We start from the raw sequence: 57671 nt of genomic DNA, 5'->3' as shown, positions 1-57671 counted from the left end.
TGACGGCGCTCGGTGCTCCGGTGCCGGCGCCCCGAAGCGGGTGACTCGGTTCGGGGTGAGCGACGCCTGCTTGCCGCCCGTCTAGCATGATGGTCCCGGAATCAGGAGATTCCGGGACCATCACAGTTGCTGGCAGTCCTTAGAGCCTCTGGTCCGGCTGGCCGAACTGACCCGGTTGGCCGTTGTAAGGCTGCTGGTAGGGGTGGGGTGCCGGCCCTGCGTCACCCGGCTGGTAGGGCTGACCCGGCTGGCTGAACTGGCCCGGTTGGCCGTTGTAAGGCTGCTGGTAGGGGTGGGGTGCCGGCCCTGCGTCACCTGGCTGGTAGGGCTGACCCGGTTGGCCGTTGTAAGGCTGCTGGTAGGGCTGACCCGGCTGGTAGGGCTGACCCGGCTGGCTGAAGAGGGCCTGGTTGGGGTCATAGCCCTGAGCGGGAGTCGCGTAGGAAGCGAACTGGGTCTGATGCTTCTTCTTCCGCTGGCTCATGGCAACCGCGACGCCTCCACCGATAGCGGCCGCTGGGATTGCTCCCATCAGCAACCACGCCCAGGTGGGAGTGGAGCTGCTCCTTCCTGTGCTCTCCTGAGAGCTGCTAGGCGTCGCGCCGGCAGCGGCTTTGTCCTTCCCCTTGACCTGGTGAGAGTCCCCATCGTTGAAGGAGACCTTGGTGCCGTCAACCTTGCCGCCGTCGGCTTCGGTGACCTCGCCGGGGAAGGTCACCGCCTGAGTGATGTTGAAGGTGGTGCTGGAGGACTGATCGTTGAAGTCGGGGGTTGTGACGGTGAACTCGTCCCCGCTGTGCGAGACGCTGCTCGATGAGTCTGAGACCGAACCGGATCCCTGCAGGATACAGCTGCGAGTGTCGCCCTCGTCCTTGAACTCGACCGTGACGTCCTTGGCGTTCGACTCGTCGGCGTCGAACGTTTCCTTGTTGCAGATGCTCTTGCTCAGCGTCGGGGTGGACCCGCGCTCCGACATCGTGAACTTCGCGGTATAGGTCTCGTCTTCCTTGACCACGATCTCACTGGACACCGTCATGCTGACGTCGTCCTCAGCCAAGGGAAGGGCGTGCCCAGGTGCGCCGGCCAGAGCCAGGGCGGCGACTACGGTCAGGACGAAGAGGAACGCCAGCGCAGAGCGCGGTGCGGAGATGGGGCGGACGGTGACATGAGGCATGCACCCCACCGTATCGTCTCCTCGGTCGGTTGGGACTGGATCGTCATCGGGATCTTTGTCCTCGGGCTCCGGTAGGCTTGAGGGCGGTGTGTCCACCGGCACGCCGTCACTGAAGCCAGGGAGCAGCCATGCCAGCCGTTGTCGTCGTCGGGACCCAGTGGGGAGACGAGGGAAAGGGCAAGGCGACTGACCAACTCGGTCAGGACGTCGACTACGTCGTCAAGTTCAACGGCGGTAACAACGCCGGCCACACGGTGGTCATCGACGACGAGAAATTTGCCTTCCACCTTCTACCAGCTGGTGTGCTCACCCCCGGGGTCACTCCTATCATCGGCAACGGCGTCGTCGTCGACCTGGAGGTCCTCTTCAACGAGATCGCCGAGATCGAGGCTCGTGGCAAGGATGCCTCCAGCCTCCTCATCAGCGCCAACGCCCACATCATCCCCTCCTACAACCGGGTCCTGGACCGCACCACCGAGCGCTTCCTGGGCGCGCGCCAGCTGGGCACCACCGGCCGCGGGATCGGCCCGACTTACGCGGACAAGATGAACCGTGTGGGCATCCGTGTCCAGGACCTCTTCGACGAGTCGATCCTGCGTCAGAAGGTGCGCTCCGCCCTGGACCAGAAGAACAGCCTTTTCCTCAAGGTCTTCAACCGGGCGGCCATCGACGCCGATGCCGTCGCCGACGAGCTGCTCTCCTACGCCGAGCGGGTCCGCCCCATGGTCGTGGACTGCTCCCTGGTGCTCAACAGCGCCCTCGACAAGGGCAAGACGGTCCTGTTCGAGGCCGGCCAGGCCACGATGCTCGACATCGACCACGGGACCTACCCCTTCGTCACCTCCTCCAACCCCACCTCCGGCGGCGCCTGCACCGGCACCGGCGTGGGGCCCACCCGGATCGACTCGGTCGTCGGCGTCGTCAAGGCCTACACCACTCGAGTGGGGGAAGGACCCTTCCCCACCGAGCTTCATGACGAGATGGGCGAGCGCCTGCGCAACGAGGGCGGCGAGTTCGGCGTCACCACGGGCCGTCCGCGCCGCTGCGGTTGGCACGACGCCGTCGTCACCCGGTATGCGGCCCGCGTCAATGGGCTCACCGATCTGGTGATGACCAAGCTCGACGTCCTGACCGGGTACGAGACCATTCCCGTGTGCGTCGCCTACGACATCGAGGGCACCGTCACCCAGGAGATGCCGCTGACCCAGTCCGACTTCCACCACGCCGTCCCCGTCTACGAGGAGCTGCCCGGCTGGAGCGAGGATATCAGTGGGGTGCGCCGCTTCGCCGACCTGCCGCAGGCCGCCCAGGACTACGTGCTGCGCATTGAGGAGCTGGCCCACTGCCGGGTCTCCGCGATCGGCGTTGGGCCGGGACGCGAGGCCACGATCTCGCGTCATTCACTCATCGGGTGACGCCTGTCGGCGGGGTGCGCCGAAGGGTGGGACGGTGCCTCTCCCGCCTCAAATCTGTGTGAACGGAGGGCAGGCGCCACTGACTTCGTTGCATGAAAACGGCGGCCCTGAGCGCAGTGCATGGCTGGCATGTTGCTCAGGGCCGCCGTGGTCGACTTCAGTGGGTGGTCGGTGAGCCTGGCTGGTTGTCAGAAGGAGGGACAACGGGGCCGGGGCCCGCCGCACTGTCGTGTCCCTGCTGCACGTAGTCCGGACCGGTTGGGGCCGAGGCCGGTGGGGGTACCGAACCGGGTGCCGGTGCCTGCCCGGGAGCAGGGGACGGCGGCTGCCCGAGTGCGTATCCCGCATCTGCGGTCGGGGGCACCTGATACGTCTGCTGCTGAGTCGCCTTCTTGCGGTTGTTCAGGTACCAGAAGGCACCGCCTCCGGCAGCTGCGACCACCAGCACTCCGAGGATCACCCAGACCCATGGGAAGGCGGGAGTGTCCTTGCCGGTCACCCGGTACTCACCGGGCTCTTTGAAGGTGACGGTGGTTCCGTCGATCTTCCCGCCGTCGGAGTTGGTGACTTTTCCGGGGAAGGTGACTGACAGGGAGAAATCCAGGTCGTCATCGGCGCGGGAGAGGTCTCCGCTCTCGGTGTCGAAGACGTACTCGTCACCCACGTGCTCAATGAGGTCATTGCTCTCGGAGATCTTCTCCTTCCCGGTGAAGGTGCAGGTGGGACGCCCACCGGATTCGGAGTAGGTCGCCTTGGCGTTCGCCAAGGATCCTGAACCGGTCGACTCTTCGCAGCTCTCCTTCAGATCGTCCGATGATGAAGAGTTCTTCTCGTTTCGAGCGACGGCCACCTTGTAGTCATAGGTGTCGTCCTTGTTAATCGTGATATCAACGGTGTAGGAGCCTCGGCTGTCTTGACTTGTTGAGGCGGGCGTCAATGCGTTGCCCGCAGGGGAAACAAGTGCGAGGGACGCAAGAAGTGGGATGAATGTCAGTGCGCGCAGGCTGGGACGCAGGGGAGTAGTTGCTGCCATGGGCATCACCCTAGACGATTGTCGGAGGTGATACAGGCGAACGTACGGAAAGGGGCAGCCGATATAACCTGGGATAACAGCGGAGAAAAGAAAAAGGCTGAAAGAAGGTGCGGGGCTCCGGAGTCGTAAGACTCCGGAGCCCCGGTGGCATGGTGTGAATCAGTGTGAATCAGGTGTCAGTAGGTGCCCTGTCCGGGCTGGGGTCCGCCGTAAGGCGACTGTCCGGGCTGGGCCTGAGGGGTGCCGTAGCCCGCCTGCTGGCCGGGCTGGGCCTGAGGGGCACCGTAACCCGCCTGCTGGCCGGGCTGGGCCTGAGGAGCACCGTAACCCGCCTGCTGACCGGGCTGGCCGGGGAAGGCCTGGTTCGGGTCGTAGCCCTGAACGGGAGCACCATAGGAGGGCTGGCTCTTGTTCTTCTTGCTGCGGATGATGAAGAAGGCGGCAGCACCGCCGACCACGGCCAGGGCTCCCACGCCGACAAGGATCCACACCCAGATGGGGATGGAGCCGTCCTTGCCCTTCACCTTGTGGTTCATCGAGTCGGTGAAGGTGACCTTGTTGCCCTCGACCTTGCCGCCGTCGGCCTCAGTGACCTTGCCGGGGAAGGTCACCGAGTAGTTCAGCTCAAGACCCGGTACCGAATCGGCAGTGCTAGAGCTGCCGCCCGACGTGGCATCGACGATGTACTCGCCCTTCTCGTGGGTGATTCCCTTGGCGTCGGCAATCTTCCCGGATCCCTCAATGGTGCAGGTGCGGGTGTCGCCTTCCTCCTTGAAGGTGAACTTGGCGTTCTTGTAGTAGTCATCGGAGCTGATCTCGTTGAAGCTCTCTGCGGAGCAGGAGTCTTCGGTCAGTGCCTCGACGCCGGTTGAGGAGTCGATCATGTCCATGTGGACGTTGTAGGTGTCGTTGGACTTGATGGTGACGTCGACGTTCATGGTGAGCTTGACGTCGAAGTCTGCCTGAGGGGCGGCGTGACTGGGAGTCGTGACCAACGCAAGGGTCGCGGACAGGGCGAGGGCCGCGAGAGCCGTCAATGCGGATAAGGGCGCAGGGATGCGGCGGGTGGCTGCAGGTGTCATGGGCCCACAGTAGCGGTTTCGATGCCGGGTTGTAACCGGGGCTTCATGGGGATCGCTCCCCGGCGTGGGCTGTCACTGAGGCTGCTGCGGTGGGGGCCACCCGCTGTGCTGCGGAGGCGCCTGCGTCGGAACGGGAGGATAGGTGCTGTCGCCCGTCCCATCGGGGGCGCTGGGCTGCGACGGTTGTCCGAGGTATTGCTGGTACTGCTGCTGGTACGGATGATGAGGCGTGGACTGCGCGGGGAACTGCTGAGGTTCCGGCTGATTGGGATGGAACACCTGCGATGCGGGGCCCGGAACGGGGAAGGCTTGCGGGTGTGGTCCTGGCTGGGGCGGGCTGCTCCGCTGACGGCGTCGTACAACGACTGCCATCGTGATGAGTCCGATGACCACGAGCGATCCGACGCCGCCGATGATCCAGGGCAGGAGCTTGCTGGTCGTCAGCGCGGAGGCGGGACGGTCCTTGCCCTTGACCACGCGGCCCGTGAAATCGGTGAAGCTGACGGTGTTTCTCTCGTTGCCCTCGACTTCTCCGCCATCGCTCTGGGTCACCTCCCCGGGGAATGTGGCGGCATAGGACAGTCGCAACTTCGGTGATGGCTCCTTTCCGTTCAGGGAGCTGGTGTCGATGGAGTACTCGCCGTCCTTGTGGCTGATCGCGCCGTTGGTCTCAGAGATCTTCCCCTTCCTCGTTATGGTGCAGACTCGTTTGTCCTTCCCGTCGTCGAATTTCGTCTCAGCATTGGCGAAGATATTCGGCTCCAGGAGGAAGTAGTTCAGGGTGCAACTGCCCTCTGTGATGGGGGGAACCACGCTGTAGTCCGTCTGGTCGGTGATGACGAAGGATGCCTCAAAATTGTCATCGCTCTTGACGGTGACTTTCATTTCGATAGTGATATTCAGCTCGTCTGCCGCTTGCCCTGGAGGAGAGACTAGAGCCATCACAGCGATGAAGGTGAGGACAGCCAGTGCACTCAGTGCGGCATGGAGTCTCCTGGTGGTGACGGCACAGCTCATGACGTCACCCTAACCGTTACCTGGGCCCTCGGCGGCCGTTTGCGTAGCAATGTGGTGGTAGCCGGCTTTGTCCGTCCGCCTTGGTCTCAGGGTCGGTCCTGGGGCGGCCGGAAGTCCGAGTGGCCGGTTCCTTCCTGGTAAGGCATCTGCGCGTAGCCGGGGCCTGCTGAGTGTCCCGCGTATCCCGTGTCCTGGGGTGGAAAGGCGACGGCACCCGGACCCGGGGCGACGTACGGGGAGTAACCGGCTTGAAGATCGGCAACGGGATAGACCTGGGTCGGCCCCGGCGTCGGCTGCTGGGCGCAGGGAAGAGGTGACTGGTACGGCCCGCTGATGTAGACGTCTGACGGGATCGCGCCGGCAGCCCCGGCATCCTGCGGGACCCCGCCGTATGGGGAAGCCTGACTCATCTGCTGGGCGCGCCGGACTCGCAGAAGGTAGATCACAACCCCCACGATGATGAGGAGGACGATGCCACTGGCTATGGCAACCATCCACCACCGCAGGTGGAACCTCCCGTCCTCGCCTTCGGCGTGCAGGCTGTCTGAGCTCTCCAGCGCATTGTCCCAGGTGACCTTGTTGCCCTCGCTCCTCCCGTTGGACTTCGTCACCTCGCCGGGGAAGGTCACGGACACGGCGACCTTGGTGCTGCCCCCGATGTTCTGGGAGGGGAGCTGCGGGTTCTTCGAGCCGAGCTTGCTCAGTGAGCCTGGTGACAGGTCGAAGATGTACTGCCCGTCCTTGTGCTTGATCGTCCAGGTGTCAGTCTGAAGCTTGCTGAGTGGAACCGCCTTGGCGGTGACCTGACAGGCCGGATTGCTGTTGTGGGACGTGTAGGTGTAGGTCGCCTCGACGCCTTCGGGGAGCGGGGAGGACTTCCCCAGGTCCTTCTCTGTGCAGGTCTCCTTGGTGATGAGGTGCAGGTCGGATGAGTCCCACATGATGTAGGTCAAGTCGGCGGTCTCGTTGTCATGGATGACGAAGTCGTAGTGGACTCCGCAGCCGGCCAGGATCAGGGTGAGGGCGGCCAGTGCCGCCCAGGCCACTGGCCGCGGGACGTTGCGAGAGGCATCATTCATGCTTTGAGTCTAAAGCGGCGCAGCTCCTTGCAGGGGAGTACCCGCCTTCAGTGGCTAGTCCTTGCGCGTGCACCGCCGGCGTGACATGTGCCTTGTGGGGCGCCGCCGCAGAACGACCGCCGCCAGGGCTCCACCGACTGTCACGAGGCCGGCGGACAGCCAGATCCCCGACCTGCTCCACCAGGACACGCCCCTGGAGTTCTGCGCGTAACCCGAGGCGCTGACGCCCTTGGCCACGGTGTCGGGGTCGTCCCACGTGACCGTGGTGCCTGAGACCTTGCCTCCGCCGGACTGCGTCACCGCGCCGGGAAAAGTGACTGAGACCTTGGTGTCGACGACGCCCCTGAAGGAGGTGCTGCTCGGCTGGGGCTCGCCCTGGCCTCCCGACGGCGCAGCTGCGGCCTCCGGCGTGGCCCCGGCTGCGCCGTCGGCCCCGCCGGTCTCCTGTGAGGGGTCGGATGAGAAGGGCTGGATCGTCACCTTGTAGAGGTCGCCGTCGCGCACGACGATCGTGTTCGGCTCGGCGGACGAGGCCTGGGGAACCTTGACGCCCCTGATGCTCACCTGGCAGCCGAGCCCGTCGTCGCCGGTGATCGGCTCGGCCTTGATCGTGGTTCCCTCAGGTACGCCCAGGGCGGCCGGGTCGGAGTAGGCGGAGCAGTCGGGGGTCTTGCCCTGGGGGAAGACGGCGCCGGTCGTGTCCCGCATCTCCAGGGCGACGTCGTAGGAGCCCTGGGAGCTGATGGTCATGTCCATGTGAGCGGTGCAGGCGCTCAGTGCCAGACAGCAGGCGGCCACGATGGTTGACCGAGCGGCGGCACCAAACAGCAGACGGGCCCGGGGGCGCACGAAGGAACGCGTGGGGCTGGACGCGGGAGACGGCGCGACGGACATGCGGGCACGCTACACGCTCGCACTGGACCTTCACTGAGGGCGGAACGATGTCGTTTCAAAGGCGGCAAAAGCCGTCATCCTCCCGAATGTGGCCGATCACATGCCGGTGTGGCCGGGCCGAGTGGCCGAGTTAGGACCTTCGGCGATGTGACCTCGGGCGCCACGTGGGGGAGGATTGCCCTCGACCGAGCGGGTCTCCAACGGCGCGCTCACCGGATCAACATACCCAAGGAAGGGACTCGCATGACTGTGTCTGAGAAGGACGTTCGCGCCGCCGCGCCGGCTAACGCTCCTGAGGATGTCATCGAATTCGTCACGCGCATCGCCGAGCTGGCCAAGCCCGAGAAGGTCTACTTCACGGACGGTTCACAGGAGGAGTGGGACCGTCTGACCACCGAGATGGTCGAGTCCGGCGTGTTCACCCGCCTCAACCCCGACAAGCGCCCCAACTCCTTCCTCGCGCGCTCCCTGCCCAGCGACGTCGCCCGTGTGGAGTCCAGGACCTTCATCTGTTCCGAGAAGGAGGAGGACGCCGGCCCGACCAACAACTGGTACGACCCGGTCGAGATGAAGAAGATCCTCAACGAGAAGTTCGACGGCGCCATGCGCGGCCGGACCCTCTACGTCATCCCCTTCTCCATGGGTCCCCTGGGCGGCCCCATCTCCCAGCTCGGCATCGAGCTGACCGACTCCCCCTACGTGGTGGTCAACATGCGGATCATGACCCGCATGGGCTCGGCCGCCATGGACCTCATCGCCGAGGGCCGCCCCTGGGTCCCGGCCGTGCACTCCGTCGGCGCGCCGCTGGCCGAGCACGAGAAGGACACCACCTGGCCCTGCAACGACGAGAAGTACATCACCCACTTCCCGGAGACCAATGAGATCTGGTCCTTCGGCTCCGGCTATGGCGGCAACGCCCTGCTGGGCAAGAAGTGCTACGCGCTGCGCATCGCCTCGACCATGGCCCGCCGCGACGGCTGGATGGCCGAGCACATGCTCATCCTGCGCCTGACCAATGAGAAGACCGGCAAGCAGTACCACGTCACCGCCGCCTTCCCGAGCGCCTGCGGCAAGACCAACCTTGCCATGCTCCAGCCCACCATCCCGGGCTACAAGGTCGAGACCGTCGGCGACGACATCGCCTGGATGCGCCCCGGCCCCGACGGCCGCCTGCGCGCCATCAACCCCGAGGCCGGCTTCTTCGGCGTCGCCCCCGGCACCTCCTACGACACCAACCCCATGGCCATGGACACCATGAAGGCCAACACCATCTTCACCAACGTCGCTCTGACCGACGACGGCGACGTGTGGTGGGAGGGCATCGACGCCCCGATGCCGGAGCACCTCATCGACTGGCAGGGCAACGACTTCACCCCGGCCGATGCCGCCGAGGGCAAGAAGGCCGCCCACCCCAACAGCCGCTTCACCACTCCGGCCTCGCAGTGCCCGATCATCTGCCCCGACTGGGAGGCTCCCGAGGGCGTGGCCATCGACGCCATCCTCTTCGGCGGTCGCCGCGCCACCAACGTGCCGCTGGTCGCCGAGCAGTACGAGAACGCCCACGGCGTGTTCATCGGCTCGGCCGTGGCCTCCGAGGTCACCGCCGCCGCCCTGGACGCCAAGGTCGGCTCTCTGCGCCACGACCCGATGGCCATGCTGCCCTTCTGCGGCTACCACATGGCCGACTACTGGACGCACTGGCTGGAGATGCAGGAGCAGCTGGGCGACAAGTTCCCCAAGGTCTACCAGGTCAACTGGTTCCGCAAGGACGAGAACGGCAAGTTCATCTGGCCCGGCTACGGCGAGAACTCCCGCGTGCTCGACTGGATCGTGCGCCGCGCCTCTGGCGAGGCCGGGGCGATCGACGGCGTCACCGGCCGCTACCCCAAGTTCGAGGAGTTCAACCTCGAGGGCCTCGACCTGGGCGAGGAGGAGTGGGCCAAGATGTACGACATCGACCCCGAGGCCTGGTCCGCCGAAATGGACGACACCGAGGAGTACTACAAGCAGTTCGGCGACAAGCTCCCCGAGGCCATCAAGGAGCAGCTCGCCAAGTTCCGTGAGCGCATCGCCAAGGCCAAGAATGCCTGATCACGGCTGAGAGCCTTCCCTGCGAAGGACTCTGACGGGGGCTCCCACCGGTTCGCCGGTGGGAGCCCCCGTCTCTCTGTCGCACCGAGGTGGTGAGTGGTGCCCATCGTGACGGGCAGATTCCTGTGATGTAAAGGAATATAGTGGAAATAATACGGCGGGCGGGTGGGGCATCTATGGTGCTGCATCGAACCGCGGTGCGCCATGCGGAGGTGGTGAGAGTGGAACGTCGAGAAAACTTCTACGTAAGTAATGTCCGCGGCATTCTAGGCGAAGATGGTATTGGTCGCTATACCCCAGACGGTTCCTTTGTGCGCCTCAAGAACCCCTTTAGAGGTTGGGCTACTCTCAAGTGTATTCATGAGGGCGACTGCAAGCTGATCCTGCGCAGGTCGACGATAGTGAGATTGGCTGCGGTGGCAGTGATAGTCATCTCTATTGCGTGGCTGTTCCTTCTTAATATGCGCCTGAGTGATTCTCTTTCGCCGGAAGATACTCACCTTCTTCTCTGCCTTACTGTAGGGGCGCTCGCGTGGGCGGTGAACACATTGCGGCGCCGAACTGTTCTTAGCGAATCGGGCATTGAGATGCGGGGACTGCTCTTCGCAGAGTTGCGCCCCTGGCCCGCAACTCGATCGAAAATAACCTTCTCCACTATCGAAATCGGTAGGCACTGTCCGTATGGAGTGCTTATCTACCGAAATCGATTGATGTTGATCAATGGGGCGCTAGACGACCTTATTAGACTACCGGGAAGCGTATCCTGGGTGGAAGGCGAATACATGATTGAGCGGATTTGGTCATTCGCCGAGGAGAGGGGCTGGGTGGTCTCCGATCTCGGTAATCTTCAGGCGGATCCTGAGATGGTACGGGCTCGCGGAGAGATAGATAGGACGGCGATCGCGAATCGAAAGGAGTTGACCTACTGTGCTCCCGCTGTGCGGAAGCTGAAGGAAATGATGTGTAGTTGGGGCGTGATCATGTTCTTCATGGCTGCACTCCCCCTCGCGGGAGCGCAGGACGTGCTCAGGGATGACGCTCGCGATGTTTGGCTTGTAATGCTCGGAGTGACTCTACTCATCCTTGGTGCTATTCCCGCGGTGATTCTATTGGTGGGAATAGTGTCCTGCTTTCGGAGGACGTTGGTCCGCCGGGCGGGGATTCAAGTCAAGGGACGGGTTATTCCGTGGCCGGAGTCCCGCTCTGACTTGTATGTCGCAGGTGATCGAGTCTTCTTAGCGGGGCGCGATGGTTCGCCCGTTCCCCTGCCTGCGACGGGGCTGGGGATCGGTGGTTTTAAAAAACGGCAAGAGAGGGCGATAGCTCAGTGTGAATCCATATGGCTCTGGGGAGTGACTCATGGTGTCGCAGAAGAGCATGGCCGATATATCCGTCTTCAGGACGAAGACATGCAACGAGACAGAGAAGTGTTTGAGATACGTGCAGGATTGAGATCATCGGCCACATTCAATGGTTGATTGCATTTCCTGGGAGAGGGTGACGTGTGATGATATCTTTTACGAGCCGTTCTGGTGGCGCCGGGAACACCTCTGGAGGTTCCGGAAGCAGGCGCCCAGTCAGGAACAAGTCGCTGCGGGGGTGGACGACTGAGACCTCAGATGGACGCCTGATACTGAGGCGCTCAGTGCTCGTTCGGTACGTCGCGATGGCGGCGGCCGTCGTGGGAGTCGCCTGGATGGCGTCAACGGGGGCGCAATTGCTGGGCTCGCTGATGAGCGGCTTCTATCGCTCCGATGACATGTATGTTCTTATGATGCTCAGCATTCCGACGATCTGGGGGATAAATGTTACGCGACGTAGATCTGTTCTGAGCGAGTCCGGTGTTGAGATGCGGCGTCTTCTGTTCACTGAGCGACGTCCTTGGACGTCAGTGCTCTCAAGGTTCACGCTTTCGACGCTTGATATGACTGCGCCTGGATCCGAAGGAGGAATCGATCGAACTCGGATCGTACTCGTGAATGGTGATCGTGACGATCTCATCAGGCTTCCAGGTTGTGTTCTCGGCATGACGCTGGATGATTCCAGCAACAGGGGCTCTGCTGCTCTCCGGGCCATGTTGAATTATGTCCGACGACACGGCTGGATCGTCTCTGACGCTGAGTCGGTTCACGAGGATCCTCGGCTGGTGGAGGCTCGTCAGAATCATGGGGCCGACAAGATGATGAGAAAGAGTCGTGTTGTGTTCTGCACCCCAGTCTGGCGCAGAATCAAAGAACATCTCTGCAACGGTGGACTCTTCCTTATCGGATTGGGGGTACTGTTCATCCTCATTAGCGTTCAGCAGCTATTCTATGAAACAACCTCGGTGAGTGACTCGGATCGACTCTACGCGATACTGTTTCTTGTTCTTGCTCCCGTATTAATGGCCTACCCCATATACAAGATCTATGGATGCTTCCAGCGAGTAGTCGTGGATGACCGAGGAATTCGTGCCGGGAGGAGGACCTGCGCCTGGCCGGAGTCCCGCTCCGACCTGTTCGTCGTCGGGGACAGGATCTTTGTCGTGCATGCCAACGGGAGGCAGATCGCACTGGACGGTGCCGGTGTCACATGGGGGAACTTTCGTCGGAGGCAGGAGCAGTTGGTCGCCCGCTGTGAAGCCATCTGGCTCTGGGGTGTCGCCCATGGAGTCACCCGAGAGAGCGGCCGGTATATCGCCGTGCAGGATGAGGGCATGCAACAAGAACGCGAGATACTCGAAAAGAGCATCGGTTTGATGATCCCGCGGCGAGATCAGTCCGCTTGAACCGGAACGCCGGGCGTTCGTCGACGCCGAGTGGGCATGATGTCCTGGACCAACTCGGTGCGTGCGGAACGCGAGCGAGGGGTACCCGTACGAGGACGCCGTCTGGTACTGAGGCTGACACGGGGACTGATTCTGGGGAATCGGCATCGACCCATTCCTGGGGAGTGCGTCGGTTGCGATGACAGCGTAGGAAGTCAGGCTTCCCGCGGAAGTGGCCTGTGTCGGCGTATCAGCCAGCGGAATCTTCGATGCCAGAGCCCCAGCTCCTCCGCCCGAGTGGGTGGGGTCCTATCTCGTCGTCGTTTCGGAGGTCACCGCTGTGTAACGTGGCGTCATGCGCGAGTACTCACCTGATGGGTTCATGTCGCCAGGCTCCTCCCACGTGGCTCCAGCGGCCGACGGCGCACAGATGGGTCAGACGATCGACGAGGCCGTCGCCGACCTGGCGCTGCGAGCCACTCGGTACCTGCGCACCCATTTTCGCGATCGTGTCACCATCGGAGACCTCTCGGCGCACCTCGCCTACAGCCCCTCCCACCTCACCCGGGTCTTCACGGCCGCCGTCGGAACCTCGCCCATGGACTACCTGGCTGCCTGGCGACTGCACAAGGCCAAGCACCTCCTCGTCGCCCACCGGATGGGCGTGGCCGAGACCTGTCACGAGGTCGGCTACACCTCGGTGGGTACCTTCAGCCGGCGCTTCCTGCGCGACGTCGGAACCCCGCCTGGCGCCCTGCGTCGCATCGCCGACCGGATCGCCGAGCAAACCCTGCCGGCCGTAAGCCTCCTGGTACCGGCGGCGGGGAGGATCCGCGTACGCCCGGAAGTTCCGGAGAAGATGCGCCGTGCGCTCGGACCTGCCCCCTACCAGTGGGTCGGCACCTTTCCCCGCCCCGTCCCCAGCGGGCTGCCGGCCACCGGGACACTGCGTCGTGGTATTGACGAGGTGGAGCTGCCCGTGGTCCCGGACGCTCCCTGGATCCTCGCCACCGTTCTTCCCGACGGTGCCAGCGTCTACGAGCACCTGGCCCCCGCGAGCCCGCTCGTCGCGCGACTGCCCGTCCCCGAGGTTCCCGTCGCCGGCCCCGTCACCCTGCCGGTGCGCGCCGCCCTCCCCTGGGATCCCGCGGTCCTTGTGGCCCTGGCAGCGATGGTGGTCTGATGGTCGTCTGAGTCGGCCTGAAAGGGGCACCGCTCAAGAGAGCAGGATCGGAGTCGTTAGCGGTGCGCCGACCGGTCTACCGTCGTGGAGCGTTATGACGTCCCTCGACATGCAGCTGGAGTAAGGAGCCACTGATGACCGACATCACCGCCAATGCCCTGCCTGTGCCCGCCGAGCGCCTTGCCGGCTTTCCCTGCTGGATCGAGCTGTACACACCGGACATCGACGCCTCGGCCGCGTTCTACCGGGACCTCCTCGGCTGGGAGATCACCCGCAGTGAGCCGGACGAACCGCTGACCACCGAGGTGCATCACGGCGGCCGGCTCATCGGCTCCTTCGAATCTGCCGCCCAGGCCCCCGGTGGTTCAGGCTGGCGGGTGAGCTTCATGGTCGACGACGTCCGCACCGCCGCCGGAGCCGCGGAGAGAACCGGAGGGAGTGTCGTTGTGGAACCCACTCGCGTCACTGAGACCATGGCCTACGCCCTCGCCTCCGATCCCGACGGTAACGTCATCGGGCTCCTGGAAGATGAGGATTTCGAGGGACCCTACCCCTACCAGGCCGGGATGCCGGTGTGGTTCGACGTCCTGGCCAGCGACCTGGAACTGGCTGAGCGCTTCTACCGGGAGGCCGCCGGGTGGCCCACCCGCCGGCTGACCATTGACGACCAGGAGCAGTCCTTCTACACGAGCGTCGTCGGGGGCAGATCTGTGAGCGGTGTGGGCCGGGCAGGCTATTTCGGGGGTGAGGAGGCCCCCTCGCGCTGGCGCATCTACTTCGGGGTCAAGGACGCAGACGCCGCCGCTCAGCGGGTGCGCGAGCTCGGGGGAACCATCGTCGTCGAGCCCATCGACTTCACGTTCGGGCGCATGGTGGAGGTTGCTGATCCGTACGGGGCGCGCTTCCTGCTCACCACCTTCTGACCCGCACACAGCGGCCGGGCGGGGTCACTGATGACCCCGCCCGGCCGTGTCCGGAGAGCGAGAGCGCTGGATGCTGTGAAAATGCGGAAGGAAGCACCCTCATGGCTGGACACTGCCCAGTGTTACCCCGCCTGCCGGTCCTCGGCGCCCCCGTCCGCTTCGGAGACCGCGTCCGCCGTGACTCTCTCGGGGTCCAGCAGCGCTAGGAGCCGCTCGGTCTGCCACGGCAGGATCCTGCCTTCGCCGAAGACCAGCTGGGCCTTATCGGGGTCCTCGACGACGTCGTCGGCCAAGAGCCCCAGCAGGTGCGCCAGCGGCATGCGCCGACCCTCCAGCAGGTCGAGCAGATGCGCCAGGGCCCGGTTGCTGCTGTGATCCAGGTTCGCCACCTGGTGCTCGCCCACGCCCACGGCCAGGTCGCGCCAGTGCAGGAAGAAGCGGATCGTCTCGCCCTCGGGCAGAGGCAGCCGGGTTCCACGCCCCGCCGTGCGCAGGCCCGGTGAGGCCGAACGTAGTCCCAACGGAGCCGTGTAGCCCTCATAGAGCCGCTGATCAACGGTGATCCGCCCCAGGTGTGCCCGCCGGTGCAGGGCCTCCTCGACGGTGCGAACCACCGCGGCGTCGGCGGGGCCGGGACGACGGGTGGAGGGGATGAGCGTCGTCTTGGTGGCTCTGTCAACTTCGATTGGCCCCATGGTGACGGTCTGTTCTGGCCCCATGTCTACCCGGAGACCGGCTTGACCGAATCTTCACATTCCCTTGCCCCGACCTTGGTGTGGGGCTTCGAGGCTTGTGGCCATGACCTCGAACGAGAACTCTTCCCGTACCGTGCCGCTGGTTGCCCTGGGTGTCGGCACCATCGCAGCTGCCGCCCTGGCCCTGGCCGCCCCTGACCTGACCTCCGGGTCGGGGATGGAGGGCATGCCGATGACCCACTACATGGGGCTGTTGGCCGTGCGTCAGCCGTGGAACCTGCTGTTGTTCATGGCGCTTCCGGTCGTGCTGGCCGAGACGCTCGCGATCACCGAGTTGGTGATGCTGTTGGCTCGTCGGGGTGAGCGTCCGGCGCCGGGATGGGTGACGAAGGTGGGCCACTGGGCCGGGTTGCTGGCCGGGCCGGTGTGGGTGTTCATCGGCCTGCACCTGCTTATCACTGCCGTGGTTCCGCTGACGGTCAATGGTGGCTGGCGTGGCCCCGCGGACGTGATCGCTGTCCTGTCGTACCTGGCCGGTGGCGTGCCGATGCTGGTGATCAGCCTGCTGGAGGCCGAGCTCTTGGGCCGCGACGAGACCGGGCGCCTGCGCCTGCACGTGGCGATGGTGGCGGTGTTCCTGGTGGTGGCCCACGTCGCGATGATCTTCGGCATGCTCGACCCTGCCGTCATGGGCTATTCGCCGAAGGCGCCGGCCTCGGTGCAGCACGACATGGGCAGCATGTCCGGCATGAACCACGACATGGGTGGCATGACGGACATGGACCACTCGACGATGATGCCCAGCTCCGCCCCGTCGAATTGATCCCCGGCCGGGTCCGTGGTGAGGTGGTGTCATGAACAGCGCTTCTGTTGCGGTTGTACCGAGTGTCCTGGTCGTCGACGACGAGCCGGTGCTGTCGGGCACGGTGAAGAACTACCTCGAGCGGGCCGGCATGTCGGCCCAGACCTGCGGGGACGGGCTGGCCGCGCTTGACCTTGTCCGGGCCACGGCCCCCGACGTGGTGGTGCTGGACCTGGGCCTGCCGGGCATGGACGGGGTGGAGGTGTGCCGCCAGCTGCGCACCTTCAGCGACTGCTACGTGTTGATGCTCACGGCCCGCGCCGACGAGGTCGACAAGCTGATCGGGTTGTCGGTCGGCGCGGACGACTACATGACCAAACCGTTCAGCCCGCGTGAGCTGGTGGCTCGCATCCAGGTGCTGCTGAGACGCCCCCGCGCCGGAAGTACGGGCGCCACGGCCGCGGTGGTGCACCGCATCGGCGCCCTCACCCTGGACCCGTCGTCGCGTCGGGTGGAGCTCGACGCGTCACCGGTGGAGCTGACCCGTACCGAGTTCGACCTGTTGCAGGCCCTGGCGGAACACCCCGGCTGGGTGCTGAACCGCCGCCAGCTCACCGACGCCGTGTGGGGCGAGGACTGGGTCGGCGACGACCACCTGGTCGACGTGCACATCGCGCACCTGCGCAAGAAGCTCGGTGACGACCCCTCCCAGCCCCGGTTCGTGCAGACGGTGCGCGGCGTCGGCTACCGGATGGGCCAAGGGCAGTGATGCCGCGCAACCCGCGCGGCAGTTGGGGACGCCGACTGCTGTGGACCCAGATGGCCGTGGTGGCGGCGATGGCCGCCACCACGGTGCTGACGGCACTGCTGGTCGGCCCGGCATGGTTCCGGATGCACATGCTCGAAGCCGGCCACGCCCAGCCCGATGTCGTCGAGCACGCTCAGCAGGCCTTCCACGACGCGGGCCTGGTGTCACTGGCCGTGGGTCTGGGCACCGCGATGCTCGCCGCCCTCGGGGTCGCCACCGTCCTCAACCGGAACCTGTCGCGCGGGGTCGAAGCCCTCGTGGACGGCGCCCAACATGTCGCCGCCGGACACTACGACCAACCCGTCATGATGACCTCGGCCAGCCCCGAGCTGGCCCAGGTCGCCGACGCCTTTAACCACATGGCCAGCCAGATCGCCTCCACGGAGCAGACCCGACGACGCATGCTCACCGACCTGGGCCATGAGCTGCGCACCCCGCTGGCCGCCACCCAGGTCACCCTCGAAGGACTGCAGGACGGTGTGGTCGACTTCACCCCCGCAAACGTCGAGATCCTGCTACGGCAGAACCAGCGGCTGGCCGCCCTGGCCGCCGACATCTCTGAGGTCTCCCGCGCCGAGGAAGGCAGCATCCCACTGTCGCTGAGCCACCAGGACCTCGACCAGATCGTGACGGCCAGCGTCGCCGCAGCCCGGCACGCCTACGACGCCGCCGGGGTGACGCTGCACGCCCAGACCGTTCCCGGCCTGCGCGTCGACGTGGATGCCGCTCGCATCGGGCAAGTCCTGGACAACCTGCTGCGCAACGCCCTGCAACACACGGTGGGCGGCAACCGGGTCGAGGTCGCGATGAGACACGAGCACGACCGGGCCGTGGTCCGCGTCACCGACAACGGCGTCGGCATCCCCACCGAGGCCCTCACCCACGTCTTCGAACGCTTCTACCGCGTCGAGGGCACCCGCACTCGCGACGTCGACGGTGGAACCGGTGTCGGCCTGGCGATCTCCAGGGCCATTGCCCGCGCCCACGGCGGTGACCTGACGGCCCACAGCGACGGCCCCGGCCACGGCGCAACCTTCGCGCTGACCCTGCCCACCGTGACTTCTTGACCAGATCTTGACCAACCCCTGCCGGGGCTTCATCCGGGCCCGACAGGCTCAAGGACATGAACACACTTTCCCGCCGCCACGTCCTGTTCACCGGTCTCGGCCTGGCCTCGGCAGGGGCCTTGAGCGCCTGCGGCGCCAAGAACACCCCGGCCGCAGCACCCGCCGCGCCGAACTCCCCATTGACGATCCCCAGCCAGACCCCGCTGGTCGCAGCCCCCGGCACGAAGACCGTCAACCACGTCCTCACGCCCCGGCCGGTCACCCTCGATCTGGGCGGCGTCACAGCCAGGACTTGGGCCTACGACGAGACCCTCGACGCCCCCGTCCTGCGGGCCCGCGCCGGAGACCTGCTGCAGGTCCGCGTCGAGAACAAGCTTCCCACCAGCACCTCCGTCCACTGGCACGGCATCGCGCTGCGCCAGCCAAGCGACGGCGTGCCCGGCGTCACCCAGCAACCCATCGAGGCCGGCAGCAGCTTCACCTACCAGTTCGTCGCCCCCGACCCCGGCACCTACTTCTTCCACCCCCACACCGGGGTGCAGATCGACCGCGGCCTGTACCGGCCGCTGGTCATCGACGACCCCGCTGAACCCGGCCGCTACGACCACGAGTGGATCATCACCCTCGACGACTGGGCCGATGGCGTGGGCACCTCACCCGATGACATCCTCGCCGCGTTCAAGGCCCAGAACGGCACCGTGTCCAGCGGCATGAACCACGACATGGGCGGCATGGACCACGGCATGTCACCCTTGGGTGACGCCGGGGACGTCACCTACCCCCACTACCTCGTCAACGGCCGCGTCCCCGCCGCGCCCCGCACCCTGACCGCCAAGCCCGGGCAGAAGGTACGACTGCGCGTCGTCAACGCCTCCTCCGACACCATCTTCAAGCTCGCCCTGCAGGGCCATCGACTCACCGTCACCCACACCGACGGGTTCCCTGTGACCCCCACCCAGGCCAGCGCCGTCTACCTCGCGATGGGAGAACGACTGGATGCGACCATCACCCTCGGCGACGGCGTGTTCGTGCTGCAGGCCGCGCCCGAGGGCAAGAAGGGCACCCTGGCCCGCGCCATCGTGCGCACCGGCTCCGGCAACGTCCCGGCCCCGGACACCCGCATCGCAGAACTCGACGGCAAGGCCCTGCTGACCACCCAGCTCAAGCCCGCCGACAGCGCCCGACTGCCCGACCGCAAGCCCGACACCACCCTCGACGTGGCACTCAACGGCCAGATGAAGCCCTACGCGTGGGGCCTCAACGGCAAACGCTTCGGCGAGGACACCCCACTGGCGCTCAGCCGCGGCCAGCGCGTGCGGCTGCGGATGACGAACATGACGATGATGGCCCACCCCATGCACATCCACGGCCACACTTGGGCCCTGCCCGGCAGCGACGGGCTGCGCAAGGACACCGTCCTGATCCGCCCCATGGAGACCGTCGAGGCCGACCTGCAGGCCGACAACCCCGGCACCTGGATGCTGCACTGCCACAACATCTACCACGCCGAACTCGGCATGATGACGACCCTGCGCTACTGACATCTCCCGGCCGATGTCGGCCACCCACGCCTGCCCTGATGGCGCGGCTGCCCCCTTGCGGCAGCCTCACCATCGCCGTCTGCAGAGCTTGACCAGACCTTCACCAAACCTCGCGAGCTCATTGACCTCGCCCCGTCACCGTGGAAGTGGAAGGAAAACCCCTTCCCCGAGCAGACAAGGACACGCCATGTACACGAGCCCCGACCAGGCCCCCCGCTCCTTCGGCGAGGCCCCCCGCCAGCCCCTTACCGGCCCAATGACCGACCAGGACCCCACCAGCACCACCCACCAGCACGGCAACTCCCACCAGCACGGCAAGTCCCACCACTGGATGCACCTGCTGATGTGCGCACCGATGCTGCTCGTGGTCGCCGGCTACCTGTGGGCCGGACGTGCCAGCCTCGCCGCCGGCGGTGTCCTGGCCGCCCTCGTGCCCGCCATCAGCTGCATGCTCATGATGTGGCTGATGATGCGCATGATGGACCACGGATCCCAGCACTGACCACCGCCCGCCATCCACCGGCAGCACCGTCTCGAGGAGCAACCCATGAACCACCCGGCAGCCACCGCCACCCACGACCACACCACCCGCTACACGTGCCCGATGCACCCCGAGGTGACCAGCGACCAGCCCGGCCGCTGCCCCGAGTGCGGCATGTTCCTCGTCGATGCCGACGCTGCACCCGCCACCCACCAGCACGGACACGGCCGCCAGAACGGACATGCCCAGCAGCACGACACCCACGACAAGGGCACGTGGCTCTGCCCGATGCACCCCGAGGTGACCAGCGACCACCCGGGACGCTGCCCCAAGTGCGGGATGTTCCTGCAACCCGCCGACGGTGGGGACGCGCCGGCCGCACAGCACCACGACCACCAGCACCCCACCGGCGAGCCGGCGGTGGTGGCCGGTGCGGTCGCTGCAGGGGACTGGACCTGCCCGATGCACCCCGAGGTCCGCAGCGACGGCCCCGGTGACTGCCCGATCTGTGGCATGGCGCTGGAGCGGGTCTCGGCCGGGCTCGACGACGGCCCGAACCAGGAGCTCGTCGACATGCGTCGCCGGTTCCGGGTGGCGGCGGTGCTGAGCGTGCCGCTGGTGGCGATGGTGATGGTTCCCATGGTGCTGGGGCGTGCGCTGCCCGGCAGCGTCGCGCCGTGGCTCGAGCTGGCCCTGTCGACGCCGGTGGTGTGGTGGGCTGGGTGGCCGTTCTTCGTGCGCGGCGCGAAGTCGGTGGTCAGCCGTCACCTGAACATGTTCACCCTGGTGTCGTTGGGTGTCGGTGCCGCGTGGCTGTACAGCGTGGTCGCGGTGCTGGCGCCGGGGTTGTTCCCGTCCGGGATGCGGGCGATGGACGGCCGGGTCGGCACCTACTTCGAGGCCGCGGCAGTCATCATCACCCTGGTGCTGCTCGGCCAGGTCCTCGAGCTGCGGGCCCGCGACCAGACCTCCGGTGCGATCCGCACCCTGCTCGACCTGTCACCGGCCACCGCGCACCGCATCGGGGCCGACGGCACCGAGACCGACGTGCCGGCCGCCGAGCTGCAGCTGGGCGATCGGTGCCGGGTGCGGCCGGGCGAGAAGGTGCCGGCCGACGGCACCGTGGTCGATGGTCACGCGTATGTGGACGAGTCGATGATCACCGGCGAGCCGGTTCCGGTCGACAAGAGCCCCGGTGACCGGGTCATCGGCGGCACGATCATCCAGGGCGGCAGCCTGGTGGTGGAGGCCACTGGCCTGGGCGCCGACTCGACCCTGGCCCGGATCGTCGACCTGGTCTCCCAGGCGCAGCGGTCCCGTGCTCCGATCCAGGGACTGGTCGACAAGATCTCGGCGGTGTTCGTGCCGGTCGTGATCGCCGTCGCCCTGGCCACCTTCGGGTTGTGGCTGGCGATCGGGCCGCAGCCGCGGCTGCCGTTCGCGATCGTGGCCGCCGTCAGCGTGCTGATCATCGCCTGCCCGTGTGCGCTGGGTCTGGCCACGCCAATGTCGATCATGGTCGGGGTCGGGCGCGGCGCCAGCGAGGGCGTGCTGGTCAAGAACGCCGAGGCCCTCGAACGACTGCAGAAGGTCGACACCCTCGTCGTCGACAAGACCGGTACCCTCACCCAGGGCCGCCCCAGCCTGGTCGACCAGCAGGGCGTCGACGGCCACGAGGATGCCCGGACACTGCTGCTCGCCGCGGCTGTGGAGGCCGGCTCCGAACACCCCCTCGCCAGGGCGGTGGTCGATGCTGCCCGCCAGACGGGACGCACGGTGCCGGCGGCCAGCGATTTCGCCGCCCACCCGGGTGGCGGTGTCAGCGCCACCGTCGACGGTCAGCACGTGCTCGTCGGCAGCCCCGCCTTCCTGGGCAGCCAGCACGTCGACACCCATGCCCTGGACGCCGTGGTGGAGGCCTACCGTCGCCGTGGCGCGACCGCGATCGTCGTGGCCGTCGACGGCAGGCCCGCCAGTGTGCTGGCCATCGCCGACCCGCTCAAGGCGACCACCGCCGGCGCGATCGAGGACCTGCGTCGGCGCGGGATGAAGGTCGTCATGCTCACCGGCGACAATGCCACCACCGCCCGGGCCATCGCCGACGAGCTGCGCATCGACCAGGTCGTCGCCGACGTCCTGCCCGACCAGAAGCACGGCCACGTGCAGGCCCTGCAGGCCCAGGGCCACACGGTCGTTATGGCCGGCGACGGCGTCAACGACGCCCCCGCCCTCGCCGTGGCCGACGTGGGTGTGGCCATGGGCACCGGCACCGACGTGGCCATCGAGAGCGCCGACGTGACCCTGCTCGGCGGTGACCTGGCCGCCCTGGTCAAGGCCCGCGACCTGTCGGTCGACACGATGCGCAACATCCGCCAGAACCTGGTCTTCGCGTTCGTGTACAACGTGGTCGGTATCCCGCTGGCCGCCGGCGCCCTCTACCCGGCCTTTGGCTGGCTGCTGTCGCCCGTCATCGCGGCCGCCGCCATGGCCCTCAGTTCGGTCAGCGTGATCACCAACTCGCTGCGGTTGCGCCGTCACCGCTGACCCCAAGAGCCCAGCCGGTCGTTGTTCACCCCATCACAGATGCCCGGGCTCGGGTGTGGGCGAGGCGGTAGGAGTTTGTGCCGGTTTCGATGATGGTGGCGTTGTAGGTGAGGCGGTCGACGATTGCTGCGCACATGCGGGGGTCGGTGAAGGTGTCGGTCCAGGCGGAGAAGGACTGGTTGGAGGCGATCGCGATGGCGTTCTTCTCCTCTCGTTCGGTGAGGACCTGGAACAGCAGTTCGGCGCCTCGCCGGTCGAGTTCCAGGTAGCCGAGCTCGTCAATTACGAGGAGGTCGACGCGGCCGTAGCGGTTGATGGTCTTGGTGAGTTGTTTCTCGTCGGCGGCTTCGACGAGCTCGTTCACGAGCCGGGTGGCGAGGGTGTATCGGACGCGGTAGCCCTGCTCGGCGGCGGCGGTGCCGAGCGCGATGAGCAGGTGGGACTTGCCGGTGCCGGAGCCCCCGATCAGGCACAGCGGGTCGCCGCGGCGGATCCAGTCGCCGGTGGCGAGCTCGTTGATGGTGGCCGGGTTGATGTTGGGGTTCGCGGTGAAGTCGAAGTCGGCGAGCCATTTCTCGCGGGGGAAGCCGGCGCTCTTGATGCGACGCAGGGTGGAGCGGCGGTCGCGGTCGTCGACCTCGGCCAGGAGGAGTTCGGCGAGGAAGCCCTGGTAGGTGAGTTGTTCCTTGGTGGCGGCCGTCACGGCGTCGTCGACGACGGCGCGGATCGTGGGCAGCCGAAGCCGGCGGCAGGCTTGGTCGATCGCGGCCTGCGCGGCTTGCTCGGTGAGGCCCTGACGACGGCGAAGGCTCTCGGGACGGCTGGTGCTGGTGGTGGTCATGGGGTTCCTGTCGGGGTGTGGTGGTGAGTCTCGGCGGGGGCCGGGGCGGGATCGGGTTGGCGTCGGCACAGGAGTTCGTCGTAGGCGGTGACGGTGGGCAGGGGCCGGGTGTCTTCGGGCAGGTGCGCGATGACCTGGTGCGGGTTGGTGGGGCGTCGGGGTGGCAGGTTCACGACCGTCCCGCCCCTGGTCTGGCTGGCTGGGGCGGGTGTGTGGGTGGTGGCATGGCGGCGGGCTTCGACGGCGACGACGTCGGGGCTGATCGCGCCCACCGACAGGGCCGAGGTGATGCCGGCGATCACCGCGTCGGACGGGAGGGATCGGTGGAGCAGGAGCACGTCGATCAACGCTTGGGTTCCGGCCACGTCGCCGCTGGTCTTGCGGGCCGCGGCCCAGAACGCGTCGTGGGCCGCGGTGAATGCTCCGGCGGCGCGGGCCTGCGCGAGGGCGGTGGAGCCGCGGAACGCGCCGGGCTTGTGCCGCAGCACTTCGAGGTAGTGGTCCAGCTCGACCCGGGTCACGCCACGGGTGCCGAGGCGAGGGTGGGTGGCGAGGACGGTGCGGCCCTCGAACACGACCACGCACGAGGCCCGCAGGGACACGCGGACGCGTTGGCCGATGAGGTGCGCGGGGACGGAGTACTTGACCATGCGGACGGTGATCAGGGCGGAGCGGTCGACGCGGGGGTGGAGGATCAGGCCGGGGTCGAAGTCGTCGGCCGGCAACGGTGCCAGGTGGGGCAGCTCGGCGTGGTGGTCCTGCCCGATCGTGTTGGCGTGGCCGGTGATGCGGCGGGTGTTGTCGTCGTGCTCTCAGGCGCGGATCTTGTCGTTGAGTTCGTCCAGGGTGGCGACTTCGGGCATGGGGGTGAGGTGGTTGCGGCGGAACCATCCGACCTCGCCCTCGACGCCGCCTTTCTCGTGGGCGCCGTCGATGCCGGGCTGGCAGTAGAACGCGTCGAAGCCGTAGTGGGAGCGGAACAGCACCCAGCGTTCGTTCTCGTCGCGTAGCCGGTCGCCGCCGTGGATGACCTGGACGACGGCGGAGGTGAGGTTGTCGTAGCGGATGTGGCGGGTGGGGATGCCGCCCAGGGCGTGGAAGGCCTCGATGTGTCCTTCGAGGAAGGCCTCCTGTCCGCCGGTCGGGTAGACGCGGTGGATGGCCTTGCCGGAGTGGGACAGGCGGTAGACGAACATGTGGCACTTGGTCTTGACGCCGTCCAGGATGACGTAGACCTCGCCGAAGTCGACCTCGGCCTCCGCGCCGGGGGCGTGGTCCTGCGGCACCATCGCCTCCACCCGGCGCCCGGCCTCCAGATCGATCTGCGCGCGCCTGACCCGGACGTAGTCCCGCACCGTGGAGTAGGACAGGTCGGTGGCGCCGTGCTCGTCGCGCAGCCGGGCCAGGATCCTGGTCGCGGTATGGCGCTGCTTGCGCGGCGCGGTCAGGTCATAGGTGAGCATCTCGTCGATCGCCGGCTTGTACGGGTCCAGGCGCGGTGCTGTGCGGACCGGTTTCTTGCGGGGTGGGGGTTCGGCTGCGGCGAGTGCCTGGCGGACGGTGCGGCGGTGGACTCCGTGTTTGCGGGCGAGCTCGCGGATGGACAGGCCATCGACTCGCGCGTCGTGGCGGATGTCGGCGTACAGCTGCACTCGTGATCCCATCTTGGCTCCCTTGCCCTCGCGACTGGTTCCCAGTGATGGGGACCAGCGTGAAGGGGTGGGGCCAGTTCAGACCGTCAACACCCCGGCAAGTCGCACGCGGGGCCAGATCAGGCCGTCACAACGGGGCCGAACCAAGTTGTCACAACCACCCTTGCCGGTACAACAAGCCGACCACCGTGGAATGGCTGGTCCGGAAGCGACCTGTTTTGCCAACGAGAGCCCGCCAGTCTGTGACGACGTCGTCTCACACCCCAAGTATCCCGGAGCGCTGGTCATGGGCAATAGTGGAGGACGCTGCGAAGTGATCTGGCTCTGGGGTGTCGCGCTCTATGCCGCCCGTGAGACCGGCCGCTATATTCCCATTCCAGATGCGGGCATACAGAAAGCGAGAGGAGACATTGGCTTGGCGGTACCTCGTCAGAGATAGCGGTACTCAGAGCAGGGATCCGAGCGTCAGCTGATGCTAGTCGAATAAGGACTGCCAGAGGCGGGCTGGAGCATCAGCTGCTGTAGGACACTATCGTCGCTGACACGTTCGTGTACTCGACAGCCGAAAAACTATGGTGTTCGTCTGTGCAACCTGATGTTGTGCAGGGGTGCTGCTGGTTCCAAACGACTGTCACCGTAATTATTTCAGAGTAACATGAGTATCATGTCTTGGAGATCTTCAGAGAAGAAGTCCGAATCACATGGTTGCTGTCATTACTGTCAGTATTTCCTCGGGGGTTCTGCTGTCAACGCAGGCGACGGGCGCCATTCTCGATTTTCTGGGTCTCTAGTGAGAGGCGGCCAGTTTGATGGTGGCGCTAAGGACCGCGCTGGGTATGTGGATTATCGAGAAGTAAAATCAAGAATTAAGTCAGGATCTGGAGTCCTGTTTCTTTCTGTAAGTGCGTCACTCATTACGGCATTATTTTGTGTGTTATTGGTAAAATTAGTGACGGGAAACTTTGGTGACTCCTTTCTGGGAGAATTCTTAGATCTGGCACTCCGTTTGTCAGGCTCTAGTTTTAGATCGGATGTCGTGGATGTCGGTGCTGTCGTCGCTGGTGCGGAGGTCGCTCTTGCTGCACTTTCGTGGAGGCAGCATAAACGCCCTGCAGGCGAGGGTGTGCGGCGTGTTGGGATGATGTGGTTGATTGATGTTTTCGATGATGCTCGAAGGGAGGATATTGCTGCTGATCTTATGCGTGTGCTGACTGCATGTTTTGGTGCCCTGGTTGTGGCGTTTTGGGTAAGTGTTTTTGCGGCTCAATACTGCGGGATTCAGGTCGATGGCGATGTTTTTGTTGGTATAGTTCTAATATTCACGTCCGGCGTGATCGCTCTATTGCCTCTGCTTTCGCGACCGAGTGGAAATGGTGTGGTTCGAGACTATGCTGTGGCGCTGCAGAATGTGGTCTCGTGGGTGCGATGGGGGTGCGTCTCTAAATGGATGACTTGTCGTGGGCGTGTGTCGGTGCCGAGGGCGGTGGGTGGTTATGCTGTCACATTTGCGATTAGTGCAGTGATGTTCGGGCTCGCGTGGTGGGCCTGTGCGGGGGTGGGCGCTGTCGGATTCGCAATACTGTACGGGATGGTTTGCTGTTTATTTGTGTGGTTGATGGTGGAAGACGTTCCTAATGTTATTCTCAGTAAACCTTTTGCAAGATTTGCGGCCATCTTTAATTTTATTTCAGTTTCTATTGCTGCTTTTGTATTGCCGAGCTTTGTGGCGGTCCTTAAGTTTGGGGTGGGTGGTGCGTGGCCTACAATGTGTGCGTGCATTGTGTGGTTAATTGTTATGTATCTATTCATGTTTCGCGGCATAAAAGTCCCGGTGTTGGCGGGTTTGATGTGTTTTCGTTTGTGTCGATATCAAAATGCCTTAAAGCGAATCTATCTAGATCTTGTGGAGGGGGAGATGTTGCATGATCGGGATGAATTAGGTGACGTCGCAAATATACTGATCCCGATGGGGAGTGTAATTCTGATGGAGGGTGAGAAACCTCCGGGCGTCTCTTGTGCGAAAGTGTGGTCGCGCCGGGCGGGCGCGATGGTCCCGGAGGAGGGGAAACCTCGCAGGCCTGGTCCTCACGCCGTCGATCTTCGGGCATATGTCGCAGAGACGTTGGGCATCGTTCTTCCTGGAACGGGGACGCCTGCGCTGCCCTCACGGGTGCGGTCGTCCAATAGCGCTATCGACGAGTGGCATATCGACTCATCGTACTAAGTGACTGCTCGCGATCTTCTGTGAGGGCTATGCCTCTCGGGTCAAAGTGTCCTTGCGGTTCCGCGTCGGAGTCAGCCCGCTTGAGTCTGCGCGGCGAGGGCCCGGTGGCGTCGGATGAGGAGGACGGCTGCAATGATCCAGCAGACCGCGCCGGCGCAGATCCCTGCCATGAGCGACCACATGAATGGGCGGAAGGTGAGCCCGGCGCCCACGAGGACCGTATCGGTGTCGCTCAGGTCGTCGCATGAGACGCGGTAGTTTCCCGCTTTCGCGGTTTTGAATGTCAGGGCGGATTCGTAGTCGCCGTTGTTGTTGGAGATATGCGATCCGGTGCTGCGGGAGACGGGGACCTCCTTGCCGTCAGGGGCGGTGACGGTGCAGGTGCTGACGATGGCGTCCTCCGGTACGTAGAGGGTCCGTTCCTCGTTGCTGCTCAGGCTGACCTGCTGTCCGTTGGTGATGACGTCTCCACTGGTGGCGATGCTGGCGGCGACGATGACGGAACCGATTCCCGCGATGAACGCTCCCAGTAATGGGCCGGTGATGAACAGGATGATCGCTGCAACCAGCTTCCCCGCATGGGTGGGACGAGGGCGCTGCTGTCCGTAGGGAGGCACAGCCTGATAGGGAGGCTGGTACGGCTGCTGGTACGGGGGCTGATTCTGGGGAGTCGACATCGATCCGTTTTCTGGGTGTGCTTCAGTTGTCGTCGTAGCGTAGCAAGTCAGGTTTCCTTCAGAGCGGCCTGTTTCGGCATATCAGCTTGTGGATCCCTCGATGCGGGGGCCCCGGCCTCTTCGCCGTGAGCGGGCTGTGCAGATGTTCCGTACCCAGGGACGCGAGTCGTCGTTTCGGAGATCACCACTGTGTAACGTGTTGTCATGCGCCAGTACCCACCTGACGGGCTCATGTCGCCGGGCCCCTCCCGCTCGGTCACAGCCGTCGACGGCGCTCAGACGGGTCAGCCGCTCGACGAGGCCGCCGCCGATCTGGCGCTGCGAGCCTCCCACTACCTGCGCACCCGTTTCCGCGATCGTGTCACCATCGAGGACCTCTCGGCGTACCTGGCCTACAGCCCTTCCCACCTCACTCGGGTCTTCACAGCCGCCGTCGGTACCTCGCCCATGGACTACCTGGCTGCCTGGCGACTGCACGAGGCCAAGCACCTCCTCGTCACCCACCGCCTGGGCGTGGCCGAGACCTGTCACGAGGTCGGCTACACCTCGGTGGGTACCTTCAGCCGCCGCTTTCTGCGCGACGTCGGAACCCCACCCGGCGCCCTGCGCCGTATCGCCGACCGGATCGCCGAACGAACCCTGCCGACCGTGAGCCTCCTGGTGCCGGCGGCGGGGAGGATCCGCGTCCGTCCGCAGGTCCCCGAGGAGATGCGCCGCGCGCTCGGACCTGCCCCCTACCAGTGGGTCGGGACCTTTCCCCGGCCGGTTCCCAGCGGGCTGCCGGCCACCGGGACACTGCGTCGACACATCGATGAGGTCGAGCTGCCCGTGGTGCCGGGAGCCCCCTGGATCCTTGCCACCATCCTCCCCGACGGCGCCAGCGTCCACGAGCACCTGGCCCCCGCGAGCCCTCTCGTGGCGCGGCTGCGTGTCCCCGAGACTCCAGTCGCCGGCCCCGTCACTCTTCCGGTGCGCGCCGCCCTCCCCTGGGATCCCGCGGTCCTCGTGGCCCTGGCGGCGATGGTGGTCTGATGGCCGTCTGAGGCGGCTCAAGGGGAACCGCTCAAGAGAGCAGGATCGGAGTCGTTCGCGGCGTACCGGCCGGTCTACCGTCGTGGAGCGTATGACGTCCCTCGACATGCGGCTGGATACGTAAGGAGCCACTGATGACCGACACCACCGCCCTGCCCGCCGAGCGCCTTGCCGGCTTTCCCTGCTGGATCGAGCTGTACACACCGGACATTGACGCCTCGGCCGCGTTCTACCGGGACCTTCTCGGCTGGGAGATCACCCCTGCCGAACCGGGCGAGCCGCTGACCATCGAGGTGCATCACGACGGTCGGCTCATCGGTTCCTTCGAGCCCGCCGAGGAGGCGCACGGGGACCCCGGCTGGCGGGTGAGCTTCATGGTCGATGACGTCCGCACCGCCGCCGGAGCCGCTGAGAGGGTCGGAGGGAGTGTCGTTGTGGAGCCCACTCGCGTCACTGAGACCATGGCCTATGCCCTCGCCTCCGATCCCGACGGTAACGTCGTCGGGCTCCTGGAGGGTGAGGACTTCGAGGGGCCCTACCCCTACCAGGCCGGGATGCCGGTGTGGTTCGACGTCCTGGCCGGCGACCTGGAGGTGTCCGAGCGCTTTTATCGGGAGGTCGCTGGGTGGTCCACCCGCCGGCTGACCATCGCCGACCAGGAGCAGGACTTCTACACCAGCGTCGTCGGGGGTAGATCTGTCAGCGGCGTCGGTCGGGCCGGCTACTTCGGTGAGGAGGCCCCCTCGTGCTGGCGAATCTACTTCGGGGTTGAGGACGCGGACGCCGCAGCCCGGCGGGTGCGCGAGCTCGGGGGAGCCGTCATCGTCGAGCCCATCGACTTCACGTTCGGACGCATGGTGGAGGTTGCCGACCCGCATGGTGCGCGCTTCCTGCTCACCACCTTCTGATCCTCGCACAGCAGCCGGGTGGAGCCGTTGACGGCCCACCCGGCTGCGTCCGGAGAGCGAGGGCGCTGGGATGCTGTGAAAGAGCAGAAGGAAGCACCCTCATGGCCGGACACGGACCAGGCTACCCAGACCGCTCCGTGTCTGTCGTCGTAGCTGCATCCCCGATCCGTTTCTCCGTCATCTTGTCTGCTGTCGCCTCCGCAGGCGCAAGCAGGGCCAGGATCCGCTCGGTCTGCCACGGCATGATCCCGCCTTCGCCGAAGACCAGCCGGGCCGCATCAGGGTCCTCGACGACGGCGTCGGCCAGCAGGGTGAGCAGGTGCGCCAGCGGCATGCGCCGGCCCTCCAACAGATCAAGCAGGTGAGCCAGGACTCGGTTGGTGCTGTGGTCCAGGTTCGCCACCTGGTGCTCGCCCACCTCTACGGCCAGGTCCCACCAGATGAGCCGGCGCTCGGCGAGATCGATGACGAACGGGGTCGCGTTGAACCCGGGTGAGGTCAGGTCGAGGCGCTGCATGACGGTGGATGCTTCAAAGACCTCGCCGCGCTGCGGGTCCGCGCCGCGGGCCATTGCCCCTGCCCAGCACTCGGGCACCTCGCTCAGGGGGTGGTGGGAGAAGGAGTGGACCGTCATGACGACGTAGCGCCAGCCCTGCCTCAGCGCCTCGGGGAGGGTGACGTCGATGAACTCGGCCGCCCCGTCGGGTGCGGAAGTGAGGTCGCCGGAGTGCACGGCCGCGGTCGAGCGCAGGTTGTAGTAGGCGATCTGCTCGGTGCGAGTGAGGTCCTCGGACACGAAGAAGGCCGACAGGTCCAGGTCCACACGGATCCCCCGGCTGTTTGCGGAGGCAGAGCCCCTCGGGGCCTCGGGCAGATCGCGCCAGTGCAGGAAGAAGCGAATCGTCTCGCCCTCGGGCAGGGGCAGCCGGGTGCCTCGCCCCGCCGTGCGTAGGCCCGGTGAGGCCGAGCGCTGCCCCAACGGCACCGTGTGGCCCTCGTAAAGCTGCTGGTCGACGGTGATCCGCCCGAGGCTCGCCCGCATGCGCAAGGCCTCCTCAACGGTGCGAACCACCGCAGCGTCGGCGTGGCCGGGGTGCCGGGTGGACGGGATGAGCGTCGTCTTGATACCCGTGCCCGATTTGATGGTGACGACCCGCCAGGGCAGCGCATCGGGTCCGGGGGAGGAGAAGTACTCCCACAGGCGGACCAGCACGGGAAGGGAGACCTTGGGCGCGATTCGCGCGAACTCGGCGACCACGCGCTTGCGGGTGGCGTTGTCCCCGCACAGCCGCAGCAGGTGGTTGAGGCGGCGGGCGAAGACCCCGGGGCGAGCGACCAGCAGGTGGAGGGCGCCCTCGACGTCGCGGCGTGCGAGCGCCTCCTCCAGGCGGGAGCCGAACCCCGGCTCGGCGCTCCCGGAGGCGACCTGGCGCAGGAGCTCGGTGGCGCGCGGGAAGCGACGCGCGTAGTCGCCGGCCCGCAGGTGGCGGGCCAGTCGCTTCCACCGCTCTGAGCGCCGAGCCATCTCCTCGGCGCTGTCCCGGCTGTCCTGGACCTGCCCGACGGCGTCGAGCAGTCCCAGCAGCCGGCGCCGTTGCGCGCGGGAGAAGGAGGGGAACCGGCACGGCTCGGCCAGGGAGACGTCGCCGCCCGCCATGGCGACCGCCAGGCGCAGCACGTCGGTGACGGTGCGGTAGGAGGCGGAGAAGTCCAGGCCGGGGAAGGCGACGGTGAGGACGGCGAGGTTCTCCTTGACGGCGACGTGCGGTGCTCGACTGGGACCGTGATCGCGCAGAGCCGTCAGGTCCGCGCGGTCCTGGGCGCTGAAGGGGGTCGCCTGGGCGAAGAGGTCGACCACGATCCGCTCCAGGTCCTGCTCTGTGGCCAGGTCCAGCTCAGTGAGGACGCTGTCGTCCTCCGGCAGGGGCACGCGGGGGCTGGGCCAGTAGGCGGGCAGGATCCTGGCCCCGACGACGTCGCCCAGGTAGTGCAGGGCGGCATTGACCAGCAGCGTGGCCTCGGAGGCGTCGCGGACCTGGACGGGGAAGTCGGGGTAGAAGGGGTGGTACTCGGCGGCCGGTGAGCCGGAGGAAAGGCGGGCTGTGGCATTGACCAGAGCCCAGGCGGCCTCGGGAGAGGCGAGAGCCTTCCGGGCCGGTGCGGAGAGCACGTATCCCAGTGCCCGCATGGTGGTCAGGGCCGTCTCGATACCCGCATCGGTGCCCCGTTCCGGCGTGGGAGTCTCCGCCCGCGAAGGGGCGGAGTGCGACGGCGTTGGCCGGCCGGTGGCCGGCGGGAGGTGAACCGCTCCGAGCCGGCGGATCGTCACTGCGTTGATCGCTGTGGCGGCCTCAGTAGCCGGGGCAACCTTGGCCGCAGCCCCGGCTTGTGTGCCGACCGCCGTCGTCGCAGGGGACTGATCGACTTCCACCTGAGCCTCCTGACACCTCGCCGTCCAGGGACTCCGCGCCCCGAAACCGGCTTGAGCGTACCCGGCTGCGATCTGGTTTTCCCGAGAAACCGCTTGGGCCGGTTCAGTGCGTGGACGCGCGGTGCCCGCGATTCCAGGCGTGATGCGGTTTCCATCATCTAGGCTGAGACCGTGAAGATCCTGCTTCTCGGCTCCGGCGCGCGCGAGCACGCCCTGGCCCGTGCCCTCGCCCGTGACCCGCAGACCACCGAGCTCGTCGTCGCCCCCGGTAATCCTGGGACCGCGGCCATCGCCACGAACCTCAACATCGACCCCTGTGCTCCCGAGGAGGTCGTTGCCCTGGCCACCCAGATGGAGGCAGACCTCGTCGTCGTGGGTCCCGAGGCGCCATTGGTGGCGGGCGTCGCCGACGCCGTGCGCGACGCCGGGATCCCCTGCTTCGGTCCTAGCGCCGAGGCGGCTCGTCTGGAGGGCTCGAAGGCCTTCGCCAAGGAGGTCATGGCCGCTGCCGGCGTGCCCACCGCCGAGGCCGCCGTATGCGCCACCGAGGCCGAGCTGACCGCCGCCCTGGACCGCTTCGGGGCCCCTTACGTCGTCAAGGAGGACGGCCTGGCCGCCGGCAAGGGCGTCGTCGTCACCGATGAGCGCCCTGTGGCCCTGGCCCATGGCCGTGCCTGCCTGACCCGCGGCGGCGGCCGCGTCGTCGTCGAGGACTATCTCGACGGCCCTGAAGCCTCCCTGTTCTGCGTGTGCGACGGTGCCACCGTCCGCCCCCTGGCCCCCGCCCAGGACTTCAAGCGGCTCCTCGACGACGATGCCGGCCCCAACACCGGCGGTATGGGCGCCTACTCGCCCCTGCCATGGGCTCCGGCGGACCTGACCGAGCAGGTGGTGCGCGAGGTCGCCCAGCCCGTCGTCGACGAGATGGCTCGCCGCGGTGCCGGCTTCATCGGCCTGCTCTACTGCGGTCTGGCCCTGACCAGCCGCGGACTGCGCGTCGTCGAGTTCAACGTCCGCTTCGGCGACCCTGAGACCCAGGCCGTCCTGGCCCGCCTGACCTCCTCCCTGCCCGAGCTGCTTCACGCCGCCGCCACCGGCCGCCTCGCCGAGGCCCCCGAACCCACATGGTCCGAGCAGTGCGCCGTCGACGTCGTTATCGCCGCCCCCGGCTACCCCGGTACCGTGACGACCGGCGGCACCGTCACCGGGATCGAGGCTGCCGAGGAGCTCGACGACGTCCACGTCCTGCACGCCGGCACCGGCACCACCGAGCACGGCGAGCTGGTGGCCACCGGTGGGCGCGTCCTGTCCATCGTCGCTCTGGGACCCACCGTGGAGGAGGCTCGGGCGCGCGCCTACGAGGCCGTTGAGCGCATCAGCCTTGAGGGCGCTCAGTACCGTACCGATATCGCCCGCACTTCTTCCGAGACCAAGGACACATCTGTGATCCTTTCGTAAGGTTGGTGAGCGTTGCCGCGACGGGCGAGTGCGGCACGCAGCGGCGGCGGTGTTGGCCCACGTCAACGTCCTGTCGACCTGTTCGGGGGGTCGGTCGGCCCTCCGATTCGTCCTCTTCCCACCGGTCGGATTTGCTCCGGCCCATCGCGCTGCCCTCCTGCGGGCGACCCGGATGAATTGGCGTGATACTGCGACAAGTGAGTTGTGCTGTGCGGTGAATCGCGTCGGCGACCTGGCGGCCCGGAATTGGGCACAGGGCACCCTGCCGATGGCAGGATGGGAGCATGACTCAGTCCGCGAGCTCCGTCTCCGTCAGCCTCGGAGCCTCAGCACCCGCCTCCCAGGCCCCCGCCATTCCAGGCTGGGAGCACCGTTCCAGCGGCAAGGTGAGAGACATATACTCCCCCACCGCTGAGGGCCCCTGGGCCGGGCAGGATGTGCTCCTCGTGGTCGCCTCGGACCGCATCAGTGCCTACGACCACATCCTGTCCACCCCGATCCCGGACAAGGGCAGGGTCCTGACCGCCCTGAGCGCCTGGTGGTTCGAGCAGCTCGCCGACGTCGTTCCGGGCCACCTCGTCTCCCTCGACGTCCCCGCCCAGGTCTCCGGGCGCGCCATGATCTGCCGGCGGCTGGAGATGTACCCGGTGGAGTGCGTGGCCCGCGGTTACCTCACCGGTTCCGGCCTGGCCGAGTACCGGGAGAGCCGGTCCGTGTGCGGCGTGCCCCTGCCCGAGGGCCTGACCGAGGCCTCCCGTCTGCCCGAGCCGATCTTCACCCCCGCCGCCAAGGCCGAGCTCGGCGAGCACGACGAGAACGTCACCTTCGCGCGCGTCACCCAGATGGTGGGCGAGGCTGCCGCCACCGCCCTGCGCGAGACGACCCTGGCCCTCTACACGCGGGCCGCCCGGATCGCCGGTGAGCGCGGCATCATCCTGGCCGACACCAAGTTCGAGCTCGGCACGGACGCCGATGGCACCCTGGTCCTGGGCGATGAGGTCCTCACCCCCGACTCCTCCCGCTTCTGGCCGGCCGATGCCTGGGCACCCGGCCAGGCGACGCCCTCCTTCGACAAGCAGTACGTGCGCGACTGGCTCACCTCGCCGGCCTCCGGCTGGGACCGCGGCGGAGACCAGGAGCCCCCGGCGCTGCCCGACGTCGTCGTCGAGAGGACCCGGTCCCGTTACCTCGAGGCCTATGAACGACTTACCGGCCGTCCCCTGGAGCTGTCATGAGCACCACCTCGCCCTCGTTGGACGTCCCTGATACGGGCCTGGCCGCCCGCGGCTTCAAACCGGGACCGGGGTTCTACGTCCTCGTCTGCCTCATCGTCCTGACGATCGTTCTGGCGCTGTCGGCTGCCATCACCTCCGCCCTCGGAGTCACCGGCACCTCCCGCGTCCTGGGCGGCACCGCCCTCATCCTGGTGGGGCTGGGCATGCTCGCCTCTCTGCGGGTCTCCGCCCGCTCCCTGGTGGTCAACGCCCCCCGCCTGCGCCTGGAGCGCAACCGGGTCCGCGCAGCCCAGGCCCGGCAGCGGGCCGAATCCGCCAAGAGTGCCAAGAGCGCCAAGGGCAAGGCGGACAAGGGCCCCCAGTCTTCGCAACGGGGCTCGGGGCCTGAGGGTGCCGGCGCTGCTCAGCCCGGAACCGACCTGACCACGCTCACCGTGCCGGGGACCAAGGTGCTGGTCCCCGAGCCGACTGGCCGGCGCGAGCTAACCACCCTTGACGTGGTCTCCGGGCCGGTGACCACCGCGCTTGCCGCGACTGCCTTCGGGCGCGCTGCCGACGAGCGCCTGGCCGGAACCTCCACCGGCGAGACCCTCATCCGTGTCGGCCAGCTCCTCCTCGGCGCCACCGGCTTCGTCCTCGTGGCCCTGGGACTCGCCTCCATCCTGGGACAGGTGATCTCATGACCCCCCGTGACCGACGTCCCGACAACGAGCAGGGGCCCGTCAACTGGGGCATCATGCCCAAGCGGACCCCGCGTCCGAAGAACTCCTCCACCCGGCCCGGCGGCAGCGGGCGCCTTGAGACCGTGCGCTCCGCCAACAACCCGGCTTCTTCCGCCTCGACCGCGTCGGCCGCGACGGGGGCCTCGGCCGCGTCCGCCTCGGGCTCGGCCGATGGTGTCTCCGGTGCCCGAGGCGCGGGCGGCGCTGCGGTCATGACTGAGGAGGACATGCGCTCGGCCGCCGCCCAGGCCATTGCCTCGGGAACCGCCGACGCCGTTGACGCCGCCATCGCCATCGACCTGGCCGACGTCGCAGGTGACGACTCCGGATGGGCCGACTCCGCCGTGTCCGCGGGCTCTCCCGCGTCCCCGGTCACCCTGCGCCCCGTCGGCAGCCCCGTCGAGGACTCCGAGGCTCATGGGGAGCCCGGCCCGACGAGTGCTTCCGTCCCACCCACCGGCAACAGTGCCGCCAGTGCCCCCGGCTCCGCAGCCGCTGCCGCCCAGCAGGACCGGGCCGTTGCCGGTGTCGTCAACGACAGCCGTTCCTCGCGGCCCGTCGTGCGCCCCACCGCTGTCGATGGGACGGGCAGCGACGCGCCCCGATCAGGGGGCGCCACCACCCGCGTCTTCACCATCTCCCAGGGCAGACCCACTGCCGTACCCAGTGGCGACTCCGGGGCCGGCGCGCCGTCACAGCCCACTCCCGCCTCCGCCCCGGCTCCCGACGCTGGAAGTCCGTCCACAGGCGGCTCCGGGTACCAGACACGACCCAGTGCCTCGTCCGGTGGCGCCCCCACGACGGCTTCCCAGACCGGTGCCACGGCCACCGGCATATCAGCGAGCCCGCCCACGGGCGCGCCAGGCGAGCTCGGGTCCGAGGAGGACGTCAGCATCCTGGCCGAGTCCAGTGCCTGGGAGGCAGCCACCAATGCCCTCGACTCCGAGGAGATCAAGGCTCAGGGCGGCGGTACCGACTGGGGCGTGGGTCGAGGCCCGGCCAAGGGGCGCGGCCAGCGGCGTCCCTCCTCCGGCACCGACTGGGGGGTGGGGCGCGGACCCGCTAAGAGCTCCGGCGCCCGTACGCGTTCCCCGTGGCCCGCGGCTGTGCGCAGGCAGCGCCTGGTCGGAGTGGTCTTCGCCCTGCTGGGCCTGGTCCTGGCCACTGTCTCGGCCATGAACCTGGCCCGCAACGCCGAGGTCGGCCAGCTGTGGATCCCGCCGTGGCTCGTTGCGGTCCTCGGCGGGGCCGGACTGGTGGCGGCCGCCGGCTATCTGGCCTGGGCCGGAGGCACCCCTGTGCGCCGAGAGGCCGAGCGCTGGAAGCCCGGTGTGCTCGACGCCGCTGCGGGCCTGACCACCGGGACCGTCAAGGTCAACGACCCCGACCGGTTGGTGGCCCGCGCTCGCGGACCGCTCCTGCTGGGCACCTCTGTGCGCGGCGACGAGACCGCTCCCACCGTGGACTCCGGCCCCAAGCCGATCATGGGAACCTCCACCGTCGACCAGTCGACCCACGCCCCGGCCGGAGTGGCCGGTGCGGTGGGCGGCTTCATGCTCGCCAGTGCGGTGGTCTGCGCCGTCGTCGCCCTCATCCTGGGGCCGAGCTGGCTCATCGCCACCGCTGCCCTGACGCTGGGCGGGATCGTCGCGATCCGCCTGGCCGGAGAGTGGCTCGGGCAGGTCTGATCCGGCGTGAGCCGGCTGAATGAATGCTCCCGGCCAAGTCCGGGTAGTCTTGGAGGCACACTCTTCCCGCCTTATCTGAGGAGCACCCATGGGACGCATTGTCGTCGAGGTCATGCCCAAGCCCGAGATTCTTGACCCCCAGGGCAAGGCAGTCGTCGGGAGCCTTCCTCGCCTCGGATTCGACCAGTTCACCGGTGTGCGTCAGGGGCGCCGCTTCGAGCTGACCGTGGACGGCCCCGTCACCGAGGAGCACCTGGCCGCCGCTCGCGAGGCCGCCGACACCCTCCTGTCCAACCCGATCATCGAGGATGTCGTCTCCGTGACCGCTGACGAGGAGGCCTGAGCCGTGAGTGAGTCTCCTTCCGCCCGCATCGGTGTCATCACCTTCCCCGGCACCCTCGACGACGTCGACGCCGCCCGCGCCGTGCGCCTGGCTGGGGCCGAGCCGGTGAGTCTGTGGCACAAGGACGCCGACTTGCACGGGGTCGACGCCGTCGTCGTGCCCGGAGGCTTCTCCTACGGCGACTACCTGCGCTGCGGCGCCATCGCCCGCTTCGCCCCCGTCATGGAGGAGGTTGTGGCCGCCGCCGAGCGCGGCATGCCGGTGCTCGGCATCTGCAACGGCTTCCAGATCCTCGCCGAGGCCCACCTCCTGCCCGGGGCGCTCCTGCGCAACGCGGATCAGCGCTTCATCTGTGTTGAGCAGCGGCTGCGCGTGGAGAACACGCAGACCGCCTGGACCAGTCGATTCACCGATGGGGAGGAGATCGTCGTCCCCATGAAGAACGGCGAGGGCAACTTCATCGCCGCACCCGAGGAGCTCGATCGCCTCGAGGGCGAGGGGCTCGTCGTCTTCCGCTACGTGGGCAACCCCAACGGCTCGGCCCGCGACATCGCCGGTGTGCGCAACGAGCGCGGCAACGTCGTCGGCCTCATGCCTCATCCCGAGCACGCGGTTGAGCCCGGATTCGGTCCCAGCTCGCAGGCCGGTCCGCGCACCGGTACTGATGGACTGGGGGTCTTCCGCTCCGCCATCGACTCCCTGCTGGCCGTCTGACCGCGCCTGCGCCTGACAGCCGTCAGGGCTGAGAACAACAACACCCCGCCCCTCCGAGTTATCCACAGGTCGCCGTCGAGCCTGTGTAGAACTGTGGAGAGGGCGGGGTGCCTCACTGTCCGGCCCCCCTCGGAGTGGTCACGCTCGAGTTGCACGACGCTGAAGAATGTGCAGTCGCTGCCGCCGAGGTCGTGGCCGTTGGAATCTCGCGGACAGGGCCTGACTGATCGGCTGGTTTCCCTGTATTTTCAGCCAAAACTCTGTCTATAGCGATGATGTCCCAAGGTCCGCCGCCGGGTTTGTGGGAAGTCCCCAGTGGGATCGCTCACCCGAGTTGGAGGTCTCGAATGGGTCTTGTGCACAGGGGGAGTGGCGACATCCCAAGAACCCACACAACCCTGCACAAGCCTGTGGACACGACCTGTGGATAACTCCGCTCACGGTGTGATGAAGTCCCCTGAGATCTTGAGCCGTGTAGGTCGCGGCCAAGGGGATGCTGGATCGTGGAGCGCCCAGGGTCGGCGCATGACGAGGCGAGCGGTCTCCGGTCGGGCGGACACGGGTAGTCACTGCCTCTGTGAATTATCCTCGCGCGCGTGCTCCTGAGAGTCGCATTCCAGATCCGCTGCTGTGAAACGAGATATTCACTGAGGCTCGGAGGGCGGAGCGTAAGACAGTCTATCGAAGACTAAATGGCTCTCCTTGATCACCCCTGACTCAACGAGAAAACACTCGCTGACTGGAGCGGATCGGGTCGAGGGAGTGTGGGGAAAGTAGTAGAGCACAGCAGTGCTGTCGTCACCGAAGGCGGCGTGAGGTGTGTGTCCCTCCATGACCTTCATGAATCCGCCGAGGTATGCGCGGTACTCCTCCTTGCCGTTGAGCTCTTTTCCTGGCGCGTGAACGACCACGTCGTCGGCCATGAAGCTCACCGCTTTGTCAAGGTCGCCGCCGGTCCACGCCTCGTGATAGGCGGTAGCGATACCTAAAGCGCTGTCGGAAGTGGTCTTGTTGTCAGTGGTCATGTGCTGCTCCTCAGTGAAGTGGTTCATGGCTTCGCTGTGCCACGTGCTTGTCGAGCCACGCCTTGAGAGGTTCGGCGCGGTTCTTGGAAGGCCCTCATGCTCTCTTGGACCTCGTGCCTCCCGATTCCCCGCCGGTAAGGGTGCGGTTGTGGTCCCTGGCGACGTCGACCCAGAAGGCAAGCTTCTCGTCGTCGGCGATGGCCTCGGGTGCAACGGTGATCCACCCGGGCCCCATGTCTCGCCCGGCACCCATCTGAGCCTGCGTCGCACCCGGTTCGTCCAGGAGCGCCTCATGGCGCTCGGCATCGGCACGCACCAAGAGGTCCCCGCTCTTCCCCGCGCTGACGATCATCTTGTCGTTGACCATGATCGCTCGGCCTCCGAACATGGAGACCTCCCGCACATCCGGTTCGTCATCGACCAGTGCGCGGACGCGCTGAACGAGGCGGTGCTGCTCGGGCGTCATCACTGACACGGCTTCTCCTCCCCTCGGCGATCAGTCGGTCAGCGGCTGCCAGTGGTCCGGTCCGGCGTCCCCGCCCGCACCGGCGACCTTGAGGCGGGGCATGAAGTGGGCCCATCCGTGCGCGTGCCCGCGGACCTCGGGCTCCGGCAGGTCGGTGTGGTGCAGGTCCACGCGCGTGCCGCCAGTGATCGGGATCAGGAGGAACTCGACCGTGGATGCGCCCGCGGGCAGGTCGTCATTGCCGGCGAACCCCCAGGAGACCACCACGCGCTTGCACGGCTCGACAACGAGGTACTCGCCCCGCACGGGATAGCCGGCGATGTCGACCGCGAACCGGCCGCCCGGCGACGGATCGAGATCGGCGTACTGCCCCATCCACGCCGTCATGCCCTCGTTGGTGGTGAGGTACTCGAACACCGCCTGCGGGGGTGCCTCGATCTCAATGGAGTCCCGGAACTCAGCCATGCCGCCTCTCCTCTCGCTGCTCGACGGCGGACTTGAGGGCCGCCAGCCTTCCGGGCCAGAAGTCGTCGAGGTAGGAGCGCACCGCCGCCAGTCCATCCGTGTTGAGCGCGTACAGGCGGCGCGTGTGATCGGCGCTGACGGTTGCCAGGCCCGCCTTCTGAAGGGTTCGAAGGTGATGTGAGGCGGTTTGCTGCGACAGTCCAACCGCCTGCGCGACGACGCCGACAGGCTGCGGGCCTGAGCGGATCACCCTCAGGATCGCCCGACGGTTCCCGTCGGCCAGGGCTCGTAACGCCACATCGACATCAATCGCCTCCGCTGCTCCCACGCGCTCCTCCTCAGGTCGATGACTTCACCCTAGCACAAATATCCACATGTACTCATGAATGTTTGTAGATAGTGATGTCATCTCTTTCGGGGCGGCGAACCGCATTGTTGCCGGTCCTCCGGACCGAGTGGGAACGAGGCCTGTCCCGAGCCGGATCTGCTCGGGCCTGCCGGTGCCGTCAGTCGGTCAGCCGCTAGCCCACCAGGTCGGCCACGATCTGCAGGAGGTCCTGCAGGTGGCGGTTGGACAGGAACTCCCGGCGCACGGACTCGTGCGCGGCCAGCCCCATCTCCTGGGCCCGCTCGGGGAAGAGCAACAGGTCGCGCACGGCCTCGGCCCAGGCGACGCCGTCGGTCGGGTCAACCAGGACGCCGTCGACGCCGTCGTCGATCTGGTCACGGATGCCGCCGACAGCGGAGGCTACCACCGGGGCCTTCTTCCACATCGCCTCGGCCACCGTCAGGCCGAAGGCCTCGATGAGGGAGCGCTGGGTGACCACCGAGCTGACCCGCTGGACGGCATTGACAACAGTGGCGTTGACCTCCCGGTCCTCCATGCTCGCCGCTGCCACGTGGATCCGTGAGGCGACCGACTCGGGCAGCACTGAGCAGCGCTCCACGATCTGCGTCAGGGTCGCCTGCGACTCGGACCCGTCCGGGGTCGGGCCGACCAGCAGCAGGTGGGCGTCCTCGGGCAGCAGGGCGATGTTGTCGGCGAAGGCCTCCACCAGCTCCAGGCCGCCCTTAAGGCGGTCCCAGCGGTTGACCTGGGTAATGACTCGGGCGCCCAGCGGTACCGGTCCGCCGGCCAGGACTGGGTCATCGGTCAGACCGCGGAAGGCGTCGGCGCGCCCGTCGTGACGCAGGAAGGGCACGGCCTCGAAGGGCGGTTCACCGGCGAAGATGCCGGACAGTCGCGCCACCGACCAGGCCTCGTCCAGATCCAGGACCCGGTTCTTGGGGGAGTCGGCGTCGATGGAGGGCGCCAGGACCGCGCAGCGCTCGGCCTCGATGTAGGGCGGCCGGTACTCGGGGCGGGAGACGACGACGAGGTCCACGTCCTCCAGGTAGCGGTCCAGGAAGGCCCAGGCGTAGTCGGCGGCCTCTCCCGCCCCTTCGGCCCCGGCGTGGCAGCGCCAGATCACGGTGGCACCCACGGCCTTGAGGGCCTTGGCCAGGCCGGCCGTGGGCGGGTCGTGGAGGATGACGACGTCGTCGGGGCGGACCTCATCGACGATGTTCTCCGCGTTGGAGGACAGGACGTGCTCGTAGATGTCGCGCTGCTTGTCCCCGAGCTTGCCGCCATCGCCGCGGTCTCCATGAATGCCGGCGTGCAGGCGGTTGGCGATCTGGGTGAACTCCTCGGGGGCGTCCAGGCTCAGCCAACGCACGTCGAGGCCGGCGCCCAGGGCGTAGCCCACGAGGGGGGCGACCGTCTCCGCCGGCCCTGAACCGGCGGCGGCCGACGGCGTCACCGTCCACACGGTGCGTCCTTCCAGGAGGGCCTCGGCGCCGGCCAGACTCGTGTGCAGCCGTCTGACGGCCACCTCGTCCAGGTGGCTCTCCAGGTGCGACAGGGGCAGTGGGGCGACGTCGATGTCTCTCATGCCATGATCTTCCCCCGAAATCGTGTGAGTCGCAGCACTTTGAGAGTGGGCGTGGCGCCTCGTTTCCATTTCTCAATGTTTTTCGGCCGAATTCCGCGACGCTAGGACCGGGCGCGGACAGCGGCGGGCCAAGGCGAGTGGTGAGATGAGGCACCGTGGGGGCGCGGGTAGGCTTGGCCCGGCCGCACTCCCTCTTCGACCAGGAGCACCCATGGCGCCCGAGTCCGCGATCCCAGCCCACCACCCCGACACCGTTGCCGATGCCGCCGCGACTCCCGAACGGGAGATGCCCTGGAAGGAGCTGGGGCTCAAGGCTGACGAGTACGAGTCCATCCGCGAGCTGCTGGGCCGGCGCCCCACGAACGCCGAGCTGGCCATGTACTCGGTCATGTGGTCCGAGCACTGCTCCTACAAGTCCTCCAAGATCCACCTGCGCCAGTTCGGGGCTAAGACCACTCCAGAGATGCGCGAGCACCTCCTGGTCGGCATGGGGGAGAACGCCGGCGTCGTCGACATCGGTGACGGCTGGGCCGTGACCTACAAGGTCGAGTCGCACAACCACCCCAGCTACGTCGAGCCCTACCAGGGGGCCGCCACCGGCGTGGGCGGGATCGTGCGCGACATCATCTCCATGGGGGCGCGGCCCGTGGCCGTCATGGACCAGCTGCGCTTCGGCGCCGTCGACCACTCCGACACCGCGCGCGTCGTCCACGGCGTGGTGGCCGGCGTGGGTACCTACGGCAACTCCCTGGGGCTGCCCAATATCGGCGGAGAGACCGAGTTCGACTCCTCCTACCAGGAGAACCCGCTGGTCAATGCTCTGTGTGTGGGCGTGCTGCGCCATGAGGACATCCACCTGGCCAACGCCACCGGCGCCGGCAACAAGGTGGTGCTCTTCGGGGCGCGCACCGGCGGCGACGGGATCGGTGGGGCCTCCATCCTGGCGTCCGAGTCCTTCGAGGACGGCATGCCCGCCAAGCGCCCCAGCGTCCAGGTGGGCGACCCCTTCATGGAGAAGGTCCTCATCGAGTGCTGCCTCGACCTGTTCGGCGCCGGGCTCGTGCTCGGCATCCAGGATCTGGGCGCCGCCGGCATCTCCTGCGCCACCTCCGAGCTGGCCTCCAACGGCGACGGTGGCATGCACGTCGACCTGGAGAAGGTGCTCCTGCGCGACCCCACCCTGACTGCCGGCGAGATCCTCATGAGCGAGTCCCAGGAGCGCATGATGGCCGTTGTCGCGCCCGACAAGCTCGAGGAGTTCATGGCCGTCATCGACAAGTGGGACGTCGAGGCCGCCGTCATCGGGGAGGTCAACGGCTCGGGCCGCCTGACCATCGACCACTTCGGGGAGCGGATCGTCGACGTCGACCCGCGCACCGTGGCCCATGAGGGGCCCACCTACGAGCGCCCCTACACCCGCCCCGCCTGGCAGGACGAGCTCAACGCGGACACCGCCGAGCGCCTGGACCGCCCCGGATCCGCCGCCGAGCTCGCCGAGCAGGTGCGCGCCGTCGTGACCAGCCCCAACCAGGCCTCCACCGCCTGGGTCACCGACCAGTACGACCGGTTCGTGCGTGGAGACACCGCCCTGTGCCAGCCCGACGACGCCGGTGTCATTCGCGTCGACGAGGCCACCGGTCGCGGCGTGGCCATCTCCACCGACGCCAACGGCCGCTTCACCAAGCTCGACCCCGCCACCGGCGCCGCCCAGGCCCTGGCCGAGTCCTACCGCAACGTGTGCACCGTGGGCGCCCGGCCCCTGGCCGTCACCGACTGCCTCAACTTCGGCTCGCCGGAGGACCCCGACGCCATGTGGCAGCTCGTCGAGGCCATTACCGGCCTGGCCGACGCCTGCGCCGTCATGGGCGTGCCGGTCACTGGCGGCAACGTGTCCCTCTACAACTCCCACGGCAAGGTCAAGGGGCAGCTCGACTCCTCGATCAACCCCACGCCCGTCGTCGGCGTCCTGGGTGTCATGGACGACGTGCGCCGGGCCAACCCCTCGGGCTGGCACGAGGAGGGTCTGGCCATCATGGCTCTGGGGACCACCGCCGACGAGCTCGACGGCTCGGCCTGGTCCCGTGTGGTCCACGACCACCTCGGTGGGCTGCCTCCGCGCGTTGACCTCGAGGCGGAGATGGCGCTCGGGCGGGTCCTGCTGGCCCTGAGCGACGCGGAGGGCCGCGGCGGCGAGTCACTGGTTCACGCCGCCCACGACTGCTCCGCCGGCGGCCTCATCCAGGCGCTCGTGGACTCCTGCCTGCGCTGCGGCGTCGGAGCAAGCGTGGACCTGACCGCCATCCAAGAGGAGGGCGTGGACGACTTCACCGCCCTGTTCTCCGAGTCCGGGGCCCGTGCGATCGTTGCCGTGCGTGAGGAGCTCGTGCCCGCCGTGACTGCGGCCGCCGAGGCCGAGGACGTCGCCGTGGCGCGCCTGGGCACCACCGGCGGCGACCTGCTCGTCGTGGCCGGCAGCGACCTGCTCGCCGACGGCGGTGCCGGGCGTCCCCTCGTCCTGGACCTGGCCGAGCTCGGGGCCGACGTCGAGGGCGTCCTGCCGGCCCTGTTCTGAGCGCCCCTCCACTGCGCACCGAACCGGGCATTCTTCGCCGAGCCCTAAGGCATTTCCGCAGGGCTCCGCGAAGAATGCCGGCTCGACGTCCGGGGGATTTGGAAAGAGACGGCCGGGTCTTACGCGTCCAGGTGCGCACCGCTAGCCTGGGTGCATGATCGATCATGCCTCTGTGAGTGTCAGTGATCCGGCGGTCTCCAAGGCCTTCTACGAGGCGGCGCTCGCGGCGGGAGGAACCGACAACGGCGCGCCCGGGGAGCGTTCGCACTACCACCCCGGCTACTACGGGGCCTTCGTGCTCGACCCTGACGGCAACAACCTTGAGGCCGTCTTCCACGGCGCTGGCGACTGAGCGTCGCCTGCGCGCCTCAACTCCGCTCTTGCCGGAGGCCTTCTACACGTACCGGGACATCTGACGCCTACGAGGACAGGAAACCTGCACCCGCACGCGTGGGATGTCCCCGCGCAGTGTCAGCGGCGAGAAGGAAGAAGGACTCGGAGCAGCAGGGCGGCGCGCTTCAGTTCCTACCGGTGATCAGCGTGGACGCTGTGCGCGGGACGCCGATGAGCACCAGATAGAGAATGCCGGCGAGGGCGGCGGTCAGGATGTTCTTGAGCCAACGACGTCCGAGGGGTTCGCCGTCGGAGGCGAGCCCGCGGATCATGGGGCGGGAGGTCGTGATCGCAGTCATGGCTCCAGCCTGCGTGATCATGGCTGAAGGCACATCAGGCCGCCGAATGATTCTCTGCCGATCCATATCCACCCTAAGGAGGGCGGATCGCGGCGCGCTTCCAACTCAGGTTGGAGGAGGCTTCCCGACGGCGGTCGTCAATTAATGTCCGGGTGTCTCAGGAAGATATCGAAGCGGTTGGCGAGTCATTCGTTGCCGACCGCGCAACGCTCCTTCCGTACCCGCTCGAACGGAGCGCAGTAGCGCGGAAGGCGGCGCCTCAGCGTGTCGTGCGCCCGGCGTGGCGCCCTCTCAGCCGCGGATTTGCCAGATATCACTCAGGTAACTGCTCGCAATCGGCTCAAGATGCCGCAGATACCTCGCAGAGATCTCTAGACTTCAACCATGACTGTGCCTTCAGAGACCTCGGGGACGATCGACCCTCGCGAGGTGTCACTGTATGCCGGCCACTTCGACGCGTTGTGGGGTGTGGCCTGGAGCCCGGATGGGACGCGGCTCCTGTCCGGATCGCACGACGGCACGGCCCGGGTCTGGGACGCGAACCGCGGCACCGAGCTGTTCGCGCTCGCAGGTCCCAGTCTGTCCATCAGTGCGGTGGCCTGGAGTCCCGACGGCACGCGTCTGCTCACCGCGGCGGAGGACCACAGCGTGCGCATCTGGGACGCGACCACCGGTGCCGACCTGCTGACCCTGGGGGTCGGCGGCTCCGGCGTCGGCGGGGCAGTGGCCTGGAGTCCCGACTCCACCCGCATCCTCACCAGCTTCGACGACGCCTCGGCCCGCATCTGGGACGCCTCCAGCGGCCAGGTGGTGCGCACACTGTCCGGTCATACGGAGCACCTCACCGCGGTGTCGTGGAGCCCGGACGGGACCCGCGTGGCCACCGCCTCCGATGACGGCACCGCCCGGGTCTGGGACGTCACCACCGGCACCGAGCTGCTGCGCGTGGGCCCCATGGCCTTCGTGGGGCGCGGCGCCACTGTGGGCCCCGACGGCAGGCCGACCCACGTCGGCCCGATCGAGCCGATGACTGGACTGTCGTGGAGCCCGGACTCGCGCCGCATCATCACCGCCTTCGACTCCGCCGAGCCCCGGGTCTGGGACGCCGCCACCGGCGAGGAGGTCCTCAGCCTCCACGGCCGCGAGCGCCGCTGGGTGAGCGTGGTCTCCTGGAGTCCCGACGGCAGCCGCATCATCACCGACGACATCTCCGGCACCACCGCCCACATCTGGGACGCCGCCACCGGCGAGGAGCTGCTCAGCCTGCGCGGCCACAGCCAGTGGGCCTGCGCCCTGGCCTGGAGCCCGGACTCGCGCCGCGTGGCCACTGGCTCGCACGACGACACCGTGCGCGTCTGGGACGCCGCTACCGGTCAGCCCCTGCTCGTCCTGGGGCCCGGCAACTCCGTCGAGACCGTCTCCTGGAGCCCTGACGGCACGAAGCTGACCATCGGCGCCAAGAACGGCGGCAACCGCGTCTGGGACGCCACGACCGGCGAGCCGCGGCTGACGGTGGACAACGGCGCCCGCGAGCTGAGCGAGGTCGTCTGGAGTCCCGACGGCACCCGCCTGGCCACATCCTCCTACCTCTCACCGCGCGTCCTCATCCTTGACGCCTCCACCGGCGACGTCGTCCAGGCCCTGACCGCCGGCGAGGACGACGTCAACGACGTCTCCTGGAGCCCGGACAGCGAGCGCATCCTCACCGGCCTGGGAGACGATCGCGCCGCGATCTGGGACGCCGCCCGCGGCGAACGCATCCTTACCCTCGAGGGCCACAGCGACATGATCACCTCGGTGGCCTGGAGCCCCAACGGTCAGCGCGTTCTGACCGGCTCCCAGGACGGGACCGCCCGCATCTGGGACGCGGACACCGGCGAGGTCATCCACACCTACACCGGTAACTGGGTGCGCGACGTCGTGTGGACCCAGGGCGGTCCCCGTGTCGTCACCGGCAGTGCCGACGGCGCCGCCCACGTCTGGGACGTCATCACCTCCGGCGAGCTCGTGACGCTGCGCGATGAGGGCGCCATGGTCCGCTCCTACGCCTGGAGCCCTGACGGCGCCCGGGTGCTGGCCGGCTTCGACGACGGCGTCGTGCGCGTCTGGGACGAGGTCTCCGGCAAGATCGTCCTGTCCCTGGCCGGCCACCGCTTCGGCGTCACCGATGCGCAGTGGAGTCCTGACGGCGCCCGGATCCTCACCGGCTCCGAGGACGGAACGGTGCGCCTGTGGGACGCCACCACCGGCGAGATGACCGGGCTGTTCCTGTGCTTCTTGCCCGACGGCGGGGTGGCCATCCTCGACGCCCCCTCCCTGAGCCTGCGCTCGGGTCCCGGTGAGGTCTGGGACTACCTCGGCCGTCCTGAGATCCTCGCCGGCCAGCTCACTCGTGTGGGTGTCGAGCGGCGTCAGTACATCAACCCCGACCCGCTGCCCGAGACCGTCGCGGAGCCTTCTCCGGCGATCCCGGAGGGCGAGGGCCCGGCAGCGGAGGGGACTTCCGAGACGTCGCCGGCGCCTGAGGCCGTTGAGGCCGGCGAGGTGACGGAGGTGGCCGACGACTCCGCTGAGCAACCGGCTGAGCAGGACTCCGCCGTTTCAGCTGGCTCGATCTCCGAGCCGGCTCCTGCGCAGCCCGATGCTGCCGCTGACCGGCCTGCTTCTCAGGCCGCTCCAGCAGGCGAGGGCGTGCCGGCTCAGTCGGCTCACGAAGAGGCCGCCTCGGCGCCGGTGCCCGAGACCGTCGAGGACGCCCCTGCCGAGACGGACGGCGAGCCGGTCCCCGAGGCGATTGCGGAGCCCGCAGCGGAGGAGGGGCAGATCGAGGAGCCCGTGTCCGCCGAGGCCGAGATCGTCACACCTGTCTCCGCCCCCGAGGCGGAGGACTCTGCCGCCCGTGCCCGGCACACGGCCGCGCACACGCCGGCAGACGCCGCTGTGGTCGCAGACGCCGTCGAGCAGCCGGCCGCACCGGCCGAGACCGAGCCGGTCGCCGCTCCGACGGGTGAGACCCTCCTCGTCCAGCCCTTCCCCGTGGATCAGGGACTCGTGGACGGTGAGGTGACCGCTCCTCCGGCCGCGACGACGCCGTCGATGGTTGCGATGCCGGTGGCTCCCACCACGGCCCCCGTCGAGGAGCAGAGCCCCGTACCGGTCGACGAGGGTGATCAGCCCGGTGAGATCGGGGTATCGGCAGCGCAGACCCCCTCTGCGGCCGGTGCTGAGCCTGACGACGACAGCACCAGCGAGGCCGTCATCAACACGCCCGCAACCCCGGCGCCCCAGACCGGCTCCGCCGCCTCGCGCCGGGCCCGGCACGCGGCCGCCACGGCCCAGACCCCGGCTGAGCCGGATGCGGACGTGGTTGTCGAGGGCGAGGTCGAGGCCGCCTCCGACGCTGCCGCACCGACCCAGGTGGCGTCGTCCTCCGGGACGGCCGAGTCGGCCTACGAGCCGGTGGCGATCCCCGCCGTCGAGCACGCCGGCGACGAGCCCGTCGCCGCGCCCACCGGTGAGACCGTCGCCCCGGACCAGTCCGAGCCCGCTCCGATCGGCGACGCCGGCAGCGAGAGTGACCAGACCACTCTGGACCTCTCCAAGGAGCTCGGTGAGCCGGTGCAGGCGGAGATGCCCCGGCACGCGGTCCCCGCCGAGGGCGCGGTGCCGCCTGTCGCCGAGGCCGAAGGCTCTGAGCCCGTCGCCGCGCCCACCGTCTCAACGCCCGAGGACGATCCTGAGGACCACGCGGCGCCCGAGGGTCCCGTCGAGCAGATCGACGTGGCGAACGCGGAGCAGGCGGAGAACTCGGAGAGCTCTCAGACGCCTGAGGTGCCAGTGGAGGCCGCGGAGTCTGAGGAGCCCGCGAAGCCCGCAGAGAGCACGGAGGCCGTTGAGGCCCCCGAGGCCGCTGAAGCCGCTGAGGAGGAGCCTGCGGAGCCCACCCCCGTCCCCTGGGGGGACGAGGAGCTGCGCCGTCGGATCTACACCGAGGTCCAGGAGTTCGTCGCCGCCATCGCACGCCGCGACGTCAACGAGCTGGCGAGCCGCTACGGCATCTCCGGTAACGACCTGGCCGGCCTTGACGAGCAGCTCGCCGTGCTCTCCATCCCGGCTGCCGACCTGGCCCTCTACCCGGTGGAGCAGGCCGACGACTACGTCGACGGTCACCACCGACTGGGGCTCAGCGAGCTGGAGGGCGGCGGCGTCGTCATCACCAGCGAGCTGTGGGCTCACGAGGCTGCCACCGGTGCACGTCTCAACGCCCACTGGAACCCCATGGGGATCTACCCCTTCGACTTCCGCAACGTGAGCATGTGAGTCATCTCCTGTGAGCGCCTTCGGGGCGCGTCGTAGTCCGCGTGTGGCCCCGTACCTCCTAGGTACGGGGCCACACGCGGTTCTCGGACCGGGGGTGCGCCGGCCGGCGCCGGGGCGTGCCGGAGAAGCGCTTCCCTGCGGATATGTGTCGTGGCTGTGAACCGCATAGACTTCCCGCCGTCAGTGTCATCCACCGAGAGGGGACGTTTGTGTCGACGGCGCAGCACCCGGCACGGGCCCGTGTCGCCGCCTGGGCAGTGCACATCTTGACCATGTCGGGACTGGTATGGGCCAGCCTGGCGATGCTCGCCACCATCAACCCCCGTCGGGAGTTCACCTGGATGTGGGTCTGGTTGCTCGTCGCCCTCGTCGTCGACGGCGTCGATGGCACCCTGGCCCGCCGTGCCAAGGTCTCCGAGATCATCCCCTGGTTCGACGGCGGCATTGTGGACATCGTCGTCGACTACCTCACCTGGACCTTCATCCCGGCGGTGTTCATGTACGTGGCGCTGCCGATGGGGCCCAGGCCGGTGGCGGGCCTGCTCATGGCCCTCATCCTGAGCTCGTCGATGTTCTGCTACGCCAACAAGCAGTGGAAGTCCACCGACTACTACTTCGTGGGCTTCCCGGCGGCCTGGAACATCGTGGCGCTCATGTTCTACGTGCTGCAGACCCCGGCGGTCTTCAACATCATCGTCACCCTCATCTTCGTGGTGCTCACCCTGGTGCCCACGCACTACGCGCACCCGGCCCGCGTCAAGCGCTTCCGTACCCTCAACATCGGCGCGGTGGCGGTATGGTTCCTGGCCACCTGCTGGCTCGTGGCGATCTACCCACACCGTCCCCTCAGCCTGGTCGCGGTCATCGTCGTCTTCGGCGGATGGTTCCTGCTCGCCGGGCTCCTGCGCTCGATCCGTGGTGCTGAGCCGGAGACGGCGGTCGCCGGTACCGACTTCTAGCGGCGCAGCTGCGGGCGTGCCATCCGGCAGGTGCCCAGTTTCGCACAGCGGCCACCCACCGTGAGGCGGGTGGCCGTTTCCTTGCGCGTCGGAGGTCTCTCAGCCGGCCCAGGTGCGCAGGCCTCGAGCGACCGCCACATCCCGCAGCCAGCGCCCGCCCTCCAGCAGGACAGTGGCCAGCACCAGGCCGATGACCACCATGATGACCCAGCCGGGGTAGCGGTTGCCGTCGCCGTGGCTGCCCGCGAAGAAGAAGTACACGTAGGGTGCGATGAAGGTGATGAGGGTGACGAGGAAGCCGGTGAAGCGGATACGTCGTCGTCGACCCGCGACCATTGCGATGATGCCCCACGTGTAGGGCACGGCGGTGACGATGTCGATGGTCCACAGCACCCAGGGGTTGCCGCGGAATCCGGGGGCGAAGGTTGCCGGCAGCGCCCGCAGCGAGGAGTAGATGAACACTGTCGCGTAGGCGAGGAAGCGCGGGTTGTGCAGGAGCCGGACGATCTCGGCGCGCGGCACCAGATCCACCCCGGCCTCGCGCAGGGCGGCCAGGGTGTGGCGCGAGACCCGCAGCGGATCGGTGCCCTCCAGGACGGTGCGCAGGAATCCGATCTGTGCCGGGGTTCCGGTGCTCCACTCGTCCAGGAGGTGGCGTGGGCTCACGGCGACGACGGTGACCTCATCCACGAGCGCATCCACGGCGTCGTCGGCGGGATCGCCTCCTCCGGCCTCCTCAGCCCTCGCGACCTCGCCCAGGGAGGCGATGTGGACCAGGTGCGCGCCCAGAACCACCCGCAGCTGCTCGAGCTGTGCCGGGGTCACCTCACTGAGCCACAGGCGCTGCCCGTGCTCAACGGCCAGGGACAGCGCGTGCCCCAGCGCCCAGCCGCGTTCGTCGGGGGCCAGCAGGTCCTCGGGGCTGGAGACCTGAGCGAGCTCGGGGACCTCTGCGACGTTGAAGCGCGTCAGGTCTCCGACACGATCGACGACCGCCACGGTCCGCAGGACCTCTGGGTCCAGGATGTGGCGTTGGGCTATGGGCAGCTCCGTGACGGAGCGCAGGGCCATCAGGTCCATGATGGGGGAGCGGGAGGCGAGGGCGTGTTCGGGCATTGGGATGAGCCTAGAGGAGTGGGTGCCCGTTGTGCGCATCCTGTGAGTCGATACGGCTCACTCCTCGCCCAGGAGGAGGGTCCTGACATCCTGTCCCCGGTGCTGGCGCCAGGGGCGCAGACGAGGCCGGGCGGGACCAAGGGGCGGCCGAGGGCCTAGGGTGGGTCAATGGGCACTCACGGGATCCCCTCAGCGCCGCCCGGCCGCCGCAGCGGCCCGGGGCTGCTCGTCGTGGCCGGTGCGGGCCTCATCGGATCCCGCCTGGCGGATATGGCCCGGGACAGTGGCTGGAGGATCCGGATCCTCCACCGCAGCGGACCGGGCAAGGCACCGCGGGAGGGCATCGAGGTCGATGCCTCCGGCAGGGAGCACGCCTGGTGGGCCCCCGCCGAGCGCATCCTGGCGCCCGGCGCCCTGGAGGGGGCCAGAGCCGTGGTGTGCCTGTCGGGCGCCCCGATCGCGCCGCGCCCCTGGACACCGGCGCGCCGTCGCGCGCTGGCGGCCTCGCGCCTGTCCACCACCGCCCTCATCGCCCGGGTCGCCGCGGGCCTGCCCCCGGCGGGGCGGCCCGGGGTCCTGCTGAGTGGGTCGGCCACCGGCTTCTACGGGGATCGGGGCGATGAGATCCTCACCGAGGCGTGCGGCCCGGGTGAGGGGTTCCTGTCCGAGCTGTGCCTGCGTTGGGAGGCCGCTGCGGGCCCGGCGGCGCGGGCCGGGCTGCGCACGGTCCAGTCCCGCACGGGCCTGGTGGTCAGCTCCTCGGGCGGGCTGGGCAGGCTCCTCGGCGCCGCCTACCGGGTGGGGGCGGGGGCCCGGCTCGGCCGTGGCGACCAGTGGCAGCCGTGGATCGGACTGGAGGATGCCGCGGCCGGCCTCCTGTGGGCCATCGAGCACGACGACATCCGCGGGCCGGTCAACCTGACCGCGCCCGAGCCTCTGCGCAACCGCGACCTCCACCGGCTACTGTCCCGCGCCTGCGGCCCGCCCTCGATAGCGGTGGTGCCCCAGGCCCTGCTGGACCGGGCGGGGAGGGGCGGGGCGACCGGCGGTACCGGAGGCATCGGCAGCATGCTTGCCGAGCTTCTCGGTGCCTCCCAGCGTGCGGTCCCCCAGGCGCTGCTCGCCTCCGGCTTCCGCTTCACCGCGCCGGGTGCGGCCTCGATCTGGGGACTCGGCGCCTGATCCCGCCCCGGTGCCGCGGCGACCATGATGCGGATAGCGCGGTTTTGGCTGCCTCGCCCGCTGATGGGGCGTGGGGCGGCGGCCTAGCGGCCGTCAGGGCGCGATGGTCCTGGCCCCGGCGGGGCCCGATGCTGGAGCCGCCCTCCTCACCGGCCGGCACGAGGACTCACGGTGCCGGACGATCTCGTGTGTCCGCCGTCAGGCACGGGCAATGACCTCGCCGTGCACGACGACGAACCAGGCGTCCTGGCTGCCACCCCACTGCCGCCAGGCCTGGGCCATCGTCTCCAGGTCGTCTCTGCGCGCCAGCCCCAGGTCGACGGCCTGGGGCCCGAAGGAGGTCAGGCACCGCTGCGCCCAGGTCTCGGACTGCCAGGCGCGGTCGGCGGGTGTGGCGTAGCACCAGGTGGAGGCCGAGGCTGTCACCTCAGTGAACCCCGCCCGGTGGGCCCAGGCGAGCAGTCGGCCTCCGGCGTCGGGCTCGCCGCCGTTGGCTCGGGCCGTGGCCATGTAGACCGAGCGCCACAGCTCCATGCCCTCGAACTCCGGGTACCAGGTCATGGCGGAGTAGACGGCGTCACGCACCGCCACGATCCCGCCGGGGCGGGTGACCCGTCGCATCTCGGCCAGGGCACCCACCGGGTCGCTGAGGTGCTGGAGGACCTGGTGGGCGTGGGCGATGTCGAAGGTGCCGTCATCGAAGGGCAGAGACATGATGTCCCCGTTGGTGAGCTCCACCCCCGCGGGCAGGTCCCGCTCGGCCAGCGTCGCTCGGGCCGCCTCGAGCGCGCCAGAGGCGGCATCCAGGCCGACGACGCGTCCGGGAGCCACCCGTTCGGCCAGGTCCGCAGTGATGGTTGCAGGCCCGCAGCCGACATCGAGCAGGTCCATTCCAGCGTTCAGGTGGGGAAGCAGGTAGGCGGCCGAGTCCTCGGCGCCGCGACGTGAGTGCGCGCTGAGGACCGCCGTCCCGTGGCCGTGGGTGTAGCGGGCCGCTCCGGCCGAGCCGCCCGAGGTGTCCGAATACTGTTCACCGTCCATGACAGGATCATCCGAGAACTGTGACCTCGACTGCATCATCGTCCGATATGCGGCCTTTGCGACGGCTATGTTTCCTCCGGATCGCGAGATGTTTCGTCTCAGTGAACGTCTCGGTGGAAGTCTTCTCGCGGCGCCGCGGCGACCAGCCAGGTGCTGAGCTTATTCCGCTAGGCGAAGGAGTCCCTCATGCAGGACGTTGTCGAGAAGGTCTATGAGCAGGTTGTGGCTCGCAACCGTGGAGAGGTCGAGTTCCATCAGGCCGTCCACGAGGTGCTGGAGTCCCTCGATCCCGTCATCGCGAAGCACCCCCACTACGCTGAGGGCGCCCTCCTGGAGCGTATCGTCGAGCCCGAGCGCCAGATCATGTTCCGGGTCCCGTGGGTCGACGACGCCGGCCAGGTCCACGTCAACCGCGGCTTCCGCATCGAGTTCAACTCCGCGCTGGGCCCCTACAAGGGCGGCCTGCGCTTCCACCCCTCGGTCAACGCCGGAATCATCAAGTTCCTCGGTTTTGAGCAGATCTTCAAGAACGCCCTGACCGCCCAGGGCATCGGCGGCGGCAAGGGCGGCTCCGACTTCGACCCGCACGGCCGCTCCGACGCCGAGGTCATGCGCTTCTGCCAGTCCTTCATGACCGAGCTGGCCCGCCACATCGGTCCCTCCACCGACGTGCCCGCCGGTGACATCGGCGTGGGTGGTCGCGAGATCGGCTACATGTTCGGCCAGTACAAGCGCTTGCGTAACTCCTATGACGCCGGGGTCCTCACCGGTAAGGGCCTGGCCTGGGGAGGCTCCCTCGTGCGCACCGAGGCCACCGGCTACGGCGCCGTGCTCTTCGCCCAGTCCATGCTCTCCACCAAGGGCGAGTCCCTCGAGGGCAAGAAGGTCATCGTCTCCGGCGCCGGCAACGTGGCGATCTACGCCATCGAGAAGGCCCAGCAGCTCGGCGCCACCCCCATCACCTTCTCCGACTCCTCCGGCTACGTCGTCGACGAGGCCGGTGTGGACCTCGAGCTGCTCAAGCAGGTCAAGGAGGTCGAGCGCGGCCGCGTGGCCGACTACGTCGAGCGCCGCCCCGGTGCCCGCCTCGTGACCGGCGGCTCCGTGTGGGACGTCCCCGGCGACGTCGCCCTGCCCTGCGCCACCCAGAACGAGCTCGACGGCGACGCAGCGGCCACCCTGCTGCGGGGAGGCTGCGGCGTGGTCTCCGAGGGTGCCAACATGCCCTCGACCCCCGAGGCCGTCGAGACCTTCCAGAAGGCCGGCATCCTGTTCGGCCCCGGTAAGGCGGCCAACGCCGGTGGCGTGGCCACCTCCGCCCTCGAGATGGAGCAGAACGCCGGCCGTACCCGCTGGGACTTCGCCACTGCTGAGGCCAAGCTGACCGGCATCATGGCCGACATCCACGACTCCTGCGTCGCCGCGGCTGAGGAGTACGGCCGCCCCGGCGACTACGTGCTCGGCGCCAACGCGGCCGGTTTCACCCGCGTTGCCGACGTCATGATCGCCCACGGCATCGTCTGATACCTGGCTGATCCGGGTTCGCGCCCATAGCGACGGCACCCGCCGCCTCTGAGAAGAGGCGGCGGGTGCCGTCGTTGTGCGCGTGTCCCAGCTGCCGCCGGCCATCGGTCAGGGGGCGCCTGGTTTCGTGAAAAATGTGCACAATTCAGTGCGGGCGCATACGGTTGGACATGTCCCCCTCCCCACTGTTGTCCCGGTACTCCGGTACTACTGCCCCGACCATCCCGCGCCCCACAAGGAATGACATGCGACTGCTCCCCATACGGGCCGTCAAGGCCTGCGCCGCCATCTGCGCGCTTACGCTGACATCCCTCAGTCCCCTCGTACTCACCCCGCCCGCCGGCGCCGATGAGGCGGCCCGGCCCGCTGCAGCGCTGGCAGCGGGAGACGCTGACCCGGCTGCCTCTGCCAGGACCATTGACCTGCTGGGGATCACCGACCTGCACGGCCACATCTCCCGCACCACCCAGACGGACCGTGACACCGGCCAGGCCTCCGTCGAGGACCCCGGCGCGGTCACCCTGGCCTGCGAGGTCGCCGCCGCCCGCGCCGCCAACCCCAACACTCTGTTCGTCTCCGCCGGAGACTCCGTGGGCGGATCGGCCTACGTCTCCTCTATTCTCCAGGACCGCCCCACCATGGAGACGCTCAACGCGATGTCCCTGGATGCCTCCGCCCTGGGCAACCACGAGCTCGACCAGGGCCTGACCGACCTGGAGACGCGCATCCTGCCCGCCTCGAACTTCCCGATCCTGGCCGCCAACGTCTCCGGCTCGGCGTCCCTGACTGCTGAGGGCAGTGGGAAAGGTGCCTACATCAAGGAGGTCGGCGGTGTGCGCGTCGGCTTCGTCGGCGTCGTCACCGATGAGCTGCCCACCCTCGTGTCACCGTCAGCCCTGTCCTCCCTCACCCTGAGCCCCGCGGTTGCCGCCGCCAACGCCCGTGCCGCCGAGCTCAAGGACGGCGATCCCGCCAACGGTGAGGCTGATGTCGTCGTCGTGCTCAGCCACGAGGACGCCGCCACCACCGCCACCAGCTTCGGCGGGAGCGTCGACGCCGTCTTCTCCGGACACACCCACGTGCCCTTCGCCCAGACCGTCACCGGTGTCGAGGGCAACCGGATCGCCGTCGTCCAGGCCGATCACTACGGCTGGGCACTGGGCCGCATCCGCCTCAGCTATGATCCCGCCAGCCGAAAGACCACTGTGGTCAGTGCTGACAACGAGGACCTGCGCAGCTCGAGCTGCACCACCGACGCCTACGGCGTCGCCGGGATCGTGGCCCAGGCGGAGAAGGACTCCGCCACCGAGGGCGGCAAGCCGCTGGCCAAGATCGGGTCGGACTTCCTGCGCGGCTCGGACGGCTCCGGCCCCGGCTCCAACCGCGGCACCGAGTCCACCGCTTCCGACCTCATCGCCGAGTCCTTCCGCAGCTGGCTCGCCACCGACATCCAGCCGGCCGGCTCCACCCGCTACGTGGGCATCATGAACCCCGGTGGCGTGCGCGCCGACCTCCTCTATGCCGCCTCCGGCTCCGAGGGCGACGGCGTCCTGACCTCCGGCGAGGCCTACACCGCCCAGCCCTTCGGCAACGAGATGGCCTACACGACCCTCACCGGCGCCGAGCTGAAGACGCTCCTGACCCAGCAGTGGCAACCCGGCTCCAGCCGGCCCGTGCTCACCCTGGGGCTGTCCAGCAATGTCGACGTCCTCACCGAGGCCAGCACCGATGCCAGTCACAGCAGCGAAGCCGGAGCCGCCCCCGCGATCCGCGAGATCCTCATCGACGGCGAGCCGCTGGCCGACGGCGACAGCGTCGTCGTCGCCTCCAACTCCTTCCTGCTGACCGGCGGTGACGGCTACACCGTCTTGAAGG

General features: G+C 67.8%; 46 protein-coding genes and 2 pseudogenes (2 of these 48 cut by a window edge). 29 read left to right on the top strand and 19 right to left on the bottom strand.

What is annotated here, in order from left to right:
- Positions 1-44: the end of a MusI family membrane protein gene (locus BKH33_RS07665; protein ID WP_003780877.1), read on the top strand. 619 nt of this gene lie to the left of the window's left edge; the window shows 44 of its 663 coding nt (coding positions 620-663); the start codon falls outside the window, past its left edge; its stop codon occupies positions 42-44.
- A 95-nt stretch (positions 45-139) separates the two neighbouring features.
- Here BKH33_RS07665 and BKH33_RS07660 read toward each other — a convergent pair whose 3' ends face one another.
- On the bottom strand, positions 140-1174 hold the full coding sequence (locus BKH33_RS07660) for an LppM family (lipo)protein (RefSeq protein ID WP_076142679.1): 1035 nt from the start codon (positions 1172-1174) through the stop codon (positions 140-142).
- Positions 1175-1302: 128 nt separating this feature from the next.
- On the opposite strand from BKH33_RS07660, the gene BKH33_RS07655 reads away from it, so the two are divergent.
- A complete protein-coding gene (locus tag BKH33_RS07655) occupies positions 1303-2589 on the top strand; it encodes an adenylosuccinate synthase (protein ID WP_003780882.1) in 1287 nt (428 codons plus the stop codon).
- A 157-nt stretch (positions 2590-2746) separates the two neighbouring features.
- On the opposite strand, the gene BKH33_RS07650 is transcribed toward BKH33_RS07655, so the two are convergent.
- The 5 genes from BKH33_RS07650 to BKH33_RS07630 all read right to left on the bottom strand — a co-directional run bounded on the left by BKH33_RS07650 (position 2747) and on the right by BKH33_RS07630 (position 7694).
- The gene (locus BKH33_RS07650; protein WP_003780879.1) at positions 2747-3622 is read right to left on the bottom strand and encodes an LppM family (lipo)protein; all 876 of its coding nucleotides are present in this window, start codon (positions 3620-3622) and stop codon (positions 2747-2749) included.
- A 176-nt stretch (positions 3623-3798) separates the two neighbouring features.
- The gene (locus BKH33_RS07645; protein WP_003780963.1) at positions 3799-4704 is read right to left on the bottom strand and encodes an LppM family (lipo)protein; all 906 of its coding nucleotides are present in this window, start codon (positions 4702-4704) and stop codon (positions 3799-3801) included.
- A gap of 72 nt (positions 4705-4776) precedes the next feature.
- Positions 4777-5721 (bottom strand): hypothetical protein, encoded by a 945-nt coding sequence (locus BKH33_RS07640; protein WP_003780982.1) that lies wholly within the window; start codon positions 5719-5721, stop codon positions 4777-4779.
- 86 nt (positions 5722-5807) lie between these two features.
- The gene (locus BKH33_RS07635) at positions 5808-6800 is read right to left on the bottom strand and encodes an LppM family (lipo)protein (protein WP_003780931.1); all 993 of its coding nucleotides are present in this window, start codon (positions 6798-6800) and stop codon (positions 5808-5810) included.
- Positions 6801-6854: 54 nt separating this feature from the next.
- A complete protein-coding gene (locus tag BKH33_RS07630) occupies positions 6855-7694 on the bottom strand; it encodes an LppM family (lipo)protein (RefSeq protein ID WP_003780978.1) in 840 nt (279 codons plus the stop codon).
- A gap of 243 nt (positions 7695-7937) precedes the next feature.
- On the opposite strand from BKH33_RS07630, the gene BKH33_RS07625 reads away from it, so the two are divergent.
- From BKH33_RS07625 to BKH33_RS07605, 5 genes are all read left to right on the top strand, one after another.
- Complete coding sequence (locus tag BKH33_RS07625) at positions 7938-9785, top strand: phosphoenolpyruvate carboxykinase (GTP) (protein ID WP_076142678.1); 1848 nt, start codon at positions 7938-7940, stop codon at positions 9783-9785.
- A gap of 221 nt (positions 9786-10006) precedes the next feature.
- Positions 10007-11263 (top strand): hypothetical protein, encoded by a 1257-nt coding sequence (locus BKH33_RS07620; RefSeq protein WP_232621522.1) that lies wholly within the window; start codon positions 10007-10009, stop codon positions 11261-11263.
- A 167-nt stretch (positions 11264-11430) separates the two neighbouring features.
- Complete coding sequence (locus BKH33_RS07615) at positions 11431-12552, top strand: hypothetical protein (protein WP_232621521.1); 1122 nt, start codon at positions 11431-11433, stop codon at positions 12550-12552.
- A 334-nt stretch (positions 12553-12886) separates the two neighbouring features.
- The gene (locus tag BKH33_RS07610) at positions 12887-13714 is read left to right on the top strand and encodes a helix-turn-helix domain-containing protein (protein ID WP_076142677.1); all 828 of its coding nucleotides are present in this window, start codon (positions 12887-12889) and stop codon (positions 13712-13714) included.
- Positions 13715-13848: 134 nt separating this feature from the next.
- Positions 13849-14637, top strand: a complete 789-nt coding sequence (locus BKH33_RS07605; RefSeq protein WP_003780980.1) for a VOC family protein — start codon at positions 13849-13851, stop codon at positions 14635-14637.
- 122 nt (positions 14638-14759) lie between these two features.
- Here the strand turns inward: BKH33_RS07605 and BKH33_RS07600 are convergent, their stop codons facing one another.
- Entirely contained in the window at positions 14760-15332 is a 573-nt protein-coding gene (locus BKH33_RS07600) for a hypothetical protein (protein WP_082246448.1), read from the bottom strand.
- A 103-nt stretch (positions 15333-15435) separates the two neighbouring features.
- On the opposite strand from BKH33_RS07600, the gene BKH33_RS07595 reads away from it, so the two are divergent.
- The 6 genes from BKH33_RS07595 to BKH33_RS07570 all read left to right on the top strand — a co-directional run bounded on the left by BKH33_RS07595 (position 15436) and on the right by BKH33_RS07570 (position 22575).
- A complete protein-coding gene (locus tag BKH33_RS07595) occupies positions 15436-16155 on the top strand; it encodes a DUF6803 family protein (protein ID WP_008733373.1) in 720 nt (239 codons plus the stop codon).
- A 31-nt stretch (positions 16156-16186) separates the two neighbouring features.
- A complete protein-coding gene (locus BKH33_RS07590) occupies positions 16187-16903 on the top strand; it encodes a response regulator transcription factor (protein WP_003780993.1) in 717 nt (238 codons plus the stop codon).
- Between the two features lie 50 nt (positions 16904-16953).
- Entirely contained in the window at positions 16954-18009 is a 1056-nt protein-coding gene (locus tag BKH33_RS07585; protein WP_003780895.1) for a sensor histidine kinase, read from the top strand.
- Positions 18010-18065: 56 nt separating this feature from the next.
- Positions 18066-19550, top strand: a complete 1485-nt coding sequence (locus BKH33_RS07580; protein WP_003780972.1) for a multicopper oxidase family protein — start codon at positions 18066-18068, stop codon at positions 19548-19550.
- 187 nt (positions 19551-19737) lie between these two features.
- Positions 19738-20052 carry a hypothetical protein gene (locus BKH33_RS07575; protein WP_003780894.1) on the top strand — a complete coding sequence of 105 codons (315 nt, stop codon included), beginning with the start codon at positions 19738-19740 and terminating at the stop codon, positions 20050-20052.
- A gap of 45 nt (positions 20053-20097) precedes the next feature.
- A complete protein-coding gene (locus BKH33_RS07570) occupies positions 20098-22575 on the top strand; it encodes a copper-transporting P-type ATPase (RefSeq protein ID WP_003780908.1) in 2478 nt (825 codons plus the stop codon).
- Positions 22576-22600: 25 nt separating this feature from the next.
- On the opposite strand, the gene istB is transcribed toward BKH33_RS07570, so the two are convergent.
- Both istB and istA read right to left on the bottom strand, forming a co-directional pair.
- A complete protein-coding gene (gene istB, locus BKH33_RS07565; RefSeq protein WP_003780969.1) occupies positions 22601-23416 on the bottom strand; it encodes an IS21-like element helper ATPase IstB in 816 nt (271 codons plus the stop codon).
- Positions 23413-25080: pseudogene (istA, locus tag BKH33_RS07560) on the bottom strand (IS21 family transposase). The gene istB and the pseudogene istA overlap by 4 nt, the downstream one beginning before the upstream one ends.
- 826 nt (positions 25081-25906) lie before the next feature.
- On the opposite strand from istA, the gene BKH33_RS13665 reads away from it, so the two are divergent.
- Positions 25907-27292 carry a hypothetical protein gene (locus tag BKH33_RS13665; RefSeq protein ID WP_143228808.1) on the top strand — a complete coding sequence of 462 codons (1386 nt, stop codon included), beginning with the start codon at positions 25907-25909 and terminating at the stop codon, positions 27290-27292.
- Between the two features lie 71 nt (positions 27293-27363).
- Here the strand turns inward: BKH33_RS13665 and BKH33_RS07555 are convergent, their stop codons facing one another.
- A complete protein-coding gene (locus BKH33_RS07555) occupies positions 27364-27909 on the bottom strand; it encodes a hypothetical protein (protein ID WP_232621520.1) in 546 nt (181 codons plus the stop codon).
- 264 nt (positions 27910-28173) lie between these two features.
- Between BKH33_RS07555 and BKH33_RS07550 the strand changes: the two genes are divergently transcribed.
- Both BKH33_RS07550 and BKH33_RS07545 read left to right on the top strand, forming a co-directional pair.
- Positions 28174-29001 carry a helix-turn-helix domain-containing protein gene (locus BKH33_RS07550; RefSeq protein WP_076080975.1) on the top strand — a complete coding sequence of 276 codons (828 nt, stop codon included), beginning with the start codon at positions 28174-28176 and terminating at the stop codon, positions 28999-29001.
- Between the two features lie 134 nt (positions 29002-29135).
- A complete protein-coding gene (locus BKH33_RS07545; protein WP_003780924.1) occupies positions 29136-29909 on the top strand; it encodes a VOC family protein in 774 nt (257 codons plus the stop codon).
- Between the two features lie 121 nt (positions 29910-30030).
- Here BKH33_RS07545 and BKH33_RS07540 read toward each other — a convergent pair whose 3' ends face one another.
- Positions 30031-32340 (bottom strand): TerD family protein, encoded by a 2310-nt coding sequence (locus BKH33_RS07540; protein ID WP_076142676.1) that lies wholly within the window; start codon positions 32338-32340, stop codon positions 30031-30033.
- Between the two features lie 171 nt (positions 32341-32511).
- Here BKH33_RS07540 and purD point away from each other — a divergent pair, with 171 nt between their 5' ends.
- From purD to purQ, 6 genes are all read left to right on the top strand, one after another.
- Positions 32512-33798, top strand: a complete 1287-nt coding sequence (purD, locus tag BKH33_RS07535; protein ID WP_003784612.1) for a phosphoribosylamine--glycine ligase — start codon at positions 32512-32514, stop codon at positions 33796-33798.
- A 284-nt stretch (positions 33799-34082) separates the two neighbouring features.
- The gene (locus tag BKH33_RS07530) at positions 34083-35033 is read left to right on the top strand and encodes a phosphoribosylaminoimidazolesuccinocarboxamide synthase (protein WP_003784605.1); all 951 of its coding nucleotides are present in this window, start codon (positions 34083-34085) and stop codon (positions 35031-35033) included.
- Positions 35030-35716 (top strand): hypothetical protein, encoded by a 687-nt coding sequence (locus tag BKH33_RS07525; RefSeq protein WP_003784614.1) that lies wholly within the window; start codon positions 35030-35032, stop codon positions 35714-35716. The genes BKH33_RS07530 and BKH33_RS07525 overlap by 4 nt, the downstream gene beginning before the upstream one ends.
- Positions 35713-37443, top strand: a complete 1731-nt coding sequence (locus tag BKH33_RS14115) for a hypothetical protein (RefSeq protein ID WP_003784590.1) — start codon at positions 35713-35715, stop codon at positions 37441-37443. Before BKH33_RS07525 ends, BKH33_RS14115 begins: the two co-directional genes overlap by 4 nt.
- Positions 37444-37531: 88 nt before the next feature.
- Positions 37532-37786 (top strand): phosphoribosylformylglycinamidine synthase subunit PurS, encoded by a 255-nt coding sequence (purS, locus tag BKH33_RS07515; RefSeq protein WP_003784601.1) that lies wholly within the window; start codon positions 37532-37534, stop codon positions 37784-37786.
- Between the two features lie 3 nt (positions 37787-37789).
- Positions 37790-38500 (top strand): phosphoribosylformylglycinamidine synthase subunit PurQ, encoded by a 711-nt coding sequence (gene purQ, locus BKH33_RS07510; protein WP_003784616.1) that lies wholly within the window; start codon positions 37790-37792, stop codon positions 38498-38500.
- Between the two features lie 644 nt (positions 38501-39144).
- On the opposite strand, the gene BKH33_RS07505 is transcribed toward purQ, so the two are convergent.
- The 5 genes from BKH33_RS07505 to BKH33_RS07485 form a co-directional block, all read right to left on the bottom strand.
- Positions 39145-39525 carry a nuclear transport factor 2 family protein gene (locus BKH33_RS07505; protein WP_076142682.1) on the bottom strand — a complete coding sequence of 127 codons (381 nt, stop codon included), beginning with the start codon at positions 39523-39525 and terminating at the stop codon, positions 39145-39147.
- 94 nt (positions 39526-39619) lie between these two features.
- Positions 39620-40000, bottom strand: a complete 381-nt coding sequence (locus tag BKH33_RS07500; RefSeq protein ID WP_003784597.1) for a TfoX/Sxy family protein — start codon at positions 39998-40000, stop codon at positions 39620-39622.
- Positions 40001-40021: 21 nt separating this feature from the next.
- Positions 40022-40456: an SRPBCC family protein gene (locus BKH33_RS07495; RefSeq protein ID WP_003784618.1), complete on the bottom strand. Its 435-nt coding sequence runs from the start codon at positions 40454-40456 to the stop codon at positions 40022-40024.
- Complete coding sequence (locus BKH33_RS07490; protein WP_003784603.1) at positions 40449-40784, bottom strand: ArsR/SmtB family transcription factor; 336 nt, start codon at positions 40782-40784, stop codon at positions 40449-40451. Before BKH33_RS07490 ends, BKH33_RS07495 begins: the two co-directional genes overlap by 8 nt.
- A 193-nt stretch (positions 40785-40977) precedes the next feature.
- Positions 40978-42390 carry a glycosyltransferase gene (locus BKH33_RS07485; protein WP_003784594.1) on the bottom strand — a complete coding sequence of 471 codons (1413 nt, stop codon included), beginning with the start codon at positions 42388-42390 and terminating at the stop codon, positions 40978-40980.
- A 211-nt stretch (positions 42391-42601) separates the two neighbouring features.
- Here BKH33_RS07485 and purL point away from each other — a divergent pair, with 211 nt between their 5' ends.
- Together purL and BKH33_RS07475 are read left to right on the top strand one after the other, a co-directional pair.
- Positions 42602-44962, top strand: a complete 2361-nt coding sequence (gene purL / locus BKH33_RS07480) for a phosphoribosylformylglycinamidine synthase subunit PurL (protein ID WP_076142675.1) — start codon at positions 42602-42604, stop codon at positions 44960-44962.
- Positions 44963-45158: 196 nt separating this feature from the next.
- Positions 45159-45314: pseudogene (locus tag BKH33_RS07475) on the top strand (VOC family protein); the annotation flags it as partial.
- Positions 45315-45480: 166 nt separating this feature from the next.
- Here BKH33_RS07475 and BKH33_RS13885 read toward each other — a convergent pair.
- The gene (locus BKH33_RS13885) at positions 45481-45654 is read right to left on the bottom strand and encodes a hypothetical protein (RefSeq protein ID WP_167368383.1); all 174 of its coding nucleotides are present in this window, start codon (positions 45652-45654) and stop codon (positions 45481-45483) included.
- Positions 45655-46038: 384 nt separating this feature from the next.
- Between BKH33_RS13885 and BKH33_RS07465 the strand changes: the two genes are divergently transcribed.
- Positions 46039-49974, top strand: coding sequence for a WD40 domain-containing protein (locus tag BKH33_RS07465; protein ID WP_076142674.1), 3936 nt, complete (start codon positions 46039-46041; stop codon positions 49972-49974).
- A 209-nt stretch (positions 49975-50183) separates the two neighbouring features.
- Complete coding sequence (locus BKH33_RS07460) at positions 50184-50933, top strand: CDP-alcohol phosphatidyltransferase family protein (RefSeq protein ID WP_003780515.1); 750 nt, start codon at positions 50184-50186, stop codon at positions 50931-50933.
- Between the two features lie 99 nt (positions 50934-51032).
- Here the strand turns inward: BKH33_RS07460 and BKH33_RS07455 are convergent, their stop codons facing one another.
- A complete protein-coding gene (locus tag BKH33_RS07455) occupies positions 51033-52049 on the bottom strand; it encodes a hypothetical protein (RefSeq protein WP_003780518.1) in 1017 nt (338 codons plus the stop codon).
- 168 nt (positions 52050-52217) lie between these two features.
- Here BKH33_RS07455 and BKH33_RS07450 point away from each other — a divergent pair, with 168 nt between their 5' ends.
- Complete coding sequence (locus BKH33_RS07450; protein ID WP_076142673.1) at positions 52218-53231, top strand: TIGR01777 family oxidoreductase; 1014 nt, start codon at positions 52218-52220, stop codon at positions 53229-53231.
- Positions 53232-53429: 198 nt separating this feature from the next.
- On the opposite strand, the gene BKH33_RS07445 is transcribed toward BKH33_RS07450, so the two are convergent.
- Positions 53430-54272 carry a class I SAM-dependent methyltransferase gene (locus BKH33_RS07445; protein WP_043539027.1) on the bottom strand — a complete coding sequence of 281 codons (843 nt, stop codon included), beginning with the start codon at positions 54270-54272 and terminating at the stop codon, positions 53430-53432.
- Positions 54273-54458: 186 nt separating this feature from the next.
- On the opposite strand from BKH33_RS07445, the gene gdhA reads away from it, so the two are divergent.
- Together gdhA and BKH33_RS07435 are read left to right on the top strand one after the other, a co-directional pair.
- Positions 54459-55796 carry an NADP-specific glutamate dehydrogenase gene (gdhA, locus tag BKH33_RS07440; RefSeq protein WP_076077422.1) on the top strand — a complete coding sequence of 446 codons (1338 nt, stop codon included), beginning with the start codon at positions 54459-54461 and terminating at the stop codon, positions 55794-55796.
- A gap of 245 nt (positions 55797-56041) precedes the next feature.
- Positions 56042-57671 carry the 5' portion of a bifunctional metallophosphatase/5'-nucleotidase gene (locus tag BKH33_RS07435; protein ID WP_003781443.1) on the top strand. 848 nt of this gene lie beyond the right edge of the window, so only the first 1630 of its 2478 coding nucleotides appear in the window; it begins with the start codon at positions 56042-56044; the stop codon falls past the right edge of the window.

Source organism: Actinomyces naeslundii, assembly GCF_001956585.1.
Lineage (GTDB): Bacteria > Actinomycetota > Actinomycetes > Actinomycetales > Actinomycetaceae > Actinomyces > Actinomyces naeslundii.
This window is presented reverse-complemented; position numbering and strand designations above follow the sequence as displayed.

Excerpts from the sequence above, each read along its gene's own strand:
- BKH33_RS07660 (WP_076142679.1), bottom strand. The coding sequence starts at position 1,174 with ATGCCTCATGTCACCGTCCGCCCCATCTCCGCACCGCGCTCTGCGCTG.
- BKH33_RS07655 (WP_003780882.1), top strand. The coding sequence starts at position 1,303 with ATGCCAGCCGTTGTCGTCGTCGGGACCCAGTGGGGAGACGAGGGAAAG.
- BKH33_RS07650 (WP_003780879.1), bottom strand. The coding sequence starts at position 3,622 with ATGGCAGCAACTACTCCCCTGCGTCCCAGCCTGCGCGCACTGACATTC.
- BKH33_RS07645 (WP_003780963.1), bottom strand. The coding sequence starts at position 4,704 with ATGACACCTGCAGCCACCCGCCGCATCCCTGCGCCCTTATCCGCATTG.
- BKH33_RS07640 (WP_003780982.1), bottom strand. The coding sequence starts at position 5,721 with ATGAGCTGTGCCGTCACCACCAGGAGACTCCATGCCGCACTGAGTGCA.
- BKH33_RS07635 (WP_003780931.1), bottom strand. The coding sequence starts at position 6,800 with ATGAATGATGCCTCTCGCAACGTCCCGCGGCCAGTGGCCTGGGCGGCA.
- BKH33_RS07630 (WP_003780978.1), bottom strand. The coding sequence starts at position 7,694 with ATGTCCGTCGCGCCGTCTCCCGCGTCCAGCCCCACGCGTTCCTTCGTG.
- BKH33_RS07625 (WP_076142678.1), top strand. The coding sequence starts at position 7,938 with ATGACTGTGTCTGAGAAGGACGTTCGCGCCGCCGCGCCGGCTAACGCT.
- BKH33_RS07610 (WP_076142677.1), top strand. The coding sequence starts at position 12,887 with ATGCGCGAGTACTCACCTGATGGGTTCATGTCGCCAGGCTCCTCCCAC.
- BKH33_RS07605 (WP_003780980.1), top strand. The coding sequence starts at position 13,849 with ATGACCGACATCACCGCCAATGCCCTGCCTGTGCCCGCCGAGCGCCTT.
- BKH33_RS07600 (WP_082246448.1), bottom strand. The coding sequence starts at position 15,332 with ATGGGGCCAATCGAAGTTGACAGAGCCACCAAGACGACGCTCATCCCC.
- BKH33_RS07595 (WP_008733373.1), top strand. The coding sequence starts at position 15,436 with ATGACCTCGAACGAGAACTCTTCCCGTACCGTGCCGCTGGTTGCCCTG.
- BKH33_RS07590 (WP_003780993.1), top strand. The coding sequence starts at position 16,187 with ATGAACAGCGCTTCTGTTGCGGTTGTACCGAGTGTCCTGGTCGTCGAC.
- BKH33_RS07585 (WP_003780895.1), top strand. The coding sequence starts at position 16,954 with ATGGCCGTGGTGGCGGCGATGGCCGCCACCACGGTGCTGACGGCACTG.
- BKH33_RS07580 (WP_003780972.1), top strand. The coding sequence starts at position 18,066 with ATGAACACACTTTCCCGCCGCCACGTCCTGTTCACCGGTCTCGGCCTG.
- BKH33_RS07575 (WP_003780894.1), top strand. The coding sequence starts at position 19,738 with ATGTACACGAGCCCCGACCAGGCCCCCCGCTCCTTCGGCGAGGCCCCC.
- BKH33_RS07570 (WP_003780908.1), top strand. The coding sequence starts at position 20,098 with ATGAACCACCCGGCAGCCACCGCCACCCACGACCACACCACCCGCTAC.
- istB (WP_003780969.1), bottom strand. The coding sequence starts at position 23,416 with ATGACCACCACCAGCACCAGCCGTCCCGAGAGCCTTCGCCGTCGTCAG.
- BKH33_RS07550 (WP_076080975.1), top strand. The coding sequence starts at position 28,174 with ATGCGCCAGTACCCACCTGACGGGCTCATGTCGCCGGGCCCCTCCCGC.
- BKH33_RS07545 (WP_003780924.1), top strand. The coding sequence starts at position 29,136 with ATGACCGACACCACCGCCCTGCCCGCCGAGCGCCTTGCCGGCTTTCCC.
- BKH33_RS07530 (WP_003784605.1), top strand. The coding sequence starts at position 34,083 with ATGACTCAGTCCGCGAGCTCCGTCTCCGTCAGCCTCGGAGCCTCAGCA.
- BKH33_RS07525 (WP_003784614.1), top strand. The coding sequence starts at position 35,030 with ATGAGCACCACCTCGCCCTCGTTGGACGTCCCTGATACGGGCCTGGCC.
- BKH33_RS14115 (WP_003784590.1), top strand. The coding sequence starts at position 35,713 with ATGACCCCCCGTGACCGACGTCCCGACAACGAGCAGGGGCCCGTCAAC.
- purS (WP_003784601.1), top strand. The coding sequence starts at position 37,532 with ATGGGACGCATTGTCGTCGAGGTCATGCCCAAGCCCGAGATTCTTGAC.
- BKH33_RS07505 (WP_076142682.1), bottom strand. The coding sequence starts at position 39,525 with ATGACCACTGACAACAAGACCACTTCCGACAGCGCTTTAGGTATCGCT.
- BKH33_RS07495 (WP_003784618.1), bottom strand. The coding sequence starts at position 40,456 with ATGGCTGAGTTCCGGGACTCCATTGAGATCGAGGCACCCCCGCAGGCG.
- BKH33_RS07485 (WP_003784594.1), bottom strand. The coding sequence starts at position 42,390 with ATGAGAGACATCGACGTCGCCCCACTGCCCCTGTCGCACCTGGAGAGC.
- purL (WP_076142675.1), top strand. The coding sequence starts at position 42,602 with ATGGCGCCCGAGTCCGCGATCCCAGCCCACCACCCCGACACCGTTGCC.
- BKH33_RS13885 (WP_167368383.1), bottom strand. The coding sequence starts at position 45,654 with ATGACTGCGATCACGACCTCCCGCCCCATGATCCGCGGGCTCGCCTCC.
- BKH33_RS07465 (WP_076142674.1), top strand. The coding sequence starts at position 46,039 with ATGACTGTGCCTTCAGAGACCTCGGGGACGATCGACCCTCGCGAGGTG.
- BKH33_RS07455 (WP_003780518.1), bottom strand. The coding sequence starts at position 52,049 with ATGCCCGAACACGCCCTCGCCTCCCGCTCCCCCATCATGGACCTGATG.
- BKH33_RS07450 (WP_076142673.1), top strand. The coding sequence starts at position 52,218 with ATGGGCACTCACGGGATCCCCTCAGCGCCGCCCGGCCGCCGCAGCGGC.
- BKH33_RS07445 (WP_043539027.1), bottom strand. The coding sequence starts at position 54,272 with ATGGACGGTGAACAGTATTCGGACACCTCGGGCGGCTCGGCCGGAGCG.
- gdhA (WP_076077422.1), top strand. The coding sequence starts at position 54,459 with ATGCAGGACGTTGTCGAGAAGGTCTATGAGCAGGTTGTGGCTCGCAAC.